40 protein-coding genes and 1 pseudogene (1 of these 41 running past the window's edge) are annotated in these 57671 nt (G+C 46.1%); 6 read left to right on the plus strand and 35 right to left on the minus strand.

All coding sequences use genetic code 11. The features are described 5' to 3' along the window. From CF651_RS27605 to CF651_RS27675, 15 genes are all read right to left on the minus strand, one after another. The coding region (locus CF651_RS27605; protein ID WP_094018085.1) for an S-layer homology domain-containing protein at positions 1-1086 on the minus strand (1086 nt) is incomplete at its 3' end. A 174-nt stretch (positions 1087-1260) separates the two neighbouring features. After that, positions 1261-2424, minus strand: a complete 1164-nt coding sequence (locus CF651_RS27610; protein ID WP_094018086.1) for a response regulator — start codon at positions 2422-2424, stop codon at positions 1261-1263. An 11-nt stretch (positions 2425-2435) separates the two neighbouring features. Beyond that, complete coding sequence (locus CF651_RS27615; protein WP_094018087.1) at positions 2436-5507, minus strand: ATP-binding protein; 3072 nt, start codon at positions 5505-5507, stop codon at positions 2436-2438. A 160-nt stretch (positions 5508-5667) separates the two neighbouring features. Continuing rightward, a complete protein-coding gene (locus tag CF651_RS27620) occupies positions 5668-7044 on the minus strand; it encodes a DJ-1/PfpI family protein (RefSeq protein WP_094018175.1) in 1377 nt (458 codons plus the stop codon). 383 nt (positions 7045-7427) lie between these two features. Then, positions 7428-7859 carry a MarR family winged helix-turn-helix transcriptional regulator gene (locus CF651_RS27625; protein ID WP_094018088.1) on the minus strand — a complete coding sequence of 144 codons (432 nt, stop codon included), beginning with the start codon at positions 7857-7859 and terminating at the stop codon, positions 7428-7430. Positions 7860-8373: 514 nt separating this feature from the next. Beyond that, entirely contained in the window at positions 8374-8943 is a 570-nt protein-coding gene (locus CF651_RS27630; RefSeq protein WP_094018176.1) for a cupin domain-containing protein, read from the minus strand. A 184-nt stretch (positions 8944-9127) separates the two neighbouring features. Continuing rightward, positions 9128-10060, minus strand: coding sequence for an NAD-dependent epimerase/dehydratase family protein (locus tag CF651_RS27635; protein ID WP_094018089.1), 933 nt, complete (start codon positions 10058-10060; stop codon positions 9128-9130). 43 nt (positions 10061-10103) lie between these two features. Further along, positions 10104-10985, minus strand: coding sequence for a sugar phosphate isomerase/epimerase family protein (locus CF651_RS27640; protein ID WP_094018090.1), 882 nt, complete (start codon positions 10983-10985; stop codon positions 10104-10106). After that, the gene (locus CF651_RS27645; protein WP_144029120.1) at positions 10982-11932 is read right to left on the minus strand and encodes a sugar phosphate isomerase/epimerase family protein; all 951 of its coding nucleotides are present in this window, start codon (positions 11930-11932) and stop codon (positions 10982-10984) included. Before CF651_RS27645 ends, CF651_RS27640 begins: the two co-directional genes overlap by 4 nt. A 22-nt stretch (positions 11933-11954) precedes the next feature. Continuing rightward, on the minus strand, positions 11955-13622 hold the full coding sequence (locus tag CF651_RS27650) for a type 2 periplasmic-binding domain-containing protein (protein WP_179233019.1): 1668 nt from the start codon (positions 13620-13622) through the stop codon (positions 11955-11957). 87 nt (positions 13623-13709) lie between these two features. Continuing rightward, complete coding sequence (locus CF651_RS27655) at positions 13710-14606, minus strand: carbohydrate ABC transporter permease (protein WP_094018092.1); 897 nt, start codon at positions 14604-14606, stop codon at positions 13710-13712. Between the two features lie 12 nt (positions 14607-14618). Beyond that, positions 14619-15590, minus strand: coding sequence for an ABC transporter permease (locus CF651_RS27660; protein ID WP_094018093.1), 972 nt, complete (start codon positions 15588-15590; stop codon positions 14619-14621). A gap of 57 nt (positions 15591-15647) precedes the next feature. Continuing rightward, positions 15648-16832 (minus strand): ABC transporter substrate-binding protein, encoded by a 1185-nt coding sequence (locus tag CF651_RS27665; RefSeq protein WP_179233020.1) that lies wholly within the window; start codon positions 16830-16832, stop codon positions 15648-15650. 208 nt (positions 16833-17040) lie between these two features. After that, positions 17041-18846, minus strand: a complete 1806-nt coding sequence (locus CF651_RS27670) for a sensor histidine kinase (protein WP_094018095.1) — start codon at positions 18844-18846, stop codon at positions 17041-17043. Then, entirely contained in the window at positions 18846-19667 is an 822-nt protein-coding gene (locus CF651_RS27675) for a response regulator transcription factor (protein ID WP_094018096.1), read from the minus strand. The genes CF651_RS27670 and CF651_RS27675 overlap by 1 nt, the downstream gene beginning before the upstream one ends. Before the next feature lie 555 nt (positions 19668-20222). Between CF651_RS27675 and CF651_RS27680 the strand changes: the two genes are divergently transcribed. Then, positions 20223-21911, plus strand: a complete 1689-nt coding sequence (locus CF651_RS27680) for a copper amine oxidase N-terminal domain-containing protein (RefSeq protein WP_094018097.1) — start codon at positions 20223-20225, stop codon at positions 21909-21911. Positions 21912-22334: 423 nt separating this feature from the next. Here the strand turns inward: CF651_RS27680 and CF651_RS27685 are convergent, their stop codons facing one another. From CF651_RS27685 to CF651_RS27710, 6 genes are all read right to left on the minus strand, one after another. Next, positions 22335-24542, minus strand: a complete 2208-nt coding sequence (locus tag CF651_RS27685) for a hypothetical protein (RefSeq protein WP_094018098.1) — start codon at positions 24540-24542, stop codon at positions 22335-22337. After that, a complete protein-coding gene (locus tag CF651_RS27690) occupies positions 24539-26086 on the minus strand; it encodes a carboxylesterase/lipase family protein (RefSeq protein ID WP_094018099.1) in 1548 nt (515 codons plus the stop codon). The genes CF651_RS27685 and CF651_RS27690 overlap by 4 nt, the downstream gene beginning before the upstream one ends. 36 nt (positions 26087-26122) lie before the next feature. Further along, complete coding sequence (locus CF651_RS27695) at positions 26123-27727, minus strand: alpha-L-arabinofuranosidase C-terminal domain-containing protein (RefSeq protein WP_094018100.1); 1605 nt, start codon at positions 27725-27727, stop codon at positions 26123-26125. Between the two features lie 26 nt (positions 27728-27753). Beyond that, positions 27754-28656, minus strand: a complete 903-nt coding sequence (locus tag CF651_RS27700; protein WP_094018101.1) for a carbohydrate ABC transporter permease — start codon at positions 28654-28656, stop codon at positions 27754-27756. A gap of 32 nt (positions 28657-28688) precedes the next feature. After that, complete coding sequence (locus CF651_RS27705) at positions 28689-29669, minus strand: ABC transporter permease (protein ID WP_094018102.1); 981 nt, start codon at positions 29667-29669, stop codon at positions 28689-28691. Positions 29670-29772: 103 nt separating this feature from the next. Beyond that, the gene (locus CF651_RS27710) at positions 29773-31371 is read right to left on the minus strand and encodes a type 2 periplasmic-binding domain-containing protein (RefSeq protein ID WP_094018103.1); all 1599 of its coding nucleotides are present in this window, start codon (positions 31369-31371) and stop codon (positions 29773-29775) included. A gap of 403 nt (positions 31372-31774) precedes the next feature. Here CF651_RS27710 and CF651_RS27715 point away from each other — a divergent pair, with 403 nt between their 5' ends. Beyond that, positions 31775-33577 carry a sensor histidine kinase gene (locus CF651_RS27715; protein ID WP_094018104.1) on the plus strand — a complete coding sequence of 601 codons (1803 nt, stop codon included), beginning with the start codon at positions 31775-31777 and terminating at the stop codon, positions 33575-33577. Here CF651_RS27715 and CF651_RS27720 read toward each other — a convergent pair. Next, positions 33558-34655 carry a response regulator transcription factor gene (locus tag CF651_RS27720; RefSeq protein WP_094018105.1) on the minus strand — a complete coding sequence of 366 codons (1098 nt, stop codon included), beginning with the start codon at positions 34653-34655 and terminating at the stop codon, positions 33558-33560. The two genes, CF651_RS27715 and CF651_RS27720, sit on opposite strands and share 20 nt — an antisense overlap. A 216-nt stretch (positions 34656-34871) precedes the next feature. On the opposite strand from CF651_RS27720, the pseudogene CF651_RS33005 reads away from it, so the two are divergent. Further along, positions 34872-34994 (plus strand): annotated as a pseudogene (locus CF651_RS33005) (transposase); the annotation flags it as partial. A 489-nt stretch (positions 34995-35483) separates the two neighbouring features. Here the strand turns inward: CF651_RS33005 and CF651_RS27725 are convergent. From CF651_RS27725 to CF651_RS27735, 3 genes are all read right to left on the minus strand, one after another. After that, a complete protein-coding gene (locus CF651_RS27725; RefSeq protein WP_094018106.1) occupies positions 35484-37037 on the minus strand; it encodes a SagB family peptide dehydrogenase in 1554 nt (517 codons plus the stop codon). Between the two features lie 61 nt (positions 37038-37098). Then, entirely contained in the window at positions 37099-39042 is a 1944-nt protein-coding gene (locus CF651_RS27730; protein ID WP_094018107.1) for a TOMM precursor leader peptide-binding protein, read from the minus strand. Next, positions 39039-40961, minus strand: coding sequence for a putative thiazole-containing bacteriocin maturation protein (locus tag CF651_RS27735; protein WP_094018108.1), 1923 nt, complete (start codon positions 40959-40961; stop codon positions 39039-39041). The genes CF651_RS27730 and CF651_RS27735 overlap by 4 nt, the downstream gene beginning before the upstream one ends. A 129-nt stretch (positions 40962-41090) precedes the next feature. On the opposite strand from CF651_RS27735, the gene CF651_RS33460 reads away from it, so the two are divergent. Next, positions 41091-41618: a hypothetical protein gene (locus CF651_RS33460; protein ID WP_425436343.1), complete on the plus strand. Its 528-nt coding sequence runs from the start codon at positions 41091-41093 to the stop codon at positions 41616-41618. Positions 41619-41692: 74 nt separating this feature from the next. Here the strand turns inward: CF651_RS33460 and CF651_RS27745 are convergent, their stop codons facing one another. The 7 genes from CF651_RS27745 to CF651_RS27770 all read right to left on the minus strand — a co-directional run bounded on the left by CF651_RS27745 (position 41693) and on the right by CF651_RS27770 (position 54332). Continuing rightward, positions 41693-42568 (minus strand): AraC family transcriptional regulator, encoded by an 876-nt coding sequence (locus CF651_RS27745; RefSeq protein ID WP_094018110.1) that lies wholly within the window; start codon positions 42566-42568, stop codon positions 41693-41695. A gap of 377 nt (positions 42569-42945) precedes the next feature. Next, entirely contained in the window at positions 42946-44799 is a 1854-nt protein-coding gene (locus CF651_RS27750; RefSeq protein WP_094018111.1) for an S-layer homology domain-containing protein, read from the minus strand. Positions 44800-44978: 179 nt separating this feature from the next. Then, entirely contained in the window at positions 44979-47240 is a 2262-nt protein-coding gene (locus tag CF651_RS33010; protein ID WP_245856181.1) for an Ig-like domain-containing protein, read from the minus strand. Between the two features lie 202 nt (positions 47241-47442). Beyond that, complete coding sequence (locus CF651_RS33015) at positions 47443-49908, minus strand: pectinesterase family protein (RefSeq protein WP_245856182.1); 2466 nt, start codon at positions 49906-49908, stop codon at positions 47443-47445. Between the two features lie 23 nt (positions 49909-49931). Next, a complete protein-coding gene (locus tag CF651_RS27760) occupies positions 49932-52259 on the minus strand; it encodes a hypothetical protein (protein WP_094018112.1) in 2328 nt (775 codons plus the stop codon). Between the two features lie 671 nt (positions 52260-52930). Beyond that, positions 52931-53581 carry a glycosyltransferase gene (locus tag CF651_RS27765; RefSeq protein ID WP_179233021.1) on the minus strand — a complete coding sequence of 217 codons (651 nt, stop codon included), beginning with the start codon at positions 53579-53581 and terminating at the stop codon, positions 52931-52933. Between the two features lie 307 nt (positions 53582-53888). Continuing rightward, complete coding sequence (locus tag CF651_RS27770; protein WP_094018114.1) at positions 53889-54332, minus strand: cell wall hydrolase; 444 nt, start codon at positions 54330-54332, stop codon at positions 53889-53891. Positions 54333-54581: 249 nt separating this feature from the next. On the opposite strand from CF651_RS27770, the gene CF651_RS27775 reads away from it, so the two are divergent. Both CF651_RS27775 and CF651_RS27780 read left to right on the plus strand, forming a co-directional pair. Further along, the gene (locus tag CF651_RS27775) at positions 54582-55268 is read left to right on the plus strand and encodes a response regulator transcription factor (RefSeq protein WP_094018178.1); all 687 of its coding nucleotides are present in this window, start codon (positions 54582-54584) and stop codon (positions 55266-55268) included. Beyond that, the gene (locus tag CF651_RS27780) at positions 55265-56407 is read left to right on the plus strand and encodes a sensor histidine kinase (RefSeq protein WP_094018115.1); all 1143 of its coding nucleotides are present in this window, start codon (positions 55265-55267) and stop codon (positions 56405-56407) included. The genes CF651_RS27775 and CF651_RS27780 overlap by 4 nt, the downstream gene beginning before the upstream one ends. A gap of 95 nt (positions 56408-56502) precedes the next feature. Here the strand turns inward: CF651_RS27780 and CF651_RS27785 are convergent, their stop codons facing one another. The 3 genes from CF651_RS27785 to CF651_RS27795 form a co-directional block, all read right to left on the minus strand. Next, positions 56503-57072 (minus strand): class I SAM-dependent methyltransferase, encoded by a 570-nt coding sequence (locus CF651_RS27785; protein ID WP_094018116.1) that lies wholly within the window; start codon positions 57070-57072, stop codon positions 56503-56505. Positions 57073-57130: 58 nt separating this feature from the next. Further along, positions 57131-57499, minus strand: a complete 369-nt coding sequence (locus tag CF651_RS27790; RefSeq protein ID WP_094018117.1) for a YidH family protein — start codon at positions 57497-57499, stop codon at positions 57131-57133. Positions 57500-57603: 104 nt separating this feature from the next. Beyond that, positions 57604-57671: the 3' portion of a sulfite exporter TauE/SafE family protein gene (locus CF651_RS27795; RefSeq protein ID WP_094018118.1), read on the minus strand. Its footprint extends 712 nt past the window's final position; the window shows 68 of its 780 coding nt (coding positions 713-780); its start codon lies off the right edge, out of view; its stop codon occupies positions 57604-57606.

The following is a 57671-nucleotide window of genomic DNA, read 5'->3' on the forward strand; positions in this document are numbered from 1 at the left end:
AACCACGGTAACCGCATGTGCCGCGTCTCTGGCCGATTCATTGTTCGATGCATCGGTCGCCGTCACGACAAACGTATAACTACCAGCCGCCAAATCTCCGATATTGGCTGCCGCCACAGAGCCGTCAGCTGCGCTCGTTCCAAGGGATATGGCCGCTCCCAACTCTGTCGCGTCGACGATATTATTTGCGTTCTGATCAGACCATAGGTATGCTTGTACAGCCACATTTGCTTCGGCTACAGTGCCTGCTGCCCCGGTAAGCTGATCCGGCGTGCCATTGTAGTTATCGATAGCGGTGAACTTCGATACATCTACCGTAGGTGATGTCGTATCACCGTGATTCCGACGGCCTGATCCGCTTGATGAAACGACTGGGTCTGTACTGACCACAGGCTCTGGGGTCGGCTGAGGCTTCGTCTGCTGCTCAGATTGAGACTGAGATTGCCCGGAATTTCTCGTTGTATCCTGCTTCTTAAGAAACGCTGTAGAAATCATGGCCACCGCTTGGCGGTCCACTTGCTCCCTCGGATTAAACGTGTTGTTACCCACACCAGTAATGAGCCCCAATTCCACAGCGGCACCAATGGCGTCTTTGGCATAGTCCGATATTTGATCGTTGTCAGCGAACGTCAAAGCAGCGCTTTTTCCAGTTGTGTCTACCCCAAGCGCCCGTACGTATAGCACTGCCATATCCTGTCTTGACAGCGATTGGCCTGCCCCAAATGCACCATTCCCTGTGCCTTGGATAATCCCGGCTTTAACTGCAGCCTCAACATAAGTGTAAGCGTAGCTGCTGGGTGGGACGTCTTGGAATGTCGGAGCTGCCGGAGCATTCGAAACATCAAGCTTCAGAGCTTTCGCCAAAATGATTGCGAAATCTTCCCGCTTCAATTTTCCTGTTGGATTAAATATACCCTCCTGGACCCCGTTGATAATACCGGCTTGAGCCAGTTGAATAATTGCATCTTTGGCGTAAGAGCCGTCGATATCGGAAAAAATCGCTTCCGCCGCTCCTTTTCCTGGAAATAGCGGCGCTGATAATAATGCAACGCTGAGCAAAGAACTGATCATGCGCTTTTTGTACAATTTCTTCTCCCCCTTTGGTTCATGTCATAATTTAGCTTCAATTCCATAACACCAACAATCCTTGTGTAAATGAACTCCTTTCCTGTCGAAAATAGTCATATCTCCCCGATGATGCATGACTTTTTAACCATACCACACCGCTCTGAGCAAATACTGAGCAAAAAAAGAAGCGGCTCACGCCTTCGACTCCTCGTCGACGTTGCCGCTACATAACCGGGTATACAATTGCACCGTCGACTTTAACGGTGCAATCCCGAGCTCCTCTTGCAATAGCTTTGTAAATTGTTTGTAATGCCTCACCATAGACAGCCTATCGCCCATATCTGCATATACCTTCAACAAGATTTCGTTGATATCGTCGAGGAACGGATTTTTTTCAAGCGCTCTGCGCAGGCAGTCTGCTGCGGCACGAGGCTCTTTCATCGACAAATAGCACTCCGTCATCCGTTTCATGAGCCCAATATAGGCGTCCTTGAACTTTTCTTGCGCCTCGTGTACCCAAACGAATCCGTCCTCTTCCATATAATTTCCTGTATATAAGCCTGCAATCCGATTGAAATCATCAATCGAAACAGGGGAAACCGCTTTTCTTCCGCTAACGGCCCGCTCGAATTCTTCGGCATCACACCATAGCCCACTAACCTCCAATCGGTAGCTATTGTTCCTAAATTCCAGTAAATGCTTGCAGCCGATGCTCCCGAGCTTTTTCCTGATGCCATAAATACAGGTGTGTAAAAAAACAACCGCCTGTTCCGGATTCGAGCCAGCCCATACATCCTCCAAAATTTTTTCTTTCGTGACGAATGCATTCCTGTGATGGACCAAGTACGCCATCAACTCGCGTTCCTTGGATGTCCTCCACTTTACTGTGACCGGCGACTCCGGATCGCAGATCCATTCGAATCGGGAGAAGCAGTGGAAGCGGGATTTACCAGTGGGTACCGTTGACGCATACTCCCTGCCACCTACTGACGCCCCACGCCTCAATAGGATTCGCTCAATCGTCTTGCCCAGCCGCCCCGCTGTCGTCGGCTTCAGCACGTAGTCGACAGCATTCACCTCAAAAGCATCGATCGCGTACTGGTTGTAGGCGGTTACGAATACAATGTCAATTCCAGGGTCGATCGCCATAATGTGTTCGGCTGTTTCGATCCCGTTCATAACGGGCATCTCAATATCTAGAAACACAATGTCAACCGTTTCCTTCTTAAGCCACTCCACTGCCTCGTCCGGTTTCGTAAACATCCCGACATTTCCGAAATGTCCGGTTGCAGACAGCAGCTTTTCGAGCAAATCCAACGCAGGCTTCTCATCATCGACCAAAATCGCGCGCAGCACTTACGTACACCTCACTTGATTGAATTCGGAACGCGGATTGTTACTTTCGTGCCTTGTCCCGGTGTGCTATCGATCTCTAGCCCGGTTCCGTAGAGCGTCCGCATGCGGCGCTCGATATTCGCAAGCCCGACCCCTCCCGTACGCTCTTTCGTTCCCGCCATCTTCGATTCCAGGGAAAAACCCGGCCCGTCATCTTCCACGAGGACAACGATGCCATCTTGTCCTGATTTTGCGGAAATCCGGACAGTTCCTCCTTCTGGACGCTTCGTAACCCCGTGCCGCACCGCGTTTTCCACGATCGGTTGGATAACCAGCGGGGGAATCGGCACGCGGATCTGTTCATCGATGTCATAAATGACCTGCAACCGCGGGCCAAAACGGGCCTGCTCGATGATCAGATAGGACTCCACAAGCTCCAGCTCTTTGCGGATCGAAACCAGATGTTCCAGGTTTTGGAAGTCGAAGCTGCTTCTCAGATACTGGCCCAATTCACCCAGCAGCTCCTGTGCCTTCCCGACATCGGTGTAACTGACCGAGATCACCGTATTCAGCGTATTAAACAGGAAGTGAGGTTTGATTTGTGCCTGTAAAAAGGCCATCTCGGCATTGATCAGTTTGCCGACCGACTTTTTCATCTCCAACAGCGTACGGATGCGGGCCTTTAATTCCCCGGCTTCCACCGGCTTGCCGAGAAAATCATTTACTCCGGCGTCAAATGCCGTCAAAATATCCTCCGGGCGGTTTCTTGCAGTTAACAGCAGTACCGGAAGCTCAGATAGCGAGTAACGATTGCGGATGTTCCGGCACACCTCGTACCCAGACATGCCGGGCATCATCAGATCGATAACCGCCAAATCGATGCGCCGGTTCAGATCAAGCTGGCGCATCGCTTCCTGCCCGTGGGAAACCGCGATGACGGTATATTTCTCAACCGACAACAGATTAATCAGCACCTGGCGATTGGCCGCATCGTCATCCGCAACGAGAACCGTAAACGTTTTGTCACCTTCCAGCCGGAAAGTATCCGAAGCAGCGGGCGGCCGGTCAAGCATCATAGTAGGCTCGCTTGCCGCTGCTATTTCCGCCCCGGCCAGTTGATCGTCCCCTTCGCGGGCGAGTGGTGCCGTAAATGTAAACACCGCACCTTTCCCGGGACCCGATTCCGCCCGAATGATGCCGCCGTGCAATTCCACTAGCCGTTTGGTGATGCTGAGTCCAAGTCCCGTTCCTCCGAATTCCCTCGCCATCGCACTTCCTGTTTGCTCGAACGCTTCAAAAATAACCTCCAGCTTGCCAGGCGGTATCCCGATACCGGTATCGGCAACGGAAATTGCCAGCCAACCGTTCTCCTCGCGGGCGGAAACGGTAATCTCGCCAGCCGCCGTAAACTTAAGCGCATTGCCAATCAGGTTATTCAGGATTTGTACCAGCCTGTCTTCGTCCATATAAACGAACTGACGATTGTTCAAGAGTTCAATAAAACGCACCGGCTTGTTTCCGGACAGATGACGGAACATCTCCATGATGACCTGCACGACCGGACGCAATGCGACAGCCCGTCGCTTCAGGATAAGCTCCCCGTTTTTCAGTTTGGAGAAATCAAGCAGATCGCCTACCAAATTGGCCATTCGCTTGCCGGTAGACGCGATCAACGCCACATTTTCCTCTTGCTGCGGTGTGAGCCTACCTGCCGCACCCTCGATCAGCGACTGGGCAATATTGATGATGCCGTGCAGCGGCGTTTTCATTTCATGAGACGTATTGGCCAGAAATTCGTCCTTGAAACGATCGAGCGAGTGCAGCCGTTTGGAAAGCTGCTCGACTGCGCTGAACGCACGGATGAATCTTTTGGACAAGAGCAGCATCTGTGCCAAGGCGAAGCTTATCCATGCAACCACCTGGATGGAATAGACGGACACGGAGAGGATAATGTCCAGAGTCGTTACAACATCGAGGATCAGCAGCGATAGCGCTCCGATCAGCATGTAACTCGCGCCTTCCATCCTCCGTACCGCACCTGCCGCCATCACGTATACGACGTAAAGGATTTCGGCTAACGATAAGGCGAAAACGAGGAAATCGGCTTGTGAGAAGACGGATGCCGGAGTCAGCAGGGTAAACAAGATCCGCACGGTTAGTATAGCCCCGAACCCTTGCATCGCGATTTTCTTGAACAGATTCGGAAAAGAGCGCATCGTATACAGCAGCAAAAATAATTCAACGAACGCCCCAGATAACGTCTGAATTTTTAGCATCAGCTCGAAATCTAATTCCGGGAGAACGATCGCCACGATCTTTTCGCCGTGTGTTGCCACATACATGCCAACGGAGACACAGCATAAGCCAAAATAGAGCCAGGACCGTTCTCGTCTCCTCATCCGGTACAGTACAAGAAAATATGTGCCGATCAACACAAATCCGGAGACTGCAATTAAATCGATCGAGACTGCGGTCTCCCGGGAAAATTGAATGTCCTCCTGATATCCGAGAAAAATGGGATGCGTGATTCCGCCATCGGCATATCGATAGTTAGCGACCTGCACAACGATTTCGGCGCTGCTGCCTTCTAGCGCAAAAAAACGGGCATAAGGCGCATTGACCGATACCGTCCCCTGCGAATTCAGCCCGGGTATGCCGCGGCCTCCAATCTCCCTGCCATTCACGTACAATTTATGTGCAGTTTTAATATTTAATGGCCGGATCCCGTAAATCCGCCCGTTTCCTTCTTCCAGCTTGACACGCAGACGAAACGTTGCGTAACCATGTGCAGCATCCTCTTGCCCCAGGTACCGGTCCCATATATCCGGCACGTGCACGTAAGCCGTCATTTCCGGCAGCTTGCCGCCTCGTTTATCCGGATTAAAATCGTCCGGAACCAAGAGCTGGTTCCTGTAATATTCCCATTCCCCATTCAGAGGCGCAATGCCGCTTGCCGCAAAGTCCCAGCCCGTTAAATCCATGACACCCCTTTCCGCTACAGGATGGTTCGCAACTGCCCTCCGGATGGAAACACCCTCGTATACCGAGAAAAAAATCATTAAAGTGCAAATGATTGTAAGTAAAGCCGCGGCGTTTTTGCGCATTCATGTTCCCCTTGTGCATGATATTCCTATTCATTATTCGACATAAATTTCCAAGTTCCTACAAATCTCACTCCTATCGAATCGTGTTTTTTCTATAAAGGACAATAACGCACGCTGTGTAAACCGCCCTCTGCTTTAAACCCTGACAAAAACCCGGCAATTAGTTAGAATGTGCTATTGATTGACGCCCTTTCTTCACTTTTCGAATGAATCGTTTATCAATAAAGAGAGCAGTAAACCATGCAGCTAAAATAAGCATAACGGGTATACCGAAAGCTTCATATGAAAAAGGTTTTCCTTTGTAGTTTAGATTGGTCGCGCGGTATTCCAATCGCTTGGCACCATATTTAGCGGTCAGGACGTCCTCCTGCTTCGCTAAATCTTCAAGCGGAGCATCAAACATAAATCTCTCAGAGGAGCCGCTGTGAATAAACTCAGGCACCACGTTGTTACCACTTGCGTTCCACTCCTTGACTTCTTCCGCAGCTAAAGTTTTGGCTTCTACTCCCGAAACGAACATTCGATCCAGCCTCGGTGCATTCGACATTTGATACCGGGTGATTAGGTTAAGGTGATACTTTGTAACGATAGGCTGTTTGGCGTCTGAGATGGTGTAAACCTTTGATGTTCCAGAAGCGGCATACGTATCAAAAATCGTCGTAAGCGCTCCGTCATCCATCTCGTTATACAACAATACACCTAAGCTTTTTTTGTTCCATTGGAATGCATTGTTGAACGTAAAAGTCAGTTCGGTTCGATCCACATAATAAGGGTCTATCTTCGGATTTTTTACGAAATCATAAGAAGGGTAATTCATTTCTTTTGCAATTTTCTCCGCCATAGGTTCGCCTATTTGTTGTGAGATCACGTAGAGGACGGCATCGATCCCTGAAGTGAGCGCTGCTGAAGCGACGATGTTCCTGTTTGTGACATAACGCATATCCCTTCTCCATGTTGTTTCAGGATACTTATTAATTTCATGATAATCGAAGCTTTTCCAGTCGGTAGTTGCTTCTTTCCCTTTTAATAAACCTGTATCGGCCAGGTTCAACCCTCCAGCGCAAATGCTTAACAACTTCGTATCAGCATGTTTTTGTATCCATTCCCGGACAGGTTTAACCTTTGCTTCGTCAACCATAGGCATGGCCGGGATTACAATAAGGTCAGGACTTTTTCCTAATAATCGATCCAGTTCATCAAAAGAATAGTGCGGCATCAGATCCAAACCGCCAGTGAGTGTTTTCACATTTTTATCCGGGGCAACAGCATATACGTTATAAGACTCGGTCATCGCAAACATTTCATACGGAACCATAAAATCAAACACTTCTGTCGTCGGATTGGATAAAAGAACAGCTACTGTAGGTTTTTTCGGATTATGTTCAGGCACGCTCACGCCTTGTAAAGCGGGCATTGGTGTTTGCCGAGCGGGTTTCCAATATTCCTGATTGGAGCGAATATACCCATATGCACCGATCCCTCCGAAAAATATAACGAACGTCAATACATAGACAAATACACGTAATAATAACTTCATCTTTAATTCTCCTCTGACCAAAATTTTTTGCAGAACAAGCGGTGCCTGTTCCGGAACCGTCTTTTGAAGTGTAGGATTCATGAGCAAGTTCGGGTCTTTAAGCACTTCCATCTGTGCAGCCGAAAAGTTAACTGTGTCGATTGTGGAGGCGGACTTTGTCAGTTGATTGTTTACCAAAGCGGCGAGCAAGCTGCTTCCAACCGCCATCCGATAGATTGCATAACCAAGCTCCTTTGTTTAAATTTTCTCATCATAACAATTGTATATATACAAATATAATAAATATCATTTGTTGTCAATGATTAATTGTTGTATAGTTACAAATTAATTTTATAAAAAACGGCTGCCTGAAAATTGAGCTTCAGTTCAGCCGTTGCCTTGTCTTAATGCTTAACGTTAGTTTGCTTGATGATTTTCAATAAAATAGCCAGACTCTCATCCACTTGTTTTCGCTTGTTTTCGGGAACTTGGTTTAACAGCTTGGCAAACAACTGATGATGTTTTTCATGAGCCACTACCACCGCTTCCAAGCCCTTTTGGGAGAGTTTGATCAGAACTTCCCTTCTATTGTCTGGATTGGACTGCCTGTCCACCAGACCGGCTTTCGCAAGTGGATCCAGTGTCCTTGTCAATGTGGAAGGGTCCACTCCAAGAATGCCTGCCAAATCTCCGTGACGGTAAGTTTGTGAACCTATTTCCATCAAAAGATGCAATTGTTTGGGGGTGAGCCCTTCGACAAAAGATTTGTCACCGCCGAGTATGCCCGACATCTTAATTATGGAGTATAAGAAATCCCCAAATGTATCGTGGATCATTTATCATCACCTTGTCTATAACTGGTATATCAAAACAATTGCACGTTTGAAGTTATTGTAACTTTTCCATGAACACAAGAAAAATTGATTTATATTTGTACAAGTACAATATTTGACTTTGTAAAAAATGTTATACCACATCATTAACCTGAAATCAATTCCAAAGGAGAGAACATGAACATCCACTTGTTAGAATGGCACGCGTATCTTTTATCTCGGTGTTGTATTGTCGCTGCCGATTGCTGCGATCTATGATGACAGTGTTACGGCCCGGTATGTCGCTTGCCCTGTCTCCGACAGGTACTTTCGTCGATACGCTTTTACGCACAGATTTTGCCATACGCAATTATCCTAGCTACACGGGGGCTTGGCCCCTCCCGCGACCGGAATTTCATCGGCTAGAAGATGCGTGCCTCTGGCACGCCATATAAAAAAAAGAACCGGCACCAGTAAACGGTAGCCGGCTTCTCTGTATAGCCCAATCTGTATATTTCCAATATTACTAGCCTCGCCGCTAATGGGAAGCCATAGCATCAGCCTTTGTCGGATGAACGGTGCCAAATGGATGTTGTGGCGGGGCATAAATGACGTATACCTTTAACGGCTTATTCCCCGTGTTGGTCACATTGTGCCACTTTCCCGCAGGAATCATAATGGCATAACCTTCCTGGGCTTTAGCCTCAAAATCAAGTCTTTCTCTGGAGTTTCCCATTTGAACAAGGCTTTGTCCCTCTTCAATTCTAATAAACTGATCGGTATTCGGATGCACCTCTAACCCAATATCGCTTCCGACAGGGATACTCATTACGGTTACCTGAAAATGCGCCCCCGTCCATAAAGCAGTACGGAACGTGTTGTTCTGCTTCGTTACTTGTTCGATATCGACTACAAACGGTTCTTTTCCAAAGTCCCTTATATCCGTGCCCTGCAAAGAACTGAACCGTTCATTGACAAAGCTGGGCGGATACACAGGCGGATAAGCTATTACGTAATGAGGATAAATGTGTGAACGATATGGCTGATATAGTTGCCAGGAGTAAAAGGGATATGTTGGGTTCACGGATGCTTGAGGCACAGCACGCATCATTTTTTAATTACCTCCATTCTGAACTACTCCAGCATATGCCTAATGTTGGAAATTGTACCTTTCTCGTTGTAGTTCTGGAGGTATTATGGGGATGGTTCAGCTGCACTCATAAATACTAAATCTAATTACATAACTAATTTCTAGAACGAATTATTTATTGCAGGATCCCATTAGTGGGATTTTAGAAGTCATCCCTCGGGTTTCTCCATGAATATTGCGGCTGATAGCCCAGCTTCTCGCGCAGCTTCCGGCAAGTTATCAAGCCTTCCGTTCCGATTAAATTGCCGGCCAATTGTTTCAAATCAGGCCAGTGACGTTCAATGACCGTTTTCGTATCCTCCCAGTGTCTGCTGTCCGTATGGAGGTAGAACGCTTCAAATAGTTCAAGGTTATTCGCTTCTAGTGCCAGTGTAAATGCCTGCGCGGCATCACGCGGATCGATATATTGATGCGTCGTGCCGATTGGGCCGCCCACGTGATTCGGACGCGCTTCAGGTGTTGTATTGTATTTATACATATGGCGTTGAAAAGGATAATCCACACCATTCAAACGAAATGCTACCGTACGAATGCCGTACGCCAGTCCGAATGCCTTCAGGGTTTCCTCATTGAACAGCTTGGAAAGGCTGTAGGAATCCTCCGGCTGCAACGGATGTTCTTCGTCAATAGGCAAGTAATGGACCTGAAAAGGCTTATTGCTGATACGAAAACCGAGTCCCAGCACATAGTATGAGGAGGCGGCGACAACGGTCTTTACATGGAATCTTCGTGCCGCATCCATCAAATAATAGGTCCCCATCGTATTGACCCGCATTGTCTCGTCTTCCGGCATACGCTGAATTCTAACACTCCCGGGCTGCATCGTCGTATCATGCGTAATGGCGCCGAGATGGATAATAGCATCCGCATCGGACAAGTGCATGGCGCGTAGATTATCCTCGAGTGAGGTCAAGTTTCCTTTGATAAACTGGACTTCCTTGGGGAAAGTTTCAGCATCGGGCGATATCACATCAAAGGCTGTCACTTGATAGTTGCGTTCTAACAAATATTCGATCGTATACCGAGCCAATCGTCCCGCCCCACCGGTAACCAATACTTTCCTATGGGTTGTCATCGTCCCTTCCCCTCTTTCTCCCTAATGGACTAGGGTGAAATCTCTATTCGGTTCGGAAATTGCGATATCCTAATTTTTCTAAATAACGCTTGCTTGTTTGGACCGCTTCCAACGACGGCATCAACGGATTGCCTTTCCGGGTGGCGCTCCACTGATTGCCGTCAAGCTCAACCAGCGCATAATGGTTATAATCACGTTCTTCCAAATATTCGAGTATGCTCTGAATATCCACGCTTCCCATACCGAGTGGGGTATATCCGAGAAATCCGGTTTTATCGATTTCCCGCCCCTCCGCATCCTTTTCAACTGGACCACCGATATAGTCTTTAATATGTACCATGCGAATCAGCTCATAATACTCTTTTACAAACTCAGACGGGTCGGAACCTCCCTTGGCGATTTGACCGAGATCCGGCGCGAATTTGACAACGCTCGAATCCATAGCGTTTATCACCCGATGAATTTCATCTTTCGTTTCAACGGGCGTTCCGGTATGCGGATGGAAGCAGCAAATCAGCCCTTGATCGACGATTCGTTTAGCCAGCTCATTTAATGTTGTACTGATATTGGACAAATGCTCCGTGATGGAGAAGTTATCGCGCTGCAGCATCATACCACCGACGACAACGACAGGACCGTTAAATTTCTTATACAGCTTAATCCAATCCATGACCTGCTGGATGCTATCCACACGCTTGTTTGGGTCAACAATATCCAAATGGCAATATAAAGAGGTTAATTGCAGCTCACTACGTCGAAATACCTCCAATAAATCCCGGTTGCTCCTCTCCCATTCCTCCAGAACCCAACCGAATGTTTCCGTTCCCCAGTAGCCACAAGAACCGATTGCTGCAATGGCATGTTCTACCTCTTTGTTATCCCAAGTAATGGCGGTATGCCCAATCAAAATATTATGTTTTGTCATTGGAACTCCTCCGAATCCTTCACTTTCTCGTCCAGTAACTCTTTCAAATACCGGATACCGTTGTCAAAGTACTCGTGCTCCTGCTCTAGTCTATCCCGGTTTGGATTCCATGTCATCCATCCCGGCTCAATCAATAAATGCAAACCTTCGGCACGTGGACTGTGCTTTACAAGTAGATCGATAGTTCGCGACAAATCTACATGGCCTTCCCCAAGGCCGCACCCCTGTGCAATCATTGGAATGTATCCTCGAACAGGCATATCTACAATGACCATGTCCTTCATGTGCGTCGTGAACGTATAAGGGGCGAGCGCTTCAATATCATCCTGAGGATCGCAAAACACCGTAAAACCATTTGCCGTATCCAATGCGGCACCGACATTCGGCATATCCGTTTTATCAAACAGATACTGCATCTCACGTCCAGTAAAATCGCAATGATTTTCCACAGCCAAATCCAATCCTGCAGCTGCAGCGATTCGCCCCGCTTCCTGCAAAGAAGGAACAAGTGATTCCAGATGGTCACGAACAGGTATGCTCCTATTGAAGCGGCTTGTTTTGACATTCAGCCGCCCGTAACCGGTTCGTACAACTGGTATCCCGAGAAGGCTGGCATGCTCGATGGCTTTCATAAAACGTGACCTGGCCTCCTCGTTCGCATAAGGACCGCTTACTCCGAAGGCGCCGGGAGCGGTAAGCTCTAGCTCCACCCCAAGGGAATCCGCAAGCGCTTGGATTGCAGGAAGTTTTCTGTTGTCTTCCGGTAGATGGCCGAATCCGATCTGGTGCACTGTGCACCCCATAGCGGCTAATCGGCGAATTTGCCACTCCGGGATGTCTTCCTTAGGCATTCCTTCCGGCGCCGGATAGAAGCTGCCTTGTACGCCGATTTTCATAGAGCGAAGCTTGTTACTTACATTCCGGTCCGGTTTCAGCAGATCAACCATATCTATTCCTACCCCCTTCTAATTACTTGCTTTTCCAATTCTTATCGTATTCGGTTTGTTGAATTTTAATAAATTCGTCCACTCCGATTTTCTTCAGCTCGCCCAAATACGTATCCCAATCTTTATCGATATTACGGTTGCCGACGATAAAATCTGCGGTAGCTGCTTCGTAGTACTTCTTCAGATCTTGACGAATTTGATTATATTTTTGTGCAGTATCCGGGTTAAAAAAGAACTTTGGCACGGAAGCTTTTTCCGCATATTTGTCATACAGTTTGGCTGCATCGAACAAGGAAGTCTCCAGGTCGAACTTGCCCTCTTCCAGCTTCGCCCGTGCATCGGAACCCCAGCGCTGCCATACACTGTTGGCACCATGCCAATGCGCTTTTTGCGGATCCTGCCAAATATCGTGACCGATGATTGTGAATTGTGCGTCACCGCCGTTAGCTGCAGTCGTGCCTGCCTTTGGCTTCTCCCAGTTTACGCCGGGTGTACCGTAACGTCCTCTAGCGCTTGCTTCTTGCGTGAATTGAAAATCGATCCACTTGATCGCAGCAACCTTGTCTTTAACCGATGCAGGGATCATGAATTTGTAGCTGGCGATGATACCATAGTCGTTGCGATAAGCGTTCTGGAATCCGCTCGGCCCTTTAAGCGGTGGAACGATTTCATACTTCAATCTTGTAGAATCATTCGCTGCGAATACATGCTGTCCGCCACCGGCCACTGCAGCCACGGTCTGCCCGTTATTCAACTCGACCGTCTGCTTCATTTGATTTTCGTCATTGGTAAAAGCCGATGGATCAATTAATCCTTGACTATAGAGCTTATTCAGATAACGTAGTCCGTCCCTCCATTCCTGCGTAGCATAGGCAGCCACGACTTTATCATTTTTGACGTATAAGCCATCTCCATCAAAATAGGTAAACGCATGCAGAATGAATTGGTGGACATTGGCGTACCAGCTTTTCGGCGATCCGGTGATACCAATTTCGTCTGCTTTTCCATTGCCGTTCGGATCCTTTTCTTTTACCGCTTTCAGAAGCTTCTCCAGTTCATCCGTTGTTGTCGGCATGCTCATGTTCAGCTTTTTGAGGAAATCGGAATTGATCCAAAAACGCATGGCCCGGTCGCAGTTATAGCAGTTTCCGAGTTCCCTAAGCCCATAAATATGTCCGTCCGGTGCGGTTACCGACTTTTTTAAATCCGGATATTGTTCGAATTGCTGCTTGATGTTAGGCGCGTTCTTCTCTATCAGGTCTTCAAGCGGAATGAGAGCACCTTGTGATCCATAGGTGGCAAGGAACGAGTTGTCGGCACCAAAGTCACCCATAACGACATCGCCCAAATTACCTCCGGAGGATAGTTCAAGGTTCAGCTTCTGCATCTTGTCCGCATCCGGAAACAGATTCCATTTGATCTGAGTATTCGTTTGATCTTGCTCCCAAGTCGTCAATTCATTCTCACCATACTCGTAAGATAAGGTGTTTGGCCAACGTGGTGTCGTAACCGTAATCGTGGTTAGTTTTTTCGAGCTATCCTTAGCGTTATTATCCTTAGACTGATCCGTCTTTGTACTGCTGTCATTGGAGGTTTGTGAGGATGGAGCTGTTTCCGAATTTGAACAAGCGCTTACAACCATCATTGCTGCAAGAAATGACATTAGAAAGCTGGCGGTCCTTATTCTCACATACATTCCCCTTCCATATTTTCTTATATACATCAACCGGGACCTCGGACAAGGAGGGGCGGTTGGCTATATCCTGGCATGCATCGGTCAGCCTTTAATGGATCCGATCATCACACCTTTGACGAAATGCTTTTGAACGAATGGATAGACCAGCCATACAGGCAAGCTGGCAACAACCACAATGGAATACTTGACTAGATCCGCCAAGCCCTGCTTGCGCATCATGGATTCGGGATCGGTTATCGTACTCGGATCAATATTGTTCTGAACCAGGATATCGCGCAGGACAATTTGTAACGGGTAGAGCGCGTCACTTTTCAGATAGATAAAAGCGTTGAAATACGAATTCCAATGATAGACACCATAAAATAACACCAGCACCGCCGTAATAGCTTTAGACAATGGCATGACAATATACCAAATGAATTTCACATGCGAGCACCCATCTATGGCTGCCGCTTCATACAGCTCTTGGCTTATGGTGGTCTGGTAAAACGTCCGGGCGATAATTACATTGAATACGCTCAGACCGGCTGGCAGCAGCATGGCCCACCTCGTGTCAATCATGTGCAGGTTCTTAATCAGCAAATAGTTAGGAATCAACCCGCCGTTAAACAGCATGGTGAATGCAAATAGATACATAATGATATTACGTCCGACCATCGTCTTTCTAGATAGAGGATAGGCAGCCATAATGGTTAAAGTGATGTTAATCAGCGTACCTACCAACGTATAAAACACCGTATTCGTATAACCAATTACAATGCGCGGGTCGCGGAACACCGCTGCGTATCCTTCAAGTGAAAAATCGACCGGCCATAGAAACACTTTCCCGGTGACTACAGCTTCTCTTCCACTGAGTGAAGCGCTGAATATATAAATCAGAGGGTATAATACAATCAGTAAGGCAAGCAGCAGTATGAAATCGTTACAAAAGTAAAAGATTTTGTCAGATTTGGACAACGCCAATTTCGATTCCTTCATCTAGTTGCCTCCTCACCATAAGCTGGTTTCTCCGACTTTTTTGGCAATCTGGTTTACCGTCATAATCAGAAATAAATTTATAAATGAGTTAAAGAATCCGATCGCCGTTGCGTAGGAATAATTCGGTGCTGACGAAGCAAGACTGACGGAATACACATACGTCGATATCACCTCAGATGAAGCAATATTCAACGGATTCTGCATCAAATAAATCTTCTCAAATCCGATACCCATGATATGTCCCATGTTCAGTATCAGCAGCGTGGTGATTGTTGGCGCGATACCAGGTAAATCCACATTCCAGATTCGCTGCATTCGGCTTGCTCCATCAATCGTCGCCGCTTCGTGAATTTCCTGACTTATGCCGGAGAGTGCAGCCAAATAAATAATCGTGCCCCAGCCTGCATGCTGCCATATACCGGACCATACATAGATGGATTTGAACATAGACGGATCACCCATGAAGTTAATCGGATCTACGCCCAAATGTCCAAGGGCAAGATTCACGATACCGATTCGCGGATTCAGAAACTGCAGGATAATACCGACCATCACCACCGTAGAAATAAAATAGGGCATATACGTAATGAATTGGACGGCCTGTTTGAATCTCGTTCGCAGGGTTGCGTTCAATGCAAGCGCTAAAAAAATCGGAATCGGAAAACCGGCAATGAGCTCATATAGGCTGATCAAAATCGTGTTTCTGACAACACTTATGAATTGGTATGATTCGAAAAACTTGGCAAAGTGTTTAAATCCAACCCACGGACTGCCCCATATCCCTTGAAACACATGAAAATCCTTGAACGCCAGCTGTAAGCCATACATAGGTCCGTATTGAAAAATAATGAGCCAAGCGAATGGAAGCAAAATAATGAAATAGAGCTGATAATCGATTTTAAATTGTCTCCAGAGTCTCTTGCGACGGACCGCAGTCGGATTGGCGGTATAATCCATTTTTATTGAATCGGCATCAAACGCCATAAGAATCCTCCTATCACAAATGTAAGCGATTACAGTTTTGGTGAGGACAACTGTTAATCAGTTGCCTCGATGGAGATTCGTAAATATCTCTAAATTTGCGAATGCTTCCTCCGGCTTTTTACCGGCTAGAATCGCTTGGATGGTTTGATTATACTCATCTCCAATGACCGTTCCCAATCCTACATCATAGAAGATGAATAATCGTTTCATATTCGATATCTTCTTCTGCAGCTCTTGTGTCAATAAGGGTGTCCGCTCAGGATCAAGCTCCAGCTTGATTACAGGGATATCTCCGCCCTTCTCAGCAATTCTCCGCTGATATTTCTCGCTAGTGAACATCTTAAGGAGCTCAATAGCCGCCGATTTGTCCTTTGCTTCTGCATTGATTGCAAAATTAACAGAGGTTTGTCCAAGCCAAGTATCGACATCTCCCTTTCCATTCGTAAAAGCCGGGAATTGAATCACACCAATGGAGTCCTTGATTTCAGAATCTTCGGCGATTAGTTGATTTATCGCCCAACTGCCTGTCACAAGCATGGCCGCTTGCCCTTGCTTGAACATGAGGTTCACTGCAACGTTATCCAATTCCAAGAACTGTTTTGGAAAAGCACCCAAATCTCGCAATTCCTGCATCACATGCCCTGTCTCAATAAAAGATGGGTGCAGCCAGCTTCCCCGGCCCTCCATAATGGCATCATACGGCTCATTGCCTCCGATTCGATTAGCAACCATCTCAGTGAACTGCGCCGCCGTCCACGGCGTTTTCGCCCCGAATGCAAAGGGAGTCACCTTGTTCTTGGTCAGTATCCGAATCACTGATAACAATTCATCATATGTTCGTGGCGGGGTAAGGTTATAATGCTTGAAGATTTGCTTATTGTAAAATAAGGCAACAACAGCAAAAGAACTAGGAACCGCGTAAGTCTCGTCCGCATAAGACAACAGATCCAGCACGCCGGGATTAAAGCTCGCCTTCCATTCCGGGTCTTTCGCAAATGCGTTATCCAGGGAAAGGAGCCTCTCGGCAGCAGCATACTTCTCCAATACACCAGCAGCATGACTCATAAAAATATCCGGTCCACGATTTGCGGCAATTCCTGCATTTAATTTCGAGTAATACGGAGTGCCAGGAATGTGATGAACTGAGATCAATGCGTTTAGGTCGGTTCTGGCGTTGAACTCATCAACAACATCGCTGTATATACCGGTGATGGGATTGCTTTCCTTCATCCAATCATACATAACCATCTTTGCCTTTTCCTTCTTCGCATGCTCCATTGCCAATTCGCTTTCCATATGGAACGGTATGGTTGAGCAAGCGGTTGAAACCGTAACCAGGACAAGTGCCAAAAGCAGCGCTATGGATCTGACCATTCCAAGTCTCATGCCGGTCCTCCTAAGATTAGGATAATCGTAAATTGTGTATGGCACCATGCGGTATATCTGACATTTAGGTTGAAGATTCTGACAGCCTTTCTCCAGGGCCTGCGCTGCTCGGCAGTATTAACTGAATCATAGTCCCGCTTCCAGGGGTACTAAGAATAGAAAGTCCATAAGCTTTCCCATAGTGGAGCTGAATGCGTTGATGCACATTTAACAACCCGATGCCTGTTTGAACTTCTTCAACCTTGCCTGTTAGCGCTTTCTGAAGTTCCAAGAGTTGAGCCGGCTCTATTCCCTGGCCATCGTCAGTTACGGTCAACACTAAATTCTCTCCTCGAAACTCACTGCGGATTTCTATCGAACCTTGACCCAGCTTCAATTCCAACCCATGCACGATGGCATTTTCAACCAGCGGTTGCAGAATAAAACGAGGAACAACTACATGGAGTGTGCAAGGAACCATGTCGATGTTAAATTGAAATTTGTCGGCATAGCGGTAGTTTTGGATATAAATGTACTTGTTCACATTCTTAATTTCTCGATCAAGTGTCACCATTTCTTTCCCTTTGATGGCTTCACGCATTAAATCACCCAATGCCTTGGACAGCTTACCGACATCAGGGGCACCCTGTATGCGCGCCAGCCAGTTAATCGTTTCCAGTGTATTAAACAGAAAGTGAGGGTTAATCTGAAACATGAGATATTTTAACTGGGAGCGTTGCTTTAGCAGCTCTTCCTGGTACACCTGATTGATGAGATAACTGATTCGTAAGATCATTCGGTTAAAGTTACGGCTTAAAACGCCAATTTCATTCCGTGAATTATATTGGAAGCTAACATCCAGACGGTCGTGCTCAACATTCTTCATCATGTCCGATAGCTGTCGGATTGGTTTGGAGATGCTGTTAGACATGTAGTAAGCAAGAATGATTGCCAGCACGAATACGGAGAGGAAAATAAGGATCATCCAATTTTTCAATATGAGCGACTGGATCAAATAATTTTCTGCGGGAATGACGCTGACAAGCTTCCATCCCATATCTCCAATTTGCTGGTAAGTGATGATTTGTTTTCGTCCATCCACCAGTTCAGAAAAGTTACCTTGCTTCCCACCGCTGATAATACGGTTAATGTAAGATGCGTCCGGCCGAACATTAATCATGGACTCGTGTTCGTGAGAGATTATTTGACCGTTCTGATCAATAATGTACAATTCCCCTTGATTGTGCAGTTTAATCTGGCTGTAATACTGATACAGGGAGGTTTTCTTATATTCCAAGACAAAATAGCCAATCTTTTTTAAATTGTCTACATCATAAACCGAGCTTCCCCCTGCAATAAAAAGGGGTTCACGTTCCAGATTTAGCCAGATCAGATTGCCCTTATTGTTCATAATTTGATCCCAATCCGTCTTATTTAACTGGGCCGATAGAGACCGGGCGTCACCCGTTTGAAACACAAGTCCGTTTAATGAAATGAGATGAACGTTCTCGATGTCTTCACGGTCAATAATTGCAGCGTATAATATTTGACTAACCCCGTTGGAAAGCGACAAATAATCGACCATGGACAATTGTCCTGAATTGGCCTGCTCCAGTGCTCGGCGTACTTCAGGATTCGTGAAGATAGCGTAGTACAACCGGTCAATCTCACGAAGATTCAGTTCAATATTTTTGCTGACCTCACCCAGTAGATCAAGCGTATAATCGTTTGTCTTTTCTTGTATGAGTAAATTGGATTTTTGGTAAGTCAATGTGCCAATGATGGCAAGAGGAATGAAGTTCAATAACAGGAAGGCGATAAAGAGTTTATTGCGAATACTTAGATCGGTGCCTGCTTGTTTGATTTTCGACAGCAACACGGTCCCACGCATCAAGGCTCCTCCGTTTCCATCTGGCTAGATTGCAGCCGCTTACGAAAATCTTGTGGCGTTACTCCATAATGCTTTTTAAATATTTGACCAAAATAACGTGAATCACGAACTCCAACTCGTTCTGCAATTTCATACACTTTTATTGAAAAATCAGCTAACAAGCCGACGGCTCTTTGCATGCGTATACGTACAAGAACATTCACGAAGTTATCGCCGGTTTCTTTCTTAAACAAGCGCGTCAAATAATCGGGGTGAAAATGATAGCGTTGCGAAAATTGCTGGATCGTAAGGTCCTCCATATAGCGACTTTCCATCTCTTGCAGGATATTCGTAATCACACCGCTCACACTTCTTAAGGATGTATCCGCCTTTACTTTACCCTCAAGTATGTACTGATACTCCTTCAACCGGTCCTGTACATCTTTAGTGGCTTTCTTCTGTTCTCTTTCACTGATTATCGAATTTTTTGCTTTTCTGCACACGTTCATGATCTCATCCGGATCAGTCGGCTTCAATACGAACCCTGAGGCTCCAAGTTGAATCGCCTTTAAGGCGTAATCAAGCTGATGATATGCAGTGATAAAAATGACCTTGAGCTGGGGATGCTCGTTTCTTGCACATTCCATAACTTCAAGACCGTTCATCCCAGGCATACGGATATCGGTTAGTAAAATATCCGATCTGTGGGAACGGACTAACTCAAGCGCCTCTAACCCATTGCTTGCTAGTCCTGCCAGAACAATTCCTTCTTCCTCCCAAGGTAGAATCGATAAACCTTGTCTAGTGATTTGTTCATCATCGGCGATAACGATACTTATCACTTCACCGCCTCCTTTCGTAAACGTTTTCTTTTTATTCGTGTCTATTTACATAAATTACAAGTGTTACACTTATATTACTTCGAGCAACTTAATTATTCAATTCAATATATTCTTACGGCTGGTGAGTGAGGTCGTTAAGCTATGGTGTCGCGAACCCATCCGTTAGTCTGACTATGACGAACAAGAATTACCGTAGAAAGGTGAATGGTATGGATATCCCGATTGAGCGCGCTTGCGGTTTGGATGTGCACAAGAAGTCTATTACCGTTTGGATCATTCCCCCCCTCTTTGGCTTCACCTTTGGAGATCTGATTCTTACGTTCCTGATATACCTCGTGCATAGAAGAAGATAGCAATTCGTCAGGCCAGCTGCATCCCTAGAGTCAGCTACTTTTACTGTTTTGGAAAAATGCCCTGGTCTGATTGCTGAACTGGAAATATATTTCCTGGTGATGTCAATTAATATTAATTTCCAATTCTTATCTATTTTTGTTAAAATGACTTTGTTCCAGAATAACTGGATACATTTTCTAATACAACTAAGGGGCTGGGGATTTGAAAAAATGGCTGGTTGGTATGAGTGCAACGTTATTGCTATTTCCACAAGGCAGTATTTTTGCCGCAACTTCGAAAAACATTCAGGTTTCTTTTAACAAAGTCGATATTGTCGTGAATGGACAAGCTGCGGCCAGTAATAATATTTTGTATGACGGCAGCACTTATGTTCCTATCCGAAATATCGCAGAAATGATGGAGAATTTAAACGTTACTTTTTATCCTAAAGAAAATGTGGTTAATATTGGCGCGGTTCCTGCTGGCAAACAAGAGCCGGGTGTCCCTTCCGCGCAGTCGGACAACTCTAAGGATGATGTACTGGAGGAAAAAAGGGATACTGCGATTGATGTGGATTTTGACGCGGTAACCATCATGGTTAATCTCGAAAAAGTGGAGGCCAACAACCTGTTATATAACGGGCGGACCTATGTACCGCTTAGAGCTGTTTCAAATATTCTAGGATTAAAGGTTACGTATGATGAGGCTACGGATACAGCATATATTGGTGAAACTCCTGAAGGAGTAACGCTCAAACCTTCGGAACCCTCGAAAAACTCCCCTGAGTCTTCCGCAAGCGGCATGTATGACGTGCCTGGACAAGGAGAAATGGCCGGCTGGATGTTGCTGAAGGGACATCCATATGAGGATATGGCGGAGATTTATTATAAAGTCGACGGCAACATAACTTCCATGTCTGTTAAAGACATCCGTAAAATAGACATGGACGAAGTGATAACTTGGGTAGATGATGATGGAAGGACAATGAAAAATACAAAAAGAGACCTTTACAAGTTATTCGGAACGTTCAGCAACAAATATACGTCGGATTGGTTTCTTTCCAAGTTTGGTGATGTTTATACGGACTATTTTACAGTAAGTACCCTGCCGGCCGATCAGATAGTTGATCAATATTTGAAGGAAACAGGGCAGGTAAAGCCTCCTGCAAGCAACGTTACCCTTAAACCGGACTCCGCTATCACCGTAGTAACTCCAAAGTCGGGCTACAGTAAGTATGAAGATGGAACTATTGTCTTTTACGCATATGATCGGTCTGGTACATATAAAGGGGAATTCATTGACCGGGATGATGCTAACTACGTCAGCTTCCTCCACGAAGGGACCCCCGAGCCCCCAAAGCTATCTGACAAATGGATGTCACTAGCCCTGTTGCGGCAAATATATAAAGTAAGCTACCAAGATACCCAAGTAGTAATCAACCAGAAAGACCAAGAAGTTTTGCGACTCCCTCTTCCATCCAATTGGAATCAGATTGATGTGAGGGAGACCACTTCAGGTAATATCCGGATCAAGAAATTTGATACTGGAACAAATAAACTGATTACGGAAGCCTGGATTGACGAAGATACTTTATATAAGAAGACTGGAGTTAAGTTCACTTTCACCGGCAAAACCGGTGTTGATGATTATGCCCTTTATGGACCCACTCAAGAGAAGTCCGAAGAATCTCGAAAGTTGCTTGAATTGAAGCTTCCTAGTTCATGGAACAATAGCTCCAAGGGAGCTAACACGGAAATTAATGGACTGCATTTGAAAAAGGAGAACGGGAAACATTTCTTTTTGGTCGAAGATTTGAAAAAAAATGGGATCATCACCATCAGTAAGGAAAGCAAGGATTTCACCATCTATTTGAATGTCGATGATCTGATCGCTGCCGGACTTATTAAATAACGTCTTTAGTATGGGCGACCCCGATAGCGAGCAGAATACGTCTTATGTTGTCACCTTGCTCCGACCAGAGCCTGGAAATCCAGAAACCATGATCCGATATATGCTGACGGGGACAGTAACCGTGCAAAAGAAGCAGCTTGTACGAAGACATTGGCTAATAACTTCAGTGTTCTTGGGCAGGGCAACAAGCATTCGAGCGGCTTTAGCACTTTCGCTAACGTAGTGGTGCACAGTCCTAACATCGGGGTTAATCATGTATTGAACACTGTTAAATAGACCCTCAAGCGGTTTCGTTTAGCATCTTTGGGAATAGAACCTTCTTTATGTCCAATATTGGAAGACAGTGAGGGTGCCCCTAGCCACATTCATGGCTTTTGGGACACCCTCTTCGTCTTCATTTCCATATTAAATTGACCGGAATACTTAGCTTCCTATCTGAATTTCAGTAAATGTATCATATATACGGTTTCTCTTGTCCTTCTCTTCCTGACTGAGCCCTTGGGCATCTGCAATCTCATAGCCGCCAAAGGTATCATATAGTCTTGATGAGGGGTCGATTTCCACGTAAGTACACCAAGGCAGCCAGTGGTAGTGACTTTGCAGGATTTGACTGGAAAAGTTGCCTGATTCGTGCCCCAAGCTGGGCATGATATAGCCAATGCTGCCGTCCACATCATTGGATTGTCGGGTGTTCTTATGAATGAACTCGGCAAAATCGAGATAATGCGCATCACCTGTAATCACATAGAGTCTATAGTAGGTATATGAACAGGCAGCCATATACACATCGGCCCCCCCGCCGATGGTGATCATGCTCTGCCCACTAATAGAATACTTGTTGAATGGATGCTTCGGCCAAGGCGTAGTCACAGGGAATGTCCACGCATAGGTCCAGGTTTCGGTATAATCGGCAGCTCCAATCGCGCTTTCCAGCCACTTATTCTCACCGGTCAAATCATACAAGGCTAGGAAGCCGAACAAAGCGTAGATCCCGGCCTCTTTATCCATGATGTCCATGTTGTCGCAGGTGCCACCACGGTATTCCATGTTTAAGTAAGCATTGTTATACGACCAATCCCCCGCCTCGATCGCAGCGGCTTTATATCTTTCATCACCCGACGCCAGATAGAACTGCACCAAGAAACGAATCACACTAGGCGTGTTGGCCTTGGAGTCCATGCGGATGGAGCTGTCAGTATTGTATGCACGGAAAAAACTGCCGTCTGTATTCTGAATGTTCACAATCCAATCAGCGGTTTTTCTGCAGAATTCTAGCCACGCCGGGCGATCGTCGCCTATCTTGCGCATATAGAGGTATGCATCCAGAATGGCCTCAATCCCGTCAGCAAGCATTCGGATATAATGAGGATACGGCTCAAACTCCTTAATACCAGGATGGTAGCACATATGCGGCAAACCGGACTCGGTCATCGCCGTACGTACCCAAAAGTCAATCATGTTCAAGCCTTTTTCGAAGGCTTCGGGCACGTTTTCCTTGTCGCCGTAACGCAGCAGCTGATAGCCGATCCCGGGCTGTTGTCCGACAAAGCCGAATTGGAAGGAAACGCTGGATACATCCATGTGGGGGAGTTGGCAGGAGAAGGGCAACCCGTACGAATCGCCGTACTGCTGTGTGTATTGGGTAAGCATCCTCATGCAGTTGTGAAAATGGAGCTCATTATCGACAACAAATAGCTTGTCGCGCATCCGGTCATAGGTCACCCTCCAGATGTCTCTCATCATCAATTGGAAGCTGCTATAGTGTCCGAAATTTACTGCCACAGCGTAGTTCTGCTCAAATCCGACCTCAACCGGGTGGCTCACGCGCTGGAAGGATTTAAACTCGTCTTTGAAGTCAAGTCCCGCATACCTTCTTGCGGCAGGCATCTGACCATCGCAGCCTGGGTATACATAATCAATAGACAAGCCGTCGATTTTCGTCTCGAGCTCCTTGCGAACAACAAAGCCATAATACAGAACATTCATGGTTCTGCTTTCTGGCCTACTCATGCCAACGGCTCCTATGGTAAATTTGGGATCCACTTGATTTGCGGCCTGTGCAATATCCAGAGACCGCATGGTTACGTCTGACGTCCAACGGGATATTGCCGCCATTTCGCCTGATGCGATGCTTTGCATGGCAAACAAAGGCAGAGCACAAGCGGTCTCCAGTCGCCAGAAATACTCGCAATCCAGGTCTTTGCCAAAGGCATTCTCACGCGCAAATTCGTTTTGCTTATACCATACACCGGGGGCGAAGCAGTTATAGTCATGCGGATCGTCCGATTCTGTCATGACCAAGGAGAGTTTGGTGGAAAAACCAAGGTCTCCTCCCGCCTTCAGCACCTTTACGTTTCTGCTTACCTTCAATCCGGCTCCAGTTGCCTCATAAGCATCTGTGAAGGAAAATTCAGATCCGGAGGGTACGGTTAATGTACCTTGGGCGGTGATGGTATCGCCGGAAGCAGAAATCTCGCAGTAAGTTTTGTCATAAAACTCGCTAAGGGCAACAGCTGTCTTTACCGTTACAAACATCGGACGTTTATTGAAATATAGAAGCTTTCCGTCCTTGTGTACCTCAACGCCGCCGTCCTGAAAGATAACGGTATAGTCACCGCATACTAGCTTCATGGATACATCTCCTTTTTATTTTTATTGAAATATTGCTTCACTAGGAATTTCATTACATCGGCAGGTTGTTCCCTGACAAACTCTGGTTTATCTTTGAATACCATTCCGTACGGTGCCTCAGGCGTATAGGGCTCCCACTGCGGCATCTCCTCTCCAGTGGAGTCTTCTCCATTCGGATCTCCGGAACGGATGAAGTTTGCCCAGTAGTTGCACATCTGACGTGCAAGATCATAATGTTTGCCGACAAATGGCCTCCAGCATTTGGCCAGGGTTTCAAAGAAGAACCAGAGATCCACCGAGTGGAAGGTTCCGGGGTTATCCCAACCCGGTATCTCCGCATCAAAATTGTAATAATACAGCGGGATATAGGCTCCGGTATCCGCATTGGCTTGTGAGGCAATCCGGATCGCATATTCAAAACCGCTCACAGAAGCATTCTTCACTATTTCATCTAAGTTGTCCGACTGAGCCTGGAAAAGAGCAACAAATTGTTCGGAATCCTCGCCAAACATATGGGCAGCCATTTGCCGGAATTCCCCCAGCGTCTTGATATTCGGAACACTGAAAAATTCGGATGAAGTGTGCCCCCAGAGCACCGGTGCCATCTGTCGCTTGTTTTCTAGGAATAGATCAAATGCGTTGCCTATGCAGAATACATGATCTACAACGGTACCCCAGAACCCAAACCCCTTATTATATTCCAGCATCTTGTCACGGAGATATTCTGCATCCAGCTTACGGGCTTCTGCAAGGGAGGAAGCTCCAATAAATTCAAAGAATTTCAGACCCTCTTGTTCCGCCTCCACCAGATTGTGCCGAATTCTGGGCATGCGGCCTCCCGGATAAAGCGGCGCTGAGACACCGCTCTGAATAATGGCTCTCCGAAAAAGACCTTCGTTCTGCGGCGAAGTGAGCTGGCTCATGACGCTCCCGCCGCCGGCCGATTGTCCGCCAATCGTAATGTTGTCAGGATTCCCGCCAAATGCCGCGATATTACGTTTAACCCATTGCGTAGCGAACTGCTGATCAAGGTGGCCGAAGTTTGCGGGAGCTTCCGGAGCTTCCATCGTTATTTCCGGATGGCATAAAAATCCGAATACGTTCAGACGGTAGTTAATCGTTACTACCACGATGCCCCTGCGTGCGATGCGTTCGCCGTCAAACTCCATCTCAGCCGTATGACCGACCTGCAGCCCGCCGCCAAAGTACCATACAAACACCGGCAGCTGTTCATCAGAACTGTTAGCCGGAGTCCATACATTCAGATAGAGGCAGTCCTCGTCCATGGAGATGTCCGGGTCCACAGCCCATTCCCTGGTATAGATATTATTTACATCAATCTTTTGCCTCACCTGCATCGAAACCGGCGCGAAATCGTATGCTTTCAACACGCCTTCCCAATCTTTTGCGGGCTGCGGGGCACGCCAGCGGTTCTCGCCTACGGGGGGCGCGGCGAAAGGAATACCCTTGAAACTTGTGATTCGAGGGTCGGCTGCCGGCAGCCCCTGAACGATACCGTTTTCAACTCTCACTACTCTAAGCATACTTGATGCACCTCTCTTCAATCTTCAATGATTTGTTTATTTCACAAGGCAAATCACATTCCATGAAAGCTTTTGGGTCAGGGCTATCACTTTACCGTTTTCCATTTTAGTTTCGAGATTTTTCGTGGGCTTTATCGCATCCTGATTCTCGAAGCTATTCCCCATTTCCAGATCATCGGTGTACATCTCAATATGCTCGGCGAACTTATAACCATCAAAGCCGCGAACGTCCAGGTTGACCTCGATGTCATCCTCAATCCCCCGGTTGATGATAAAGATGTAGACCTCGCCCTTTTCCTCATTTTGTACTGCGGCAGCTTCTATAGCTTGAACATTTTCGTAGGCGTGGCACTGATTAGAGCCTGTAAGGGCAAATTGTTCGGTGTTGAAGGTCGGTCCGTCAACCACAGGCAGAATGGAGATACCATCACGGGCTAGCTTATTTATCTGGTAATATGGATAATATGCTGCGTTCTTCCACACATGTACGCCGTTAAATGCCAGGGCGTTTCGAATACCGCCGGTCATGCAGCCTATCTTGATCCGATCCGCATGACGCAGGAAAGTCAGAAGCACGGAAGACATAGCAAGGGCGTTCAGCATTTGATAGGAACCAAACCTTCGCTCTACATAATGCTCCGGATCATATCTTGTAAAGACATTGTCTCTGGGAGCAAACTGGGCATAACTCTTCGTTACATCCTGCCAGCCTCTGCGCCCGAAAAGAACCTCGCCCTGCTTGCCAAAGTTGCAGCCGTATTCGTCGAAGGAGATGTACATTTTCTTAGGCGTACGCAGCTTGGTTTGCAGATAGTCACAAATGGCGATAGTTGTCTTAATATAGTTCTCAAATACGGAGGAAATGTTAAGATAGTTGGCGATGTCGCCCTCCGGCGCAGAGTGGTAATGGTGCAGGGATACGTAGTCTACCGATTCGTAGCACTGCTCTAGCGCCGCCATTTCCCATTCGGGGAAATGCTTGTAATGGTCAGAGGTACCCGCAAAAACGGTTTCCGCCTTGTTGTCAATCCATTTGACCATTTTGGAAACCTCATGGGTACGAATGCCGAAGCCCAACGGATCCTTTTCCCAAGAACCGATCTGCCAATGACCGTCCATTTCATTCCCAAGATACCAGGTCTTGATGGGATAGGGGTCGGGGTGCCCGTACTTTTTGCGCAGGTCAGACCAATAGGTGCCGCCGATATGACGTGAATACTCTACCAAGTGTGCGGCGCTCTTGATACCTTCCGTACCAAGATTGAGGGTGTACATCGGTTCTGTATGGACACGTTTGGTCCACTCCATGTACTCGTCATGGCCGATTATATTCGGCTCAACCTGGAACCACGCCAGGTCCAGCTGTGCCTTACGGTTTTCAACCGGTCCGATAGAATCCTTCCAGTCCCAGCCCGAAACCCAGTTACCTCCGGGAAAGCGAAGGGCTGGCAGATCAAATTCCTTGACAGCGTCTATAACATCACTCCGAAAACCCATGTCGTCCGCAGTCGGGTGTTTGGGATTATAGAGACCTCCATATACCCAACTACCGATCGGCTCGAGAAACGCACCAAACAGTCTTTTATCTACCCTACCTATCTTATAATCCGGTTGTACGGTCACCTTTGCCTTCTTTACCATCAAAGAACCCTCATTTCCTGAATGACTTAAGCCTTAATTGCACCTACCAGCATGCCCTTGACAAAGTGCTTTTGTAAAAAAGGAAAAACACACATGATAGGGATCATCGTTACAATAATTGCAGTCATTTTCATACCTTCCGAAAACTTTACATCGGTTTGTACATTCGAAATATTCATCTGCTGACTGATCTGGGAATCGATAACAATAGACCTTAAGGCAAGCTGTAGGACAACCAGGCTGCCTTTCCTGATAAATATCATGGCATTAAACCATTCATTCCAACGGTCCACGGCATAGAACAATAAGATTGTCGCGATGATAGGCATGGATAATGGCAATATGATGTTAAAGAGGATCCGCCATTCACCTGCTCCGTCAAGCTTAGCCGACTCCATAAGGGATATCGGTAACGACATGAAGTAGTTCATCATGATGATTAAATAAAATGAATTCACTCCGTAGGCCAACACAACCGACCAAATGGTATTAATTAATTGCAGCTGCTTCATTAACAGGTACATGGGGACAATACCGCCATGAAACAACAGAGTAACGACAACAAAATAAACGAAAAATCTCTTAAACGGAAAATCGGGGCGGCTTAGCCCATAAGCCATACTTGTCGTCAGAAACATGTTGAGCGGCAATCCAATGACAAGGAGCAGCAATGTTGTTCGGTAGCCCACCCATATGCGTCCGTCTTCAAACAAGGCCTTGAAATTTTCAAGTGTAATTTCCGTTGGTATCAACAACACCGTTCTTTTTAAATATTCCTGCTGCGTTGATAAAGATATTGCAGTAACGTTGACAAACGGTAAAATGATGGCTATAGCAAACAATGTGAGAATAACCAATAGGACAATATCTAATGATTGTATTTGATTATGACGATAAGCTTTCTTCGGTATTAATCTAACATCCGCCATATTCACTTTCCTTTCCCATATTCGCATCCGATTTATCCCCGAACCGACTTTTTCCTGGACGGAAAAAGCCCTTCCGCGCCAAGCCATTTACAAACCTGATCAGCGAATAGCAGCAGAGCAAAGTTGATTACAGATCGGAACAAGCTTACTGCACTTGAGAAAGAAAAGTCGGCGGCAGACTGAAATGTAATTCGATAAATATACATATCCAGGATTTCACCGGCTTTGGCAGTTGCAGCATTACTGATATTAAAGATCTGATCAAATCCTGCATTCATCAGATTGCCAACGGATAAAATCAACATAACAACAATTGTACTTTGTATGCCTGGAAGGGTGATATACCACATCGTCTGCAAACGGCTTGCACCGTCGAGCTGAGCCGATTCATATTGTTCCGTATCAATTCCTGCAATAGCTGCCAGATAGATGATCATGACCCACCCTGACGACTTCCAGTTCTCGGTAATATATAATAAAGATTGAAAAATTTGAGTGGAACCAAGGAAATTGACTGCCTCCCCCCCAAACATCTTGATCATACCGTTTATCATGCCTTGAGTATTTAAAGTATTAATCATAACGCTGGCAACGATAATCCATGACAAGAAGTGGGGGAATGTATAAATCGTTTGTATAGCCTTTTTATACCTGTTCACACGCACTTCATTTAACATTAAAGCCAATACAATCGGAATGGGGAATTGGAATAGGATCCGTCCTGCGTTAATCCACAGCGTCTTCCAAATGGATTCAATAAATGCGGGATCTCTAAACACATAGGTATAATTTTCAAGCCCGATCCATGGACTTCCAAATATACCAAGATTGGCTTTATAGGTTTTGAACGCCAATGTCAGCCCATACATGGGGATGTAAGCAAAGATGATATACCATATGACTCCCGGTAATAGCAGGAGGTACACTTCCCTGGACTTCAATACGCGACTCATCAAGGACGAAGAATTCGTTTCTAAGGACGACTTCTTCTTTTCCGCGACTATATTCTCCATTTGAACCCCCTCTATCAGAACAGATATAAAATCAAGTAGCCGGGCACATCATATCGGATCCACCGCAGCTACTTGAGGCCTATGAATCGAAAATATTTGCTGACTATTTGGCCAATTTTGAGTTCAGTTCATCAAGAACCGGCTGGATGATTGACATCTTCGATTCCACCCATTTCTTCCAGTTTGCCTCTATATCCCCTTGCGTAGTAACAAGATTAGCGTACTCTGTGTTGTAATCGATTTGGGCCCTTCTTTTGCTTGGAGAATCGTAGGTGTATACATCCCAGTTCACTTTTGTAAACGTTTCTGGAGTGCCTTTTTTCGATTTTTCAGCATAAAGCTGCTTTGACATATCCCTCAATCTTTGGTCAGAATTTGGATTGTCGAATGCGAAATCGTCAAACAGAATCGTACTGCCTAGCAGATAACCATTGGAAGGATATTTTCCGTTTGCGCCGCCAAGCGGCTTACCTTCTTTTACTTCGTCGTAAAGCGATTTTACTTTGCCATTGCTGTCATAGGCCCAATCTACATCCTTTAACCCCATATTGGTTATTGTATTGCCCTCTGGAGTAGCGTTATAATCGAGTACATCCATATAACGCTCAAATTTTTCATTGGATATATTCGGATTAAAGACGATGGTACCCCAGAAATTAATGAGGTCTTCCTGGTGGTAATTTCCATCTTCCCCCAAAACAATAGCCATATGAATGTTTTGATAGGGGTCAAGTTTTGTATTAGCCTGAAAATCGTTAAAATAAGTCTGAAAAGCCGATGTCGGCGCCTGGAAGTAGGTAGCTCCTGCATTCCCTTTGACATTAAAGTAAGAACCATGCTCTTCGTTTTTCACAGTGAAGAAGTCCTTACTAAGAACACCGGACCGGTAGGCTTCAGAGAACACCTTAAGCCCTTTCAAAGTATCCTCAGAAGCCCCGCCCCATTTATACTTACCGTCTTTGTCTTTGTAGAAATTATTGTAATGAGTGCTGTTTCGTGCAACAAACAAGTCAACGGCGTGGTTCGTATTCTCAGCAACCGGAATTAGTTTGTCGCCTACCTTTCCGGGGTCCTTTTCCTTGATTAGCTTACCATACTGAATAATCTCAGAGGTTGTGTAGGCGGACTTGATAGGAAAACCCACAGCTTGAGCCCAATCTTTACGAATATATATGGCTGGATGATTCGACAATGGATCACCGGGCAAGTTAGACATAAAACGTGCTCTTGGAATGAAATAAGTCCCGCCAAAGACTTTTTCCATCTGAGGCCCGAGCGATGTTTTGCTAAACACTTTTGCTACGTTAGGCCAGCGGGTTTTCCAGTCGTCAGGAAGCTTTTTGATAAGTCCCTGATCGACAAAGGCAGCGGCATCTGCATGAATATAGTTATATACTGCAATATCCGGCATGTCCCCTGAGTTGATCCATATCCTAAGTCTTTCATTCCAGTTGTCCCAGTTCAGCGCTGTCATATCTAAGTCGTAGTTGAACTTATCGGAATAATACTTGGCAACGGCATCGCCATTGGTATAATTGAACCCTTCAATTCCTTGTACGGATGCCATTGTTAGTTTGACACGCTTGGAATTATCGCTACTTTTTTGATCCGACTGTTTCTCTGAGTCACTGCTGCATGCTGCAATACTAAGTATCATGGATACAGCCGCTCCGAAACATACTAAACTTCTCAACATGGTCATGCTTGATCCTCCCTTTTATTTTTCGCCCCTTGGCATTTGCTTGAGGCAGCACTAATGTTGATTCTCGAGAACGTGAGACTCTTGCGTCAATTCATCCCAGAACTGAAACATTTGCCCTTCGGGAAGTCGGGCAGTTAAATCCTGCCGATTTACTATTTCACCGCTTCCTTTCACCCGAGAGTATAATATGGACTTCCCGATGAAGCGCTTTCATTATCATTTTAAATGTGTATTTTCCAATCGCTTTCATACATAAATTTTAGCAAGTGCAAGTAAACAGCGATATGCATTGGATTAGGTTGAAATAGGATTAAATTCGGAATATTGCGAATATTCTCTGATCTTCTATATAATAAATGAATATTATTGTTGTGTTTATCAATTTATTTGAAGGAGTTTATCTATGATGAGGTTTGGTAAGTTCAATTCTATTCGAGGCCGTATTATAGGAAGCACACTTCTATTTCTTATCTCCATGGGTGTTTTAATCATCATATATAATATGGGGTTCGACTCCATCATTGAGCGAAGGGCTTATCAGACCTTTGAGCTCCTGTCTAATGAGATGGACCGGCGACTTGACATGGCAATCAATGAAATTGACAAGGCCGCCAAACGGGTATCTTACTCTACTGCCGTTCAGCAGTTCCTGTTAACGGACAATCCATCCGAATTTTTTAAATTGAAGGCTTCAGCTACCGAGGTTCTATATGACTCCACTTACAGTAGCAAAAATATAAAAAGTATTGTCCTTACATCCCGAAATATGAATAACTTTTATATAAGTGATACTTTCCGTGAGATTCGAGAAAAGGCAATGTCGGAAAACGGACTGGCTCAAGATATCACACTCCGCAACCCGATTGTTAGTAATGTATTCTTCGATAATAACGGCGGCAATAACGGACCTTTCTTTCTGTACATTCTCCCTGTCCGTTCCATTTTAGAAGGATATAGCGAGAAAAAAAATATAGCATTGTGTACAGTCGTGGTCGATTTAAAATCATTTACCGGCGAACTTAGCACCGGCATATCTAACGATGGTCTAACTGCACTCATATTTGAAGATAAAATTATAAACTCTAGCCGGGAAATGAATGAAGTTGAGAAGTCTATATTGCTAAACGCTAAAGAGGGCCGGGGCAAGGCGGACGTCAATGGAGAAAAATTTCTCACCAGTTCCGTATCGGTACCCGAATTCGGATGGCGTTTTGTTTCACTTGCCTCCAGCTATTCCCTAATTGGCGATCTTATTCCTATAAGAAGCATCGGTATCTTTATTATTCTTGTCGCCGGTCTTCTGCTTTTTTTCCAGATGCAGCTTGTGCTCCGTTCCGTGACCAATCCTATAGATCAGATCATCAATGATATGAGAAATCTTACTTTGAGGAAATCTGTAGTCAGGGTGCGTATTCCGAAAACTGTCGAACTTGCCAGACTTGCTGAAGATATCAATGAAATGCTGGAGCGAATTGAAATTTCCCAAAAAGAGATTAGAAAATCCCAGCAGAATCTCTACCAATCCATGATTGCCCAGCAAAAGGCCGAATTGCTCTCATACAGAAGCCAAATAAATCCGCACTTTCTTTTTAATACCTTGGAGTGTGTACGAAGCATGGCCCAAGTTTATGGTGTTAGATGTATAGAAGATATCTGCATATCAATGGCCAGCATGTTCCGTTATTCAGTAAGCACTGGAACCATCGTTACCCTTCAAGACGAGATAAAACATACTTGCGACTATCTGAAGGTAATGAGCCAGCGTTTTCCGGGCAAGTACACAATAAAGCTGGATATTCAGCATGAGGCAATGAACCATCCTATACATGCCATGTTTCTCCAGCCTATCGTTGAAAACTCCATTCAACATGGTTTTGCAGAAAAAATACCGCCCTGCATCATAAGAATATCAGGCCGGCTTCAAAAAGATGGATCCCTTTTACTAAACATTGCCGATAATGGTGCCGGCATATCCGATGAAGAGCTTAAAAAAATAAATAACTTTAACCAGCCGATAAACGATAGTACCACAAATGGAAAAACGAATATAGGTCTTTATAATATCCAACAGCGTCTAAAGAACAGCTTCGGTGACCAATATTTCTTTGAGGTCCGCTCTGTTAAGGGTCACTACACAAAAGTCATCATTCGTGTACCTAAAGCGCTTACATTGTTAAACCCAAATTTTACTCTTCCAACAAGCTGAAATTTTTATTGATGATGGCAGCATGCTGAATTTTTCGGTACCTACTGGGAGTAAATCCAAAAAAACGTTTGAATATTCTACCGAAATATCCATAGTCTGAATAACCCACCTTATCCGCCACTTGTTGTACTGGTGCTTCGTTTTCTACAAGCAGGTGTGCCGCCCTCTTCATTCTGATCGCAGTCAAAAAACCTGTTAGTGTAATCCCTGTTTGCTTCTTGAAAAGCTCGCATAAGTATGTTTCGGACAAATAAAATCTTTCAGAGATCTCACTAAGCGAAAGCTCATTTTGATAATTTCTGCTAAGATATACCTGGATCGCCGAAACTATAGAGTTTGCAGAATAATCAATTTCCAGTTGAGCAGAACTGACAGCTTCAGAAAACATATTATCGAAATCTTCAAACCCGGGACGTTGCACACTTATTCCGGAGCTTACCCCACATGCATCAGCAGACATCCTCCATTGATTGAAAAAGGGCTCTAGACATTGCTTTGATGAAAGCAGATAGAGGCTTGTTCCATCACTAAGCAAAAATTGTTCAACGCACATGTCCTTTTTATGGGGCCAGTTGTAATCCTTGGAATCGGCTACTGCAACGTAACAATGATTATGGACAGCAGCTGAAACAAGCACCTCTCTTTGTCTTTCATTCATGAGTTTACCTGTTTGAAAAACCTCCATTAGGACTAGGTGTTTGGCAGAAATAAGTTTTTTTCTAAGCCTTTCCACAACAGTTCTCACTTCTTCACGGTCAAGAGGCTTAAGAATATAGTGAAATACATCATATTGCAAGGCCCCGCGGGCTACCTCGAAATCGCTAAAAGCGCTTACGATAACAAACTCAGAATTGATTCCTTTTTCTCTGGATTCCCTGACCAGATCAAGTCCGGTCATTCCCGGCATTCTTATATCGGTAAAGACTATATCTGGCTGAATACGTGTAAGGCTCTTAAATGCCTTTCGCGGATCCGAAAAAGTTTCGATGACTTCAAATCCTTCCTGATTCCAGTCGATAATATTTTTGATTCCTGTCAGAGCCCAGGGTTCGTCGTCAACAAAGATGACTCTAAGCAATGCAACCCCTCCTTTATTTCGAAATGCGATGAAAAAAAGCTCTTATTCCTTGGTAGATATTGTGTTTGTCCATAACACATCAACCAAAGATAAGAGCATCTTTAAGGAAAATTATACCATAAATTTTGGTGAAATCAAAGTTGACTTTACAGTAGTCAAGGAATTTGAGTACATGGTTCAGCCGTGACATGATCCGGATGATCATAGCTATTGTGGCTGTTCGCTAAGGGCGTGAGTAGGCGAAACATTCAGGACCATCTTCAAGGTTTGTATGAAATTGAGGCTTCTCCTACCTTAATTTCGAATGTAACCAATAAAATCGTGCCATTGATTAAAGAGTGACAGAACTGTCAGCTACAGTGATTACTTCTGGATCGTCTGTTGACTCCAAATCACATCGAGCTCAATTGCATAGTTAAAAAATCGTTCGACATGCCGACAATATTGATTGATCCCTCCCAATTCTTACTTGCTTAAGGACTATTTGGCCAAGCGGTCTACGTGATGTCATTCCTCTTAAGATTTCATGCCAATCACCTCGTGAGCATGCACTTATGGAATTCTTGTAATGTACAGGCTGCGTCGTAAATGATTATGTACGATTGTGGTGTCACTTCGCGACTGAAAGCATATGGATTTGAATAAAAAAATCCCCATTCCATGGGGATCTCAAAGGGTGTCCATTGGTTTCTTTTGCAGTATGAGTACATCCATAAAGACGTCGTCCTGCTGCAGGTTCGCTAGGATACTCCGCCTTCGGCGTCGCTTATTAAGCTGACCTCCTCCCTGTAGCTTGAAGTGACGAAGGAATGAATTTCTATTTAACAACTAGCTATGCAACCCTCCCACCAACCGGCCACGGGGAAGGCAACGACCGATCGGGATTTGGATGAGGCTGGTTCGTCCATGCATGGACATCTGGTAAAGCTCGTCGCACGATCCGGCTTGAAAGCCAAGCAGCGGACGCCCATTCATGCCGAGAGCAGACGCAGCCATCAGAAGGCGCTGCAATAGCATGCCGGCTTCCATCTGCTGGATGCGGTATCCTCGATACCCCAATAGGGGAAACAAGTGATCATCGTCACCGGCGATATGCAGACAGATCGGTACTTGAAACAAATTGACGTTATGCAGGGTCATCCCCTGCTGCAGCCGGAGCCGATGATCACCTGCGAGCTCACGCCGGAGCGCGTGGGCAGTTGCGTCATAGCGATATGCGCCGTCCGGTACGCCTTCGACGTTATAGAAGCATCCGTATAACGCGAGACGAAGCGGTGCCGATTCCTCCCCGCCGTCCAAATCGTTACGATACATGAAGGAAGCCGTAGCTTCCTGCAGCAGGGCGGCTAGCTGATGCACCGTTACACGGCTCAAGACAAATTCGCTTTCGGGAGAATGCCGTGCACGGCTGGTCGCCGCCAGATCGATGCTCAGCCGCTTCACCGGTGGTAAATACACTGTCTGAAGTCCGCTTTCCGCTCGATTGGCGGGTTCTAAGCGGCGAAATGACAACAACGTATCGAGTGCCGCCGCTTCGTTCATCTGAGTCAGTTTCGGAAACTCCTTAACGGTTTTCGATCGTACGTAATAATCATGCTGGATAGCCGGCAGCTCACCGCACAGCTCATCCGCCGTGACTTGCATCTGTGCACCGCCCGCATCGTCGATCCATGCGATGTCGCGCTGTGCCGAAAGAGGTATAACCGAATAAACGTTCTCTTCTGAGCCGGATAGCCCGAGCAGATGGCCTACGGCTCGGTCCAGAAACCGGAAATGCACTCTTGATGTATAACCGAACCGCTTCGCAGCTTCCTGCAGCTGCCCAAGCAGCACTCCTGAATCAAGGCCTTGCAGACGATAGGCAAAGGTGTTGTATTTGAAAGCATTTTTCCAAACCATCGCCGAAACAAAGACAACGCCGAAGCATGAGGATAGATCACAGCGGTTGCCAAGAGCCCGGGCCAAGTACGAATCGTACTCGCCTTCACGCAGCAGCACTAAGCGATGATGCGCTACATCGTAATGGTACAGTCCGGGAACGTCGAATTCCGTGCGGAGATATATGTATAATTCGTTCGGGTACAATCCTCCTCCGGAAGGGACGAATCTACGGTACATCCGCGTCGGAACAGCAAGAGAATAGCATACTTGTGTCAGCCCGTAGACGTACCACAGAAAATGGCCGATGGTTTTCAGGTTTGGTTCAACGGGCGTTACCTGCGGTTCCAGCGTCATTGGAATATCCGAGGACAGTGGAAGAGTCGGCAGCCCGCGATAAAGCTTATAGGGAAACGGTGCATCGTCCCAATCGACCTCCCAGCCAGACGGCCCACTCCCGTTGTTGTCGGCATGAAGCTGGCGAATAAATGCTTCCAGACTCATACTGTTTCCCCCAATCGCCCTATTGTGATACCTTGTTTTGCACGACATCCGCCATGCTCATTTATGGGAACGGATGCGGATGAGCATTGAGTTCCTCCGGATGCAAGGGCTTTTCTATATACCCGAGCTCGGCCGGCACTCGAAGCGCCCTTTCCAATCCCGCCAAACGGGTAAAATGGTAGCCAAACGTCATCGGCAGCATGCCGGGTATGAGTACTTTCACGCAGTGCAGCCCGTTACGTCTCAATTCCGGTGTTGTCTGGTCAACTACAACCACATCCAAATGCAGCCGGAGGAACTTGCCGATCATCGCCTTCAGGTCTTCGGTCAAATCCCGGTGCTTCGGAGCGGGCTCAAATTCTTGTGCGAACGCTCTGAGCGGTCGGTTTTCCTCCAGCAAAAAACGAAGCCGCGGCTCCGCCTCCGGCAAGCTGTACAGCATGGAATGGTCCTCCATGCTCCTAACCAGTGAAGGATTATGGAGCATCTGTATATAGTCCTCACGGTTCGCTTCGAACTTTTGGTCTAATGTAAGCATCATCCCCGACAGCTCGTGAACCGCACCTTTTGCTGCACGTACTGGATCCGGGTGCGCTCCGGCCGCACAAATAAGATTCAACCCATTAGGCTTTCTATTTTTGGCTATCGCCCAAATGCTGGGAATGCCATTTTCCATCGTCGCGTTAAACAAAAGCACATCAAAGCCGGCAATGGCCCGCAGCCGGTCTACTACGAGATTCAGGTCACGGTCTCCGGCAGATTGAGGATCTAGGCGGGGAAGCGGAAGTTTTGCGTACCATGTCAGCAAGAACGAATCGCGTTCCACGACCTCCAGCATCCCGTACATGATCGCTTCCTCCAAGCTTCCGCCCACGGCGCAGCCGTTGGATGTCTCGTACACGAAGCCTTGCCGACAGGGAGAGCTGTAATACGCGAGCCACTGCGGCACCAAAATCGGGCGTCCTTGCGCAAAAGAATAACCCCAGACCCAATGGGTCTCGGCATCAGGATCGAACGGCCTAAAGGGAAATCCAGGCAGCTCATACTGCTCCTTAGCATACAGCCCGACCGTCACGGGATCGAGAGCGTCCCCTGCAAATTGCCGGAAGCTGCCGATAATCACCGAGCGCTTGCCACGTGGCGCCATACCACAATAACGCTCTAGGCCTTCCAGAACAGCCGACAGCTCACTATCCGCATAGCTGTTCGTCCGGCCCGCCGTCAATTCGTCCTGCTCTAACATCGGTAGATTCACGGTTACATCGGCCAAGGGCGAAACCAGATCCAGCATTTTTCCGTTTAGTAATCCCGTCTTGTAATCGAAATAATCCTGGGTCAGAAAAGCTTTCAGCTCTTGGAGCGACCGGCTGCGGTAAATGTTATCTCCGACTTTTGGGGACGGCTTGAGCGAAATCTGGGCCGCATCACGCGAATCTTCAGGCAGACGTCCGCATATCGGACACAACGGGTCCGGGAGGAAGAAATGGCTGGAACAATTTAACGTTTTTAAGTTGACAAAAACCACATGTTCTTCCGTGCGGGAACGGCTTCGCCGCAGCACATTCCGTGATTCCGCCGTAAGCAAATGCGCCATATGCAGCAGTCCCGTGCGCGATGCCCAGGTGTCAGACAACATTCCCCCGGTCTCCGTCAATCGCTGCTGCAATGCCCGCATTTCCCCGCGATCGCGCCCTGCTGTAAGCTGCCGAGTATCGGCACACCTGGAGCATCCAGACTTGCCTGGCCTGACGAGCGGACCGATAACGCCTTCACCAAAAGCGACGAAACCACGGAGCCACGGTATACCTGCAGCCTGAAGCACTGCTTCCGCCTCACGGTGAACGTCTGGCTGCCAGGCATCGTTCAGTACCAAGGCAAAATCTACATCTTTCGGCAATCCCTCCCTGAAATCGGTCAAACGAACAATTTGGCTCTCGGAGATCAGCTCCCCACATACCAGCTCCGCCAGCACTCCTTCACCGACAACGGCTACGACCGCACTCATCCGGCTTCCCCCTCTCCCAGCAGCACACCGAAGACAGCAGCAGGACCATCACGCAAAAACGGCTCCACCGCCAAATCGATTACGAAAACTTCCCGGCCGCTAATTTTCAGCTTCCGCATCGCATCCCTAATCCCATCCAGCGTCGACTCCTCACCTGGGGCGGACAGCTCCAGCAGGACGCCCGAACCTAGCTGCACGGTCCTGACCTCCACTGCCTGCGACACGCGGTATGCGGATCCGTTTTGCGCCTTCATCAGAGATGCCTGCAGCGCCCTGCGCAGCGCCGTTGTAACGGTCAGGCCGGTTGCTGCGAACCATCCATACTCCGTACCGGCCCATACGACGGGAAATCCGCATACTTCCTCTCCAAGTCCAATCGTCGGTGTGGCCTGCATCGTAGTCAGCGCCTGTAAATAAAACCTGCATGGCTCGTCGTCAATCTGACCGAGCCGAGCCCGAACGACAATCGGCTTCATGCCTGTCATACGTGCCTCCAAATGCTTTGTCAAACAAGCCTGAAGTCCACGAACCATGCCTTCTGAGGCTGTCTCTCCGATACCGATGCCGATAAACTGCTCGGTGTTCACGAGAACCCCTGAAAGCCGCGATACATACGCCTCAAGCCCGGCAAGCCCCGCTTCACGCCGTGCTTCCCCGTGTGTCAATCCCGAACAAACGATGTCCGGCAGCATCCCGGCCGGCCCTTCTGACAGCGGATCAACTGCCTGAATGCGGCACTGTGACAAGGGCAGCTGGACGAGGTCCCCTTCCTCCCAGCTATGGAAAATTCCTGTCCGGTCCGAAGTCAACTTGCTGAAGTACGGAAACAGCCCATTTACTACTCCGCCTTCCGGTCCTTCCTCGAGCCGTAGCTCTGCGTTATCCACCCAGTTAGCTGTGGCGTTGATTTTCCCAGCAGCAAACGGATGCGGAAGTATGGGGTGCCAGTTTCCTTCCAATGTCTCCAAATCAAACAGATATAGTGAACTTCTCGGCTCCGGCTCGGAGACGCCAGTCACAGTCTTGAACAGCTCGAAAACAATCACATTCGAGAGCAGTGCCCCTGCCGTTGAGGAGAACGCAAACTGCTCTGGATCTTTAAACACTTCAGAATCGTGAATGCGCCGCCATGCCGATTCCCAACAGACCGCACTGTCCGGATGCACGATCGGGCCCGCTATGCCGGCCTGATGCAACCGAACAGCAGGAATCAGTGTTTTCCGTTCAGCTTGACATGCTTTATGAAGAAGCCGCAGTTCCTCGCAATCGCCCCGCTCAGATACATAGAGGATCGCTTGGAATGGCCGCACCGCTTCTCTCCAACCATCGGCGGTCTTGCTCGGCAATACAATTTCCCCGATTGCTACCTCGGGATCCGTCAAGCGAGCGTGCTCCGCTAAGGCCGTAAGCCGACGCCGATCCGTTGGCAGTGAATCCGTAATTAATGTGCAGAACCGAGGAAGACCCGATTCAAGAAGCGACGACACTAAAGAGGAAAAGATCTGGCCAGAGCCGATCGCGAGCACCTCAGCCTGACGGTAACACTGAAACCGATAAGCACCTGATTCGCCGAAGCTGTCAAGAAAAGCAATTTGACCTGCATACCTTCGGACCGTTTGCTTCGAGAGAATATGCGGGCGATCCTGACTCACATCGTGAGCAAAGCCTTTTTCCCTCAGCACTTCCGCGATTTCGTATACCCGATCCCGGTATGGGTCAGATAGCCCGTCCGTTAATTCCGCTAATGTGTGCTCCCCGTTGAACATAGGGATAAGCTTTTCCAGCCATCGGTCAATCATCTCGCCTTTCATGTGAAACGTGCCAACGTTGTTTCGGAAATAGACACTGTCATTTTGAAACGGCAAATAAAATGTATCCGCCTTTATCTTAAGGCGCGCAGACAGGGGCAACTTTGACATCTCAGCCCTCCTAACCGTAAATACTGTTCTCCAATTTGCAGTCTTCGTTCTATATCATATGTACTTCTATTTGTCCCTCATGTCAGACATCTTCTTATTTAGATAGAAAATCGCCTGCCGCACAGTGTTGTGCAGCAGACGATCGGTTTAGTGCTATCCGGAAGAGAAGCCGAAGGCGTCAGCGGCAGCGGTGGCCGCCACAAAAGCCGGCGCAGTTATGACAGCGAACGCCGCCACAGAAACCTGCGCAGTTACTACAGCGGACGCCACCACAAAAGCCGCCGCAAAACCCACCACAAACTCCTGCGCAAAATACGCCGCAAAAGCCTGCGCAAAAGCCGGCACAAACCCCCGCACAAAATCCAACGCAAAGACGAGCAGGATCCACTGGCTCCTGACCATTCGGGAATTGGCCTGCGTAATACTGGGCTTGCTGCTCCCAAGGCGTCATTTCCGTTGCCTGGAACTGCGAAACATCCAACTGTTGAAGCTCATTTTGAAAATTGGTCATGTGATAAACCTCCATTAACTTTTTATATCGACATGATTCCAACTTATGGTCGACACTCCGCATTTGTTACTGAGTCAAAGGCCTATTTTTTGGGCGTCTGTACCAAAATCCGGACACGCAAAACACCAGCCCCGGTTAATCTCTGAGGACAGCTGTTTTTTCCTTATGGGGAGAAAACTCTAGAAATATTGCATAGAAAAAAGCCGCCAACGGCGGCTCGTCAAATCCTTCGTCTAAAGTCTGATGGTGAAAGGTTCGTCCAACGTTTGAATTGTTTGCTAAAATAGGAAACATCACGGTATCCTAAACGTGCCGCGACCTGTTCAATCGTCAGGTCTTGCTGCGACAGAAGCAATTTTGACTCCCGAAGCTTTATGTTGGAGATATAGTCGCGGGGGGAAACGCCATACATACTTTTAAACACTCGGGTACAATAGGTTGGATGGTACCCAAGCTCTTCCGCTACCTCTTTGATTCCGTGTTTGATTAAAACATCCCCTCCAACTTCTGCCCAATCGTCTGCTAGACTAGTAATTTTTTTGGCTATCCGTGAAGCGAGTCTGTCGTAACGATTCTCATTTCCTAGAATATGATGCATCGGATTAGCCACAGTGCGGCATATTGCTGATATCACTTCTAAAAATAGACTGACATTTTTCAAGTCATTGTAATGTTTATCTCCCTCAGCTCCGATTGTGTCAATTCTCATCAAGGCAGGATAAAGAGCTTCCCATAAAGGGCTTCCTTCTGGATGCAAAGAGTCTTTGATTTTTAACAACGACTGCCTTAATTGCGGCTCATCCACATTAAAATGCATGCATACATAGGTTATATTCTGATTGTCGGGACAATGGCAGCTGTGGACTTCGTCCGGCTTTATGAATAGGATGTCCCCTGCTGTCATTTTGAACTTCCGATCTGTCAGGTTGAAGTACTGCGTTCCCTCTAAAACCATATTCAATTCAAAAAATTGATGATTATGCTTTGGAAAAGACCATCCAGCCTCCGACTTCCTTCGGTGAGCCTGAAACATATGTAGGGTCATGTGAAAGCTTGATATATCAACATATTGGATTGTTTTCGATCTCATTTTCATCTTACTGGACCCCCTTTTCAACTGCGTAGTGTCGCCCACCTATTTGGCAAGCGTCTCAACAGGTTGTTTTATGTCGCCAGCCGTATATAAATGCGAACATTAAAATGGAAACTAAATGAACCCGGTACCTCAGTAGTGTAAGTTGTTTACTTTCAGCCTAATTTTCGGGGGAGCTATATTGTAATTATTATCAAATTTAACCAATTATTCAATAGGTGGATCACGCCCCTATTCCCTGTACAATTCTCGTTTTAGAGTTCATCGGGGCAAGGCTGGTCTGAATTCCAAATAAAACAGCGCAAATTTATACCCTCTAATCATATCAAGGTATATATTTGCGCTTTGGATCCGGTAAATGCCTATGAAATTATTCGATTTTATTTATTATATATTCTGTAAAGCATTACTGCAGCTTCGGCCCTGGTTGAATTTCCCATCGGATTCAGCATGTTCCCGCTACCTTCAACAACCCCGCCTTTTATCAATGAAGCAACACCCTGCACGGCATAGTCGGCTACATTAGCCTTATCATCAAAGGCCGCTAAATCGTTCTCCGAGCCTTGTGTGTCCAACTTTCCTGCTAGTTTCATCGCTCTGGATAACAGAACCATCATATCTTGTCTGGATATGGGTTCATCAGGATTGAATGTGCCATCCTCTTGACCATTAGTAAGGTCAAGCTTCGCAATGCCTACGGCCTCGTAATAATAATCAGTCGGCAGCACATCGTTGAAGTTGGATCTAACGGCTGCTGTAAAGCCAAACGTCTTCGTTAACAGAATCATAAAATCCGCACGAGTAATATTCGCTCCCGGATTGAAAGCCGTCTCTGTGGTGCCGGATATGATGCCTTTTGCTGCCATGACTTCAATCTGCTTTTTCGCCCAGCCGACAGAATCCAAATCGGCAAAAGTCTTCATCACAAATGCGACGGCATAAGTAGTAAAATGTGTGGTTGTAAAAGTAACTGTGCCAGTCGCGCTATCGTATTTTCCACTCGGCACAGGTTGTACATTACCGCTGTTACTTATAAACCAGACAACTATATGCTCTGGGTCTTTCAATTCCTCCGCTGTTGGCTGATACAGGACTGAAACCGTAACCGGGGCATCGGGGTTATTATATGTGATTCTTTTACCGCCCGCTGTAATGGTTAACTCAATGACAGGCTTGTTTCCGACCTTCTCTTGGACTTCAGCTGGCAATGCAGCTTTGTCTGCTCTGCCAACTGCAAGACTAACTTCTGTTGCTGGTTCCAAGCTTTCATTTTCCAACATATTTTGTGGAACCGTAACAGAACCCAGTTCTGTTACAACTGTTATCTTTTTGTCTGAGCTTGACATAAGCAGGCTGGCTGGCAAATAAAGTTGATACTTATTAGCACCCACAGTTTCTTTCATTTCAACAACCACATTTGCTCCTGCAGCATTTATCGCATCTTCACTGGAAAGGGATGCGGATGCCGTCCCGCTTGCTTTGTCCATCTTCACCTCTGGTGAAATCTTAACATCCGGCTTTTCTAAAGGCTGAACCGGCGGTAATGACGGCGTTTCTGGAGTAGGGTTATTGGTTGTAGATGAAGTAGAATTAGATGATGATCCCCCTCCACCATTATGTTTTTTGCGATCAGTTTCACTCATATAATAGCTAGCTGACGCAACAGCATCAGGCCTCTGCCCGTTTACTGTAATCATATAGTTTCCAATAATCCTGTTTTGAATTGAATAATTTATGCTGTAAGCTCCGTTTGCACCAGTGACGCCATCTTGCCTGTACTCCTCATTCCCCATTGGATTTACAATACGAACCGTGTACTTATTTCCTTCAGAAACTCCGAGATAACCAGAGACGATTAGATTTCTAACACCATCTAATGCGACACTGACGCTCATCTTCACTTCAAAGGTTGTAACATTTACTTGCTCTTCACTTTGTCCGCTGACAGTTACGGTAAATGTGCCGTTGATTCTTTGCTTCAGTTTATAACTGAATTGGTAGGTACCATTAGCACCAGTGACAGCCTGTTTTATATAATCCAACTGGTTTAATGGGTCAATAACTTGTACGGTTACAATAGTCCCTTGTGCCGAACCTAGCGTTCCGGTTATCATAACTCTTCCTGTATTCTCATCATATAACGCACTGATCGTTGGTGCGGAAGCAAGTGCAGACGGAATCATCATTCCGAAACACATGAGGAAAGATAGTAGTAAAACCGCCCATCTTCGCAATTGTATTCCTCCTTGGAATAGATACGGGAGGAGGGGGAGAAGTACCCTTCCCGCCACATATACTGATTTTTGTAAAAAGTATTTTGTGAAAATGAGAAGCGGCGCCCAAGGAATCTTAATGGAATTTGAAATGCTGCTTCTCGGGCACCTAACATCAACTTATCATGAATAAGACAAGATCATTGAAGCACAGCTTCGTTCGAAATAACGGACTTATTAGCAAGACTGTTCCAGGCGAAGGCTTTCACTTTCCAGCCAGTCAAATTTTCCGGCATTTTCATTATCGCCATGAAAGACTTATCCGAACCAGCAGCCACCGTTTGATCAGCAAATGTATACGTAGCCATCTTATTATCAGCATCAAAAAGTGCGATGACCATAATACCCGACTTATCTACTAACGAATTGTTGTGGAAAGTTACCGAAACATATATATCCTTTGATGCCGCCATCCTGGAAAGTGTGTTTCCTTGGAGGTCTTTTATAGATATCGCCGAAGCTGTAAAGACGCCGGCTCCCCATTCCTTACTGTAAGTGATGGTATACGTATAGACCCCTGCAATTGCAAAATCGTCGATTGCTGATACAACGAGCTTATTCGTTCCCTCAGTCAATGTTAACGGTACACTGAAAGACTCGTTTGCTTGTTTGGTTTCTGCGTTTACAATCGTGGTTCCATTCAAAGTAATGGTAACCTTCGCGTTTTTGTTGACGCTGCCGCTATAGGTGTACTTCGGATCGTTAACTGTAGACGGAACAGACTGGTTAGGCGTTACGATGGTTCCTACTTTGTTGTAGGTGACGGCAATTTGCTTCGAATTCACAAAATCCCCGAATGATTCCGTATTCAGAGCGCTAACTACGATTTTATTCAAGCCATCGTTTAACTGAATGGGTTTTGAAAAACTTTGTCCGGCTGCAACAGTAAAAGGATCGACCAGATTAAGTCCATCTCTTGTAATAGAGATCGTCGCATGATCCACCATGGTCCCTTGTATGGTGTACTGGGGAATATTGGTGGTATCGGTTGAAGCATTCGTGATACTAAATGCCGCGCCGCGTTTTACCGTCACCTCTTTGAAAGTTGCGGATGTTAAGTAATCGTTATTGTTCGTTCCCTTGTGAGCGTCAACTGCCATCCCCAGGTAAATCTGATCTGCCATATCAACAGTTGCAGACGCGACTAATCTCCAGTGCGTTAAATCCGAACCCGCATAACCCGAGATTACATTGCCTTTACGAATCAATTTCAAATAGTAAGGAGGAGCGAAATGATCTTGCTCTGTCGTTACCTCGCCGAGATTACTATAATTGGCTGATTTTGTTGCCCTATTTAGCATGGTTGCGTATTTCCCCTCATATTCCTCCTCGGACATCACAAGCATAGTAGCTTTAGAGCCGGGCTCGAGAGTTTCGCGCGCCATCAAACCAAACTTGACACCGTTATCAACCTCTGAGTCAAAGGCTACATTCGAAACCATCTCAAAATCCCCTTGAACGGGCTGATACACATAATGAAATGAATCTGATGCAGCGGATAAGTTACCTGAACCTTTAACTGTGAATGTCGTTCCTGTAAGGTTTGCAGTACCGGGTATGGCCACTGTTCCGATATCTTTAGAAGTCCACGGAGCCGCGACATTTTCCGGACCCTTCACATAAATGATAACGACAGACGATAACGTCATCGTTCCTGTGTCGTCAATCGCCTTGGCATACATATAATGCTGCCCTAATGGAGCACCTTTCCATGTAAAGGAGTAAGGTGCGGCAAGGGACTCACCAATTTTCGTGCTGCCATCGTAGAACTCAACTTTGGCAATCGTACCGTCTTTGTCAGAGGCGGTCGCATTTATGGTAACATCACTCCCGGCAGTAAACTGCTGATACATCTTCGGAGCAGTAACTGAAACATCGGGATTGGCAGAACCCGTTGTTGTTAAAGTATTGAGGTACTTCTCAAGGTTTGTATAGCCATCGTTATTGTAATCGCCATTGCGGTCTGAAGCATCACCCGGATTCAAGCCATGAGCATTTTCCCAAGCATCCGGCATTCCGTCGTGGTCACTATCTGCAGGGGCAGGCAGAGAATTAAGCACGGGTAAGCCTCCATCGCTTGCGATTGTGTTAACTATTTTACCTGTACCCTTCTTCACATCATTTATAATGCGGGCATCCAGTTGGTCTAATTTAGGTAAAGTTGCTCCTGAACCGGCGAGAACCTTGTTGTAGGCATTTATAGCGCTATCCGTAGAAACCGGACCACCGATCGGGTCATTAAAATCAGGAATTACAGCAGGTTTTGTCAGCTTGGTCAAGGACCCAAATCCAAAATCCGGACTAACGCCACTCCAGTTATCGGCAGTAACAGATGGAGAGCCTTCCATAATATTCCCGTCAATATACCATGTACCAGCATATTGTCCAGATGGGTTTGCCAAACGAGACTTGACACCATCAAAAGTACTTGGACCAGGCTTATAGTAATTGTTCACCATGTTGATTGCTGTGGATAGTTCTCCCCCATACGTCGAATTAAAACCCCAGTTATAAATAACATTATTACGAAAATCAACTTTTAACGGGCTCTTATCTGTTTGTTTATCGAACCGGGGATTTCTGCTGACATGGTTGGCAATCAGGTTATGATGAAAGGTTACATTTTCTCCGCCCCAAATACCGCCAAAACCGTGAGCACCCTTCCCATGGATGGATGGATTGATTCAAACTGTCAGCAACAATTGACCATTGAACGGTAATATTTTTATGTTCTCTTGTTGACAAATCTTCATCTGTGCTCCAGCTAAAAGAACAGTGGTCCACAATCACATTATCTCCAGATACATCCGCCGCATCACCAAGAAGATTAATTCCACCCCGGAAACGGATATATCGCAAGATAATGTTTGTTCCATTTGTCCCGGCTCCAATACTGACCATATAACCACTTATTGCAATACCGTCCCCGGGAGCCGTTTGTCCGGCAACAGTTGTATTGCTTGAACCAATGGTTAGCCGTTCCTTCAGCTCGATCGTACCGGACAACCGGAATACAATGGTTCGATTCGGCTGGCTGACCGCATCCCGAAACGATCCTGGAATCGGTGATTCACCAGCTGTGGGAGAGTAATCCGCCAACGTTGTTACCTCGTAAACGGTTTGACCTCGTCCGCCGGTCGCATACATCGCACCGCCTTCCGCTCCAGGGAATGCAGGCAATTTCTTCTTGGCATTCGGATCGATCTTAATCGTTAATGTTTGAATCGTTCCTGCGTTGCCTTTATCATCTACCAAACGATAATCAACTTTGTTCGTTCCCGTAGCAGTTACCTCGAATTCAGCGCTGTAAGTTGTCCAAGCGCCGCCGTTGATTCGATATTGTGCAGATTTAGAGCCGTACTCATTATTCGAAATTCTCAATGAAGCAACTACAGAAGTTGTATAAACATCCCCTACTCCATCTGGTGTGCCGGGCGCTAAGCTTGCAGTAACCTTGGACGAAGCTTTTGGCAGAATCACCAGCTGGGACGGATCCCATCCGTCAAACACTCGCGGAATCGTAAAATTATTAGCTTGTTGAGCGCTCATGGCAAAATGGCTCGAGTCTGAGTCAGCACCTAGTTTACGCGTTGATGGACTTGCGCCTGGCCCCGTGCTGTTATATTCGGAATAGTAATACTGCGTAATATCAGGATTCATGGGCGTCCAGCCGTCCGGATTAATATGGCTATCCATCCATGTGTTGATATAGCGAACCGTCGGTTGATCTTGCCAAGGACGGCCCAAATGATGCAAGCCTTTCGTGCTGCTGTCCTTCATCAGTCGGGAATTCAAAAATACCAAGCCTGGAACGGTGCCGTCAGCATTTTGTTTCGTTGCAGCAGCTGTTACAAAGCCGCCAGTATTGTTTGCATCGTCTGTGTTAATACTGATCGCATCCACATGGTCAAAGACTGCATTCGCAGGCCCGTAAATATAGTCTGTACGTCCAGTTATTACACTATTGTGAAAGTAAGCCCTGCCAATCCGCGGAGCGGTGTTGGATAATCCCACATAAACTGTATCTTGATAACCGGTGAATTTGACATTTTCAAACACAGCTTGGTCTGCATTAACAGCCATCGCAAGCCCTTGACCTTCAGATGGAGGAGCATTATTGGAGATTGTAATGTTTTCCATCATGAAGTTATTAGCATTGACGATGAGTGTGGAAAGGTCCCTTGCTTGATTCGGCTTTTTATAATCAGACCCATCGCTTACAATCTGTGTCTTATCTCGGCTTGCGCCAACGATACTTACATAAGGAGAAGAAACCGTTACTTTCTCGTTGTAAACCCCTTCATTCACATAAATAACAACACGTGAAGTATTTGTGCTAGGAATCGAGCTTACCGCTGCTTGCACGGTAGTATAGTTCCCTTGACCATTCGCATCAACGACGATCACTTTCGCTGGAGCTACAATTAATTCCTTGGAGTTAGCGCTCTCACCGTTTGCATTAAGTGCAGTTACTACATAATAATATTGCGTTCCATTAACCACGCTAGTATCAGTAAAAACCGGTGAGGTTAAAGAACTGGCAACCGAGACATACCCGCTGTCGCTCGTCGTACTTCTGTTGACAGTGTAAGAGGTTGCATCTGCAACTGGATCCCAGGATAATGATACGCTGCCATCATTCGCAATAGCCGAGAACCCGGCCGGTGCTGCTGGAGCGACTGTTGGAGCTTCATAGGGCATCACGCTTGTTTGGTCAGATATCATACTTTCAATTCCTGAAACGCTTGTTGCCGTAACGACATAATAATACCGGGTGCCATTCATCAGGGTGTTATCGGTATCAATAAAAGACAATGCCGAGATATTGGTTGCGACTTGTGTATAGGGTCCTCCATTGACGGTACTTCGCAATACTTTATAATAGCTTGCTTCTGGCACTGAATTCCATGTCAGAGTGACTTGTTGATTCCCTGCTGCTGCCACAACTCCCGTCGGGCGCTCAGTAACGGTCGCCGCTGCTGCAGTTGTTATTGGATTTGCCATAATAGTAAAAGGGAAGAGTTGGAAAACTAGCAGTAATATCGTCCCTATTTGAAGGGCTTTCTTCATTGCGCAACCTCCTATAAAGATGATCATTGTAGTAGAGATTCTTCAGATAATGGTTTCATTCCATCCAGGTTATTCCATTCGAAAGCTTCTAACGAACAGCCAGTGGTTACTTCTGGCATAGTAAATCCGGCATACAGCACTCGCTTCTCTCCAGGCGCCAAATTTGCGACAGCCATTGAATACTTCAGCATGGTGCCGTTGGCATCGTAAAGTACGAATATGAGCGTGACTTCCTTTGCTGTAGCTGTAGTATTGGAAATTTCTTTCGAAGCTGTAATATCTTTCGCTGGCGCAATAGAAGCAACTTGACTACCGCTTAAATCATAGTAAACCGGTTTCCCTGCCCAAAACATATACTGGACGGAATAAGTAGCTTTTGTAACGTTGCCAGATTGGTCGGTATTGATAATATCAAGGTTATTCATCCCTTCCGAGAAAGTGATCGGATAAGAGAATGCCCCCTTGATATTGGCATAAACAGAATCGACAACTGCTGTTCCGTTATTGATTATTTGAATTCTCGATAGCTTATTTGTTGACCCGGTCAACGTAAATGCAGCAGCCTTTACCTGATTTGGCGGCCCGGCAATTTGCAGCGCTGGGTTAGTTACATCGTAAGTGATTGATGCTACGCTTGAATCGAATAGCTTAACACCTGACCGATTTGCTGTTACTTGCAGATTATTAACACCCGGTGACAGCTTGATTGGAACAGCATATTTGCTTTGGGTTAGTGTGGTTGAATATATTTGAATCGAATTATTGTAAACATTCAGTGTGACGCCAGTTTCATAAACGCTTCCTGTCACCGTAAAATTGTCATTATTAACAAAGCTGGTGACCGGGTCCATTGTCAAACCAACAGGAGTCCGCTCTGCCAACACGAAATAACCAATATTGGTTTTCGTAGTCGTGTTAGTTCCCATTGTGACTGTTGCGTTCGCGGCAAACGTCTGCTTGTAAATCTTTAAAACAACCGCTCCGCCATCAAGTTGGATCTTGTCGCCGGTATCGGTCCATGAAGAAGACAGCCATGCAGGCACATCCTCGCGGTCATCGATCGCAACGTAAACCGTTGCTTTGTCACGAACCGGAAAGGTTGCCATGGTGGTTTTATCCGCAAAGGTCTGTGATCTGCTATCAGTATAGATCCAATCCATTTTCGAATATTTGGTTGGCAGATCCGTAATTTTGTAAATACTAGAATAGAATGGGCTGTCGCCCACATTAATTCCCGACTTCACGGCCCAGTTTGCTGAATAATAGGACGCAAATAGCGTGATATCTCCAATAATACTGTTGCTTAGAGAAGCCACTGGAACACTAGCATTGGGTACAACACCATTTTGATAGGTTGGAGCACTCTCATAATATTTACCGGTTCGAGTATCTTGCAAAACAGATGTTATCGCGATGTCATACGACTGACCATTTACAATCCTTGGAGACGTAGTGCCGACATAGTAGTTTTTTGCAGATCCTCTTTCAGTCGGATTGTTTTTTGAATTATATCTCAATACATACCATGGATCATTAGGCTTGCTGGATAAACGTGTTTTGATATTGTAGTAGGAAGCCTCTGTTACAGATTCAAACCATAATCCGATTTCTTGGTCACGCGGCACCCATGAATATATGGCTGGCGATTTGGGTATATCGTTCTGTGAAGAACTCGTTACCTTTAAGTTTGTAATATATTCCCCGCCATTCCCGCTTGGAGTTCCGATTAGAATTTTTGCAATATCGGTGTTGAGCTCCAAGTCTTGTCTACTGGCAGCAAGCGCCCCATTGAGCCAGAAGTTAAACTTTTTGGATACCAGATTGGCTTCGATCTTGATGTCATACCAAACGCCTACATCATAAGCTCCAGTCATCGCGGTAGGGGTTGGCCAGAAAATAAACCCTTTACTTGTTGAATTCTCGGTTCCAATCCGAAGCACCGGGGTTCCTGCACTGCTGACAAAAGTAATCAACTGATTTCTAACCCTAGCGCCTGACGGCTGCATGAACTTGAATTGTGCGGTAACAATGCCCGTTTGTGGTGTAAATGTTTTGCCGATGGATAATGTGCTGGAGCCAACGCCGGAAACATTCAGGTACATCCCCTTATTCCCATTTGCATCTGTGTAGACTTGGGCAGAGCTCTTTCCAGAAGTGGGGCTATAGACCGCATAACCGACTGAATCTGCTGTTGTTCCATCATCCAAAGCCGTAAAGTCATCGTCAACTAATACGCTATTCGCACCAGCTAGAACTGCAGCAGATGCAGCAGGCGATTCAATGAGACCGTTTCCAATAAATAAGTTAAGTACCAACAAGAAGCATAATATCTTTGCAATCTGATCGCGCAAAGCTTTCGACACCTCCAATTAACTGATTGTAAATTTTCACCTTCACAACAACCTGTTAGTTATGCAGGAGTTGAGTTTTCAAATATTCATCCATCCTTCCAGGTTCACTCAAGTAAATCCCCCCTTTCATCTCGACGAATCGCTTGCAAAAGACGGAAATTTGTAAGCGTAGTCATTTTGAATATTACAGATATGATTACTTGCCTAATTATGCATTCTTGAAATCATCAAAATATATAATTAGGCAAAACTGTAAATTAATTCGTAGTTTCCAATGATTTATAAATTTCTATCTTATAAAATTGAACTAAATATTTGGCACTATATATTTCCACCATCTATTCACACAATCTATTGTAAGGTAATAGAGAAACCACACCATGGGCAGACTGAACCTGAATTTGCACTGAGTAGAATAAAACTGCAGCCGACAGCACATAGGGCTTCATTGATTCTGCCTAATTTTCGAAAAAGCCGTAAACTTCGTTCATATCAAAAAAAGTTGACTAAGATCCAGTTCTTGGTGAGTCCGACACACCGCCCACGATAACAAAAAGCAGCCGCGATCAATGCAACGGCTGCCCGTGTGTCCATGAAGAAAAAGCTTTTCATAACCACCCTCTCGGGAAATTATAAAAAGCTAATCCGCTTTAAATCCTTTATTGCTTTCCTTAAAATTTTTCAGGAAATTGTTTGACAATACCGTCTGTTAGAATATCCGCCAAATGAATCATATGGATCTCGTTCTTATCGGTTGCTGCAATATCCGCTTTCCAATCCCCTCTGAGACAATCAAGGACTATTTCCGTAATCAACTGCAGATGCGTATACAGCATATCCTGCAGCGTTTTAAACTGCCAGTTCGGATTCGCTGAGCTTAAAAATTTGGCGATATCATCGGCATTCCTATGCCAATCCGCTTCTAGCTTCTTCACATCCGTCTGATTGCCCGCTTTGGCAGCCGCTACAATTTTCCCTGCGATCAGTATATGCTCTCTCAGAAGATCAGCCAGCTTATTGCCGACAGCTTCCCCATAATAAGGCTTAATCGCATTGCCAATGTCCTGCTGGTTCTGCAAAAGCCGATCCAATACGTCTTTCTGATCCGGACGATTGGATATGGCGCTGACAATATAGCTTCTTGTCCATATCGTATGATCGATCCAAGCCTTTTGCATATCGGTTTTCAGCTGCACCATTTTGGGACTTAGACAAACTGAACCCTTCTCCTCGTTTACCTTCGCTTGAACGGATACTACCGGCATCATGCTAAAAATAAGCGTCAGGTTTAACAATAACGCCAGCAACCCTTTATTCTTCACATTCATCTGCTCCTCTATACGTTTATATTAAACCGGATTAGTAATATTATGGCTAAAGTAACCGATTATATACAGAGGCCTACAGCATTCCGCTAAGCTATGCATCGATCAAGATTTTTTATCGAGAAGGGTTCAAGCACAAGTATCTTTAAAAACAAAAAAAGCCGCAATTACGCGACTTTTAAGCATACAAGTACATGACAACATATCTAGGCTTGTAGCGTGACAACAACTTTCCAGTAAACATAAAGACACATGGCTGTGACAAGTCAGGTTTAGAGATCCTGTGCTCTTTTCGTTTGTAATATTAAAACGTACTATATACATTTTCACATTCTGCCCCGGTCGGTTCATAAAAACAGTGCTTCTTGAATCGTCCTACGAGCGGCTGATTATACCAGGTTGGCGGACACGGTCCGGGATTTTCGAACGTTCCTGGACGGAAATACCATAAGGAGAATTTAGCTGGCCAATTCCGTTCCCCATTCACAGACCGTTGCGCCAGACGGCGTTCCCTATCTCTTGCGTTTTGATAGTACAAACCATGTTGCAACGCTTCGAACGCATGCGGCTGGTTGATCATTTGGGGAATTGTCCGGATTCCTTTAAAATCGGAGCAGTTCGCTCTTATTCGGTTAATACCAACATTTCCAACAAGAAGCATACCCATTTCGCCTTCGGTCTCAGCCTCAGCTCGAAGCAACCTTGCCAACATATCAATATCCTGTTTTCTGGCTTTTACGACCGCCATTGGCTCACCTCTTTAGAATGTATTTCTAGACTTATTATATTTTAGGTGAAGCGGATGTATTACTCTGGCAAAATAGAGAGAAATAATAAATAACACAGCCAGTTAACATAATTAAATGTCGAGAACTTATGCAGATCTTCCTCTCTTTGCATAGATTTCTTTAAGAACTTACCAGATCACGGTATAATTTCGGTAAACGATATAACTCTTGTCAATGGAAGCAGACTAAAAGGGGAAGATGGGATGGGAATGGAACCGAAATTGTTGCTTGTGGAGGACGAACCGGGCATGCTGGAGGAGATGCAGACGTATTTGCTACGTGAAGGGTTCCGGATATTGACCGCCAGTACCGGCAACGAAGCACTCATGGTTGCCCAGTCTGAACGGCCTGATCTCGTTGTGCTTGATTGGATGCTCCCCGGGAAAAGCGGGATCGACGTATGCCGCGAAATAAGGCAAACCTCACATTGCGGTATTATTATGGTCACAGCCCGGTCGGATGAATCGGATAAAATCGTCGGTCTGGAAATTGGCGCGGATGATTATTTGACGAAGCCGTTCAGCTTGCGCGAGCTCGCTTCGCGCATCCGTGCTTTACTTCGCCGCTTGAACGGACCTGAAGACAGGTCGATCTTCTTGGAAAGAGACAACTTGATCATTTCCGAGGCCAAATGTCAGGTATTCAAAGACGGTCAGGAAATACAATTAACACCAACCGAATTCAAAATTCTATTCACGCTGGCGGGTCGTCCCGGTATTGTCTTCAGCCGTTTACAATTGTTAATGGCAGCTCTGGAGGATGATTACATGGGATACGAGAGAACGATGGATTCCCATATCCGGAATCTTCGCCGCAAACTGGGAGACAATCCTACCAATCCTCGATATATTCAAACGGTATATGGCTTCGGTTACCGATTTGGTGAACATTCATGAAGATGACGGTCCGCATGAAAATATTTGCCTCTATGGGACTGCTGGTGCTCATTGTTAGTATTACTTTCTCTCTTACAACGCAAGTTTATACAAGCAGCTTGATGGATCAATTTCAAAAGGAACAAATCAATGCTAATTATTTGAGTGCCACGCCAGAAGAGCAAATCGAAATCTTTAAATCCTATTTTCTTGACAACATGCGGCTGGACACATTGCTTCAAGTCACGCACGGCGTACGATTGCTCTTTTTTGTTACGATCGGATTGTTGTTCAGTTTTTGGATATCAGGGGTGCTGACCTTCCCCCTCAAAAAGCTTATATCAGCCATAGAGCGCGTGGCCCAGGGCGACCTGAACGTCAAAGTACCTGTAGACTCAAAAGATGAATATGGTAAAGTTGCCCAAACGTTCAATGATATGACGTTTCGCCTGCGAGAAGCCGAAGAAGCCCGCAGACGATTGGTAGCCGATGTTGCTCACGAGCTTCGCACGCCGCTGTCCGTTATGCAGCTTAAACTGGAAAATTATCAGCAAGCCGGCCATCATGCCCCGCCAGAAATGCTGCTTCGGCTTCACGATGAGGTAATCCGGCTCAGCCAGCTTGTAGACGATCTTCATGTATTGTCCCTCGCCGAGGCAGGCCGGTTGTCGCTCGATCGCAAACCGCTCGACCTGACGGTACACCTAGAACAAATCGTAGACGACGTGAAATACGAAGCGGAAGAAAACGGACTGGACATTCGCCTTTTTACGATATCGAGGCCGGTAACCGTGATGGCCGATGCAAGACGGCTCACGCAGCTTTTCTTTAATTTGCTGACCAATGCGATTCGTTACACGCCGCGCGGAGGGAAGATTACTGTTGAAATCGAAGAACAGGTCGTTGATCGGAATGCGTACTTTGCCTGTGTCTCGGTGATCGATACCGGCATCGGAATACCTGCGGAAGAGCTGCCCCACCTTTTTGATCGATTTTACCGAGTAGACGAGGCACGTTCACGGTATACAGGAGGTACGGGGCTCGGTTTATCTATAGCCCATCATTTTGTAAAAGCCCACGGAGGTTTCATTCGCGTTGCGAGTCAGCCTGACAAAGGCACTAAATTTACCGTTTTTCTACCCATAACAAAAAGTTTCTAAACCATTACTGCGGATGGACCGATTATATTGACCGCGCAATTCGCTTTTTTTAAAAAAAGCAGAAGGCGGGATGCAATCTGTGACCCGCCTTCTGCTTATTTGTATGCAATCATAATATAATGAGCATCCGATGGATACGATACGGCCACGTCCCGAAATCCTTTTTGCAGGAAAGCCGCTTTCATATCATCGGAATTGATCCGATGTCCCAGCGGAGGACCTTGCTCCGTTTGCTTCTTCTCCCACTCGATACATACACATCTTCCTTCCGGCTTCAGTATACGCAGGATTTCATCCACCCCCTTGGATAACGGCTCCACTTCATGTAACACAAAGGATGCGATCACAAAGTCTACTGTCTCATTGTCCATGGGAATCTCTTCAATAACTCCCTGAATGAATTCAACATTCGTCAATTGTTCTTCTTGTACCCGATTCTTCAAAAAATCGAGCATCTGCGGTTCAACATCTAATGCGTATACCGTTCCCTTCGTCATTTTCGCTGCAGGCACAGTGAAATACCCTGTCCCTGCCCCTAAATCCAATACATCATTACTCGGACCCAGCATGGACTCTGTTAGTATTTTCTCAGGAGGCAGTGCTTTTCTGCGCTCAGGATTGTCAAGTCGTGCCATTTTCGAGGGGGCGAATCTGCGCTCTGACATAGTTCATCACTCCTCTTTTCTATTCGTGAGTACAATCGTATATTTTTCCTTCCCATTTTTAGTAAAACAATAGGATCAAGACTAATGCCAATAGAAAGACATCTACCAAACCTAAGCTTGCAAATGTAATCCACACCGATAACCTTGGCGATTGAAACGTCTCGTTATTAATTCCTCTCTGTTTATGCAAGTATTCCTTAGTCGCAATAGCCATAATAATGGCTCCCAAAACCACCGCTCCTACTCCAATGACAGCAGCAATCCAATGACCGATATTTTGCGGCGAGGTAGAGCGAAACACAACTCCTGCAGCTAAAAATCCCAAACCTACAATTGCAATACCCGTACGAACCCAAGCTAAAAAGGTTCTTTCATTGGCAAGATGCTGTTGAATATATTTAGAGTCAATCGTTTTCCTTTCTTCCATAGGCAGATGCCCCTTGTCGCATGATTTTCTTCTTATTTATCGTGAACGGCACAGCGGTTTAGGCCAATTTCCCCTTTTCCTTTTCATTTGGAGTGATTTTCCCATTAGGTTAAAATATCAACCCAGATTTTTACTACTGTGGCTACAATTAGAGCGGCCAATATCCATTGAA

Source organism: Paenibacillus rigui (assembly GCF_002234615.1).
Lineage (GTDB): Bacteria > Bacillota > Bacilli > Paenibacillales > NBRC-103111 > Paenibacillus_S > Paenibacillus_S rigui.

What these genes read in the sequence shown, in the direction of transcription:
- CF651_RS27615 (WP_094018087.1), bottom strand. Translation starts at nt 5,507, where the DNA reads ATGCGCAAAAACGCCGCGGCTTTACTTACAATCATTTGCACTTTAATG.
- CF651_RS27620 (WP_094018175.1), bottom strand. Translation starts at nt 7,044, where the DNA reads ATGAAGTTATTATTACGTGTATTTGTCTATGTATTGACGTTCGTTATA.
- CF651_RS27625 (WP_094018088.1), bottom strand. Translation starts at nt 7,859, where the DNA reads ATGATCCACGATACATTTGGGGATTTCTTATACTCCATAATTAAGATG.
- CF651_RS27630 (WP_094018176.1), bottom strand. Translation starts at nt 8,943, where the DNA reads ATGCGTGCTGTGCCTCAAGCATCCGTGAACCCAACATATCCCTTTTAC.
- CF651_RS27635 (WP_094018089.1), bottom strand. Translation starts at nt 10,060, where the DNA reads ATGACAACCCATAGGAAAGTATTGGTTACCGGTGGGGCGGGACGATTG.
- CF651_RS27640 (WP_094018090.1), bottom strand. Translation starts at nt 10,985, where the DNA reads ATGACAAAACATAATATTTTGATTGGGCATACCGCCATTACTTGGGAT.
- CF651_RS27645 (WP_144029120.1), bottom strand. Translation starts at nt 11,932, where the DNA reads ATGGTTGATCTGCTGAAACCGGACCGGAATGTAAGTAACAAGCTTCGC.
- CF651_RS27655 (WP_094018092.1), bottom strand. Translation starts at nt 14,606, where the DNA reads ATGAAGGAATCGAAATTGGCGTTGTCCAAATCTGACAAAATCTTTTAC.
- CF651_RS27660 (WP_094018093.1), bottom strand. Translation starts at nt 15,590, where the DNA reads ATGGCGTTTGATGCCGATTCAATAAAAATGGATTATACCGCCAATCCG.
- CF651_RS27665 (WP_179233020.1), bottom strand. Translation starts at nt 16,832, where the DNA reads ATGTATGATTGGATGAAGGAAAGCAATCCCATCACCGGTATATACAGC.
- CF651_RS27670 (WP_094018095.1), bottom strand. Translation starts at nt 18,846, where the DNA reads ATGCGTGGGACCGTGTTGCTGTCGAAAATCAAACAAGCAGGCACCGAT.
- CF651_RS27685 (WP_094018098.1), bottom strand. Translation starts at nt 24,542, where the DNA reads ATGAAGCTAGTATGCGGTGACTATACCGTTATCTTTCAGGACGGCGGC.
- CF651_RS27690 (WP_094018099.1), bottom strand. Translation starts at nt 26,086, where the DNA reads ATGCTTAGAGTAGTGAGAGTTGAAAACGGTATCGTTCAGGGGCTGCCG.
- CF651_RS27695 (WP_094018100.1), bottom strand. Translation starts at nt 27,727, where the DNA reads ATGGTAAAGAAGGCAAAGGTGACCGTACAACCGGATTATAAGATAGGT.
- CF651_RS27700 (WP_094018101.1), bottom strand. Translation starts at nt 28,656, where the DNA reads ATGGCGGATGTTAGATTAATACCGAAGAAAGCTTATCGTCATAATCAA.
- CF651_RS27705 (WP_094018102.1), bottom strand. Translation starts at nt 29,669, where the DNA reads ATGGAGAATATAGTCGCGGAAAAGAAGAAGTCGTCCTTAGAAACGAAT.
- CF651_RS27710 (WP_094018103.1), bottom strand. Translation starts at nt 31,371, where the DNA reads ATGACCATGTTGAGAAGTTTAGTATGTTTCGGAGCGGCTGTATCCATG.
- CF651_RS27715 (WP_094018104.1), top strand. Translation starts at nt 31,775, where the DNA reads ATGATGAGGTTTGGTAAGTTCAATTCTATTCGAGGCCGTATTATAGGA.
- CF651_RS27725 (WP_094018106.1), bottom strand. Translation starts at nt 37,037, where the DNA reads ATGAGTCTGGAAGCATTTATTCGCCAGCTTCATGCCGACAACAACGGG.
- CF651_RS27730 (WP_094018107.1), bottom strand. Translation starts at nt 39,042, where the DNA reads ATGAGTGCGGTCGTAGCCGTTGTCGGTGAAGGAGTGCTGGCGGAGCTG.
- CF651_RS27735 (WP_094018108.1), bottom strand. Translation starts at nt 40,961, where the DNA reads ATGTCAAAGTTGCCCCTGTCTGCGCGCCTTAAGATAAAGGCGGATACA.
- CF651_RS27745 (WP_094018110.1), bottom strand. Translation starts at nt 42,568, where the DNA reads ATGAAAATGAGATCGAAAACAATCCAATATGTTGATATATCAAGCTTT.
- CF651_RS33015 (WP_245856182.1), bottom strand. Translation starts at nt 49,908, where the DNA reads ATGAAGAAAGCCCTTCAAATAGGGACGATATTACTGCTAGTTTTCCAA.
- CF651_RS27770 (WP_094018114.1), bottom strand. Translation starts at nt 54,332, where the DNA reads ATGGCGGTCGTAAAAGCCAGAAAACAGGATATTGATATGTTGGCAAGG.
- CF651_RS27775 (WP_094018178.1), top strand. Translation starts at nt 54,582, where the DNA reads ATGGAACCGAAATTGTTGCTTGTGGAGGACGAACCGGGCATGCTGGAG.
- CF651_RS27780 (WP_094018115.1), top strand. Translation starts at nt 55,265, where the DNA reads ATGAAGATGACGGTCCGCATGAAAATATTTGCCTCTATGGGACTGCTG.
- CF651_RS27785 (WP_094018116.1), bottom strand. Translation starts at nt 57,072, where the DNA reads ATGTCAGAGCGCAGATTCGCCCCCTCGAAAATGGCACGACTTGACAAT.
- CF651_RS27790 (WP_094018117.1), bottom strand. Translation starts at nt 57,499, where the DNA reads ATGGAAGAAAGGAAAACGATTGACTCTAAATATATTCAACAGCATCTT.